Genomic DNA, 57,347 nt, shown 5'->3' with positions numbered 1-57,347 from the left:
AGAATCTGAAATATGGCTCGGCAACGTTCTTAGTAGTGCATCAAAGAATATTACTGTTAACTTAACGCAGTCACTTTACTATCACATATGTAATGTTTGTGAATACAGTGGCTTAATGTCATCACCCTTGGATAAAAGAGCAAGCAACAGTGGGTACGGTAACACTGTAGATTCAGGAACAACCGCTACAACAACTCAAGCAAATGAAGTATGGGTAGGAAGCTTATGCGGTACAAGCGGTTCCGCAGGTTTATCAAATCCAACAAACAACTTTACCATGCTAGACGGAGCCCTCACTTGGAGCATAGAAGCAGCATACTGCGAAAAAATCGTAAGCACCACAGGAACCGCTAACGTTTCTGCAACCACCAGCGGTACACCAGCTTGGGCAGGATGCATTGCAACATTCAAAGAAGAAACTGTTGAGTATGAAGACCTTGAAGTGGGGAATTTGACGGTACATGAGGATGCAACAGTTGCAGAGACGTTAACTGTTAACGGAGACACTACTTGCAATGGACATTTACAATTACCAGCATCAGGGAGTTCAATTACATTCGCTAGTTCAACCGGCGGAATAACAGGCACAAACACGGGCGCAATAGAATTCAAAGACGCATACAACAACAAAAAAATGCGAATACTCGGAAACTACGATACAGACAGCAAATATAAAATAAAAAACGATTACTTCAATGGTTCAAACTGGAACTTGCTATCAGCCTTAACCCAAGATGGACAACTAAAACTTCCAGTTCAGAGCACTGCAGCAGGACTAGTGACTGCCAGCGGTGCAAGCATTGAAACTAATGCGCCCCAAATAATGTTAACTGGTAACAACGCTTTGCAACTCCCAACTCAATGCCTTTTGCCATTTCCCCATGCGTATTCTACTCTTGGAAACGGTAATATCTTTTTCAAGGACACAACGCAACCTGACGGGCAACATCGTTTTCTTGACGGGCAATGCTCAAGTTTCTTTCTGGTAATGGTACAAGACCCCGCAGATCCGTTGGGAACTAATTATTGTCCCATAATTGCGACAGATCATGGTTTGTGGGCTGAAAAAGATATTCAAACCTACGGCGCTCTATTCTGTACAAGCGATCCTTGGAAAAGCTACGGAGGTGGAGCAATCATGTTAGGCCATGGTTTTCAAGGCTCAACCGACCCCCCCACAGATTACCTTAGCTGACTCCGAAACAGTTTATGGGTATCGGACAGGCACTTTTGTCTATCCCCCGGCTATTGGACCAGGTCATTGCGTAAACCGTCCTGACCTTGGAGGATTATATAGATATAATGGAGACTCTCAACAATATGTCCCTGCGGGCGACCTCTGCGCAGGTGCATTCGATACATTGTACATAAAACGAAGCAATGGGGCAACTGGGAATCTAAGCGCTATCATAGTGGATGTAGGTTGTACTGTTGATGCGTCTGGTGTTGAAGCAAATCATTTCTGCAGCATACAAGGCAACAATGTTGTCACCAAATCTACTGGATCAACAAACGTTTATGGTGTGCCTGTTGCAACAGTCACATACGCGTTGCAGAGTAATCAAGGCCAGAAGGTAAAAATCATAAAGTCAGGTCGAGCACAAGTTTACGCAGCAGAAACACTAAATGCAGGCGACAAAGTAACATCAAACAATGTTGGAAAAGCAACAAAGACCAATGGAATATACACAGTAATTCAAGGCGCAGCAGCTAATAACTTAGCAACCATCTGGATAAATTAACAAAGAATGAAAAGGTGACTAGATAATGTCTACACAAACTCAAACAGACCCTATAATGCAACAGGTTGGTATGTTGAACCTGCGAATCAATGACATGATGACCCAACTCAACGCTGTCGTTAAGCTGATGATGGATGAGAATTCCGCTTTAAAGAAAGAGAACGAAGAGCTGAAAACTACACCCACAAAAACTTAAGGCAAATATCTTCGAGGGAGCAGTTAGTGCTGCTCTTTCCCCCTTTTTCTTAGTGATTAAATTCTCATGCTATCAGAAGGAATTTCGTTCAAAAAAGTCCTTGTTTTTCATAAACTTTTTGAGAACCTTGTAAATTGGTCTTGACATCCTGTAGAGTGTTTTTCTGTTTTTTACGAACCGCTTGAAATTTAATCCAACCATAGCTTTCATACTATTGTTTAGAAATGCCAACTCTTCGCCTGAAAACCGCTCGTTTATTTCTTTCTCCAGTTCGCTCTTCATGAACGAGCCTGACGAGAGAATAACTATCCTCCACCAGAAGGGGTCATCATTCGAACGCTTAAATTCTTCAAAGAATGCCTTGAAGCCTTCGTGGTCGTTTATTGAAAGGTAGCGGATTTTAGAGTATAAAATGCGCATTTTATCCGATTCCAAGAAAGGTCTTTCATTTATGACATTGAGGTAGAATTCGGAGGCTTTTTCATGTTGTAAAATTTCATCGTAGTAGAGGGCTGTGTGGAAGTCTGAGGTAAGTTTACCGTACTCTTCTAAGGTTTTAGTGTCATATGGACGGGGGTCTTTTTTCTTTAGGCATACTGCATGCAGCCATTCAAGCTTTCGCCTTTCTGGTAAGGAAAATTTTGGCGGCTGATTCCCCTGTTCTTCTTCGATAGAGCAAATTTCCAGCCATTCCACATCAAAGATGTTCTTGAGGTGATTCTCAACAAAATCCTCATCGATTATTGTAGTTTCGCAACAATCAATAAAATTGGAGTTATAGAAAACTGATAGGAAGAATTTTCCGTTCGGCTTTAAGATTCTGCTTATCTCTAACATTGTTTTTAGTGGATTGTTAAAGTGATCAAGGCTGTTGCGTGAATACACTACATCGGCAAAATTGTCTGCAAAAGGAAGCGTTTCAGTTGTGGAGGCTATATGTTTAATGGCGCCTTTTGTTGCCTGATCCTGAGCCATTTCGGGTGCAAGTTTGATGTATTCATGCGCAAGATGATCAACATTGAACTTAAAATCTGACGCAACATGCGGTAAGTCATCACCGCTACCTCCTCCTAAACTAACTATACGTGTATTTTGATCTACCGTTGTGTGGTCTAGTTTACTTTCGAGCTATTTTGGAGGAACAAAATCAGTTGCAGACTTTCTTGCGGAACTGGTTTTATGGTGTGAATGTTTGGATAGTACTGAATCCATTTCAGCTTTCTGGTGCTCATCAAGAACATTAGGAACAAAACACGGAACACCGTCGATAATTGGGTAAGTCCTTTGACAGCCCTGACACAGCATTGAGACACCAGTAACCTTTAAGTTTCCTTTGCAGGTTGGACAGACTAAATTTTTCTCCCAATGCTGAGCCGCCCACATCTTTAACTGAACACCAGTAGCTTCTTTTGCTCTTTTTCTAACTGGCGGTAATTATTAAACGTTTTATATTAGCATCAAAAGACGAGCACGCCCTATCATTCCTGTGTCTGGGTGTAGGGTGGGGCTTGTTTTAATGCTGTCAGCAGTTCTTGAGTCCAAAGCGCAGGCAGCGGACACGACTTAATGTCTTTGAGGAACGGTATTTTGTCTGGGGCATTTTTTAGTTCGTGCAGGTTTTCCCACTCCACGGTGATGTTTTCTGAAAGCTGGTCTTTCTGGACGCCACTGTAAAGAGCGCCCTCTTCAAAGTTTTCGGATTCGCCAGCCGTAAACGGACCAACCAGCGTTCCAGTCTTGTCATTAAACAAGAAAACAATGTCGTTTCCTTTGATTTTTGAGGTGTCAACTTGCCTGTCCGAGCAAGAAAACCGTTTGCTCTTGGTGCACTCGGTTATGTCGTAGGTGGTGCATAAAAAAATGTATCCAATTTGCATAAATAACAAGAACAAAAACAAACTTAAAACACTATCTACAAAAAGAAAAATTGAAACTGTGTCTAGTCGGTTTCTTGCTCTTCTTGCACCGTTTCATCTGGCTGATTTTCCTGCGCTTCTTCCTCTGGCTGCTCAGCTGGTTCTGCCTCTGCCCCCGCCTGCTTCTCAGCCGACAACAACATGCCAATCAGCGCTTTCTCATCCACTTCCGCTCTGGTGCGCCAATCCAAATAGAGCATGCCTTTGTCGTCCTGCATCAAGTAGCCGTAGCGGATGTAGCGGTCAACGTTTAAGCCAACTTTCCAGCCGGGCATTTTTTCCGCCAAAAGCGTTTCTACGTCTTTTCGTGTGGCTTGCCCCTTCTTGCTGATAATGAACGAGATTGTTATGGCTAAGCCTGCTAAGTCGTCGATACGCCAACCCATCAGCTTGTCCTTGCTCACAGTGCCGCCGCGCAACGTTACAAAGAACCGTGCCCTGTCCATCTCCTCAAGCGTTGGCTTCTCTGGTGTTTTCTCTTCTTCAAATATGGTTTTCACTTGCAAATCAAGCGGCTTCAAATAGTCATCCAGCAAATCGAGCACTTTCAGGTAGTCTGAACCCAACGCCTTGTGCAGTTCCCAGCCTTTCACGCCTGGCTTCTGGTGCCGCTTGTAGAAGAGCATCTGTGTTGCCTTCTTGACTTTGCTGCCGTAAACGCCTTTCTTCTTGCTCAAGGTGTTTCGCCTCTTTTCCATTTTTGCCAATCTTCGCAGGACACGGCAATCGGCACTGACGTTGACTGCACCGTCAAAGCCGCGTTTCGGGGTGTATCGTAAGGTTGGAGGAAGACGGTTTCTTCAAGCCTGTCAACTTCCAAAGTAGCGTAGCCGTAAGTCACAAGGAAACTGGTTATGAAGGCGCGTTGCACGGTTTCCTCGTAAGTGTCTGCGCCGATGAAATCCCAGTAGGCGATTTTGCCGTCAGCGCTCTTCTCGGCGGCTTTGGTTTTGAGTTCGTGCCAGTAGCACTCTAGTTCTTCTGAAAATTCCTTGTCGCTCAAGACGCGCTGTTTGATGAGTTCGTCACGGCTCACCGCGCCCATTGCTGTCTCAGAAACTTCAATGTCTTTCCACCGCTCGCCCATGGGCGGAAGTGCTTCCCAATACAGCAAGCCCTGAGCTAAACCGTGAAGGCTAAGCTGCTCGAACTCGATGATTGGGCTCCAAGCGCCAAGAAAAACTTCTACCATGCCCTGTTTGTCTGTTTGGCGGATTTTTTCTTCCAGCAGGAACGGGTCAGTGTAAAGGGCAGTTGAGCGTTGCTTGACCCATTCGCTCTGCATCTTAATCACCGTTGCCAAGTGATGAAGTGCTTCAGCGTCAAGTTTTAGCTCGTCTGGGTGCTCCCAATGCGGAAAATACTCCTTAACAACCCTGATGATTTCGTCAATTTCCAGCGTGAAGGGATCAACGGTGTGGTTTTCGATGGCGATGCACATTTCAATAATGCGTTCCAGCCGCTCTTTGCCTAGTTGCTTGTGGTCTTTTGTTGTCTGCATTAGGCGGTTACCTCACGCACGACTGATTTGCCTTCAATGTTCTGAACCGTGATGACGTTGGCATCTTGCTGGGCAAAAGTGATTTGGCTGGGCGTAATCACCACGTACTGAGCACTCGCATCCTTAATGATAGAAACCAGAACTTTCGCAATCATCTCGCGGTTTTTCGGGTCCATGTGGATGTCGTACTCGTCTACTGCTCGGAACGACGAACGCACGTGCTGTTGGAGGGCTAAGAGGAAAGCCATAGTAGCTGTTGTTCGTTCTCCTCCGCTTTGCGTGTAAGCGTCCAGTGCCACGGGTTTGCCGCCCTTGAATCCCACATAGATTTCTAAGCCTGCGGTTTCAATGTCTTGAGTGTTTGAGAGCTGCACTTCGCCCGACGCAAGCGTTTGGCTCATGATTTTTTGGTACTCTATGTTGACGCGTTCAAGCAGGCTCTCCATTACGCTGTGCCATGCTTGCATGCGGGTTCTGACTTCCTCGAGCGTTTTCTCTCGGTTCTCTGCTACTAGTGCGGCTTTTTCTTTGAGTTCTAAGTAGAGTTTTGAGTAGGATTCGTATTGGCGTTCGATGTCTTCTGAAACATCAGAGAGCGCCGCTAAGTGCCCCTCAGTTAAGCGGATTTCATCCAAAACATCGTTGGCGCTTTTGAGGACTGCAATGCGTTCGCCCGATTCTTGTGCTTTCTGGATTGCCGTGTTTAGTGCTTCTTGTGCTTCTTTTAGGGATTCTTCAACGCTTTTTAAATCTGCAATTGTGCTGGCTTTTTTGAACTCTAGCAAGGCAAGGCTCACGCGCTTCTCTAAGGCTTGCGCAGTTACTTTGTCAGTGGAATCTTCCAAATTGAGCAGTTTGGTTTGGTTTTCTTTCACTTGCTCGTTTGCCCTTTCGATTTGTTGCTTAGAGTTTTCCAGCATTTCTTTTAGGTTCTCGCTCCGTAGCAGTTTGAGTTGGCTTGGGTTTGAAATTTGATTTTCAATAACTTGGGTTTCACTCAACAGCTGAGTAATCAGCGATAAGACGGATTCGTTTTGTGCTATTTCACGTTCCAAGCTTAAGCGCTCATCAAACAGTGATTTGATTTCTCCTCTGAGGGATTGCTGTTGGGTTTGTTGGGCATCAATTTGGCTGATTGCCGCTTGCCACTCGTCCTCAATCTTGCCCAGTGCTTGCTGAGTCTTGTTAAAGCTTGCCTGCAAACCCTTAACGGTGCTTTCGCGTCTTTCGACTTCTGCCCAAACGAGTTCACGGTCTAAGAATCGCCGTTTGAGTTGCAGTTGCTTTTTTTGTTGGTATTTCTCGTATTGTTCGTGCCAGTAATTGAGGGTTTGTTGGGCTTGTTCGAGGAGTTTGCTGACGGATTCTTCTTGGCTTAGGATGCGCATCAGTTTGGTTTTGGCTTGCACTACGTTTTCTCGGAAAGGTTCTAAGCCGACTGCGGCTTCAACCATGCGCAATTTTTCCGTGTTGCTGAGAACGCTGAATTGTTCCACCATGTTTTGGTGCATTATGATTAGCATGTTGTCGGGGTCAACGCCGAACTTGCCGAGCAAGCGTTCAACGTCTTGTTTGCCAACGGCTCGGTTTTCGAGTTCAAACCAGTACTTGCCGTCTCGGCGTAAAATGCGGGTTAGGAAGAGTTGGTCTTTTTGGTATTTGGCTACGGGGCGTTTGTTGCCCATCTTGCTGTTGTCGAGGATGAGTGTTACTCGGGCTTGGTCTTGTCCCCAGCGTATTAAGTCGCTTAGTTTTCTGGAGCGTTCCGTGTAGGATTGTCCCAAGCCAACGGAGATTGCCAAAAGAAGTGAGGATTTTCCTGCTCCGTTTGGTCCGCCGATTACGTTTACGCCTTGTTTTAGGGGTACTCTGGCGTACTCGTAACTCATGAAGTTTTCAAGGATCAGCTCTTGGATAAGCATTATTGATTACTTTTGCCTTTTGATGTGGAAAATAGTAGTGTGAAGACTCTCTTATTTAACTAATTAGGCATGTTTGCGCTGAAAATCAGGCTTTTATATACATGTTTTTTGGCGTGTGTTAACACTTTAATGCTTAAACGATGACTACAATGAAACTCAGCAATTATCGAGCGCTGATGCTAATGCGCTTAGGCTCTTTATAACTTGGTCGGGGCAGTACTTTTCAGACTTTTTCTGGATGCGGCGTTCAATGTAAATCGCCTTCATGCCAACCGCTTTAGGTCCCTCTATATCCGCGTCAATGGTGTCGCCGACGAAAACCGTTTCATCCACCGAAACGCCAAGCATCTTAAGTGCGGTTTGGAAGATTTCTGGGCTTGGTTTGCGCTTGTTAATTGCCCCCGAAATCACGATTACATCAAAGAAGTGGTCTATGTGGCTGGTTTTGAGCAGTTTGAGAACGCATTCGGGGATGGCAAAGTTAGAAACCAAACCCAGCTTGTATTTTCCATGCAGAATCTTTAGTATTGCCTCAGCATCGCTGTCTATTCGTACGAACTTCATGAATTCTTCACAGAACTCGCTTGTCGCTCCAGTCACAATGGGGTTGGAGACATCGTAGTTGTAGCCTAAACTTTTTAGTGCGTCAGAAATGCGAACGTTAAAGTGTGGTTCTTCCAAGTTTGCGTCTGCTTTAGCATAGAGTTCATCTCGCGCTTTGATGTAGGCTTGATTGAATTCTTCAAAGGGAACATTGATGCCGTGATTGTTTAGGTAACGGTACATTCTCATAAGTGAAGGACTGTAGAACTCATGATTTCTCTCGATAAGCATGAGGGTATCGAACATGTCAAACAGAACAGCTTTAATGGGCATCTGGAAATTCCTAACACTAAGTCTTGATAAAGCTTAAAATTCTTATCGCACCCTAAACATGCATTTTATCGGACGCTAACCTTTTCCGCACGAAATAGTACGCTGTGCCAACCATTAAAAAGATAACTCCAGCCAACCAAGCTTCAACAGACGCAAACAGAATAAATAACAAAAGCATAATGCACGTTGCCAAACCGAGCAAAGGCAGAATCTTCTGCCGACCGTTGTTTTTTAGTTTGAACGCTGAAATGTTAGTTATTGAATAGTTAAAGAGAAGCGCAAAGGTACTAATTGCCACAACCCTAGTTAAATCTACAAACAGCACTAAACCCGCCATTACTAATCCTGTCGCCAAAATCGCGTAGTAAGGCGTGAAAAACCTTCTGTGCAGTCGTGCCAAAGCAGAGGGTAAATCGTTGCGTCTTGCCATAGAAAACGCCATCCGCGAAACACCCAAAATCGCCGTCAACAACACGCTAGCAGTCGCTACTAAACCGCCGATGGCCACAACTTGAACAGCAAGCGGGTTTCCTGTAACGCTAATTGCTTCACTCAAAGGCGAACCAGAACTTGCAAGTGCGCCAGCCCCAACTAAGCCTACAGCAATCAAGCCGACTAAAACATAAATTACCATCGAGATTCCAAGGGACAAAAGCATCGCCAGAGGCACATTACGTTTAGCATCCTTCACTTCCTCGGCAAGAACGGCGATTCTTGCAAATCCTCCGTAAGCAAAGAAAATAAAAAAAGTTCCATACAGAACGCCGCTGGTCAGCGGCTCAAACGGCAAAAAATTGCCTGCAGAAACGTGGAAAACGCCGAAAGCCACAAAAAAAGCTAACACTAAAAGCTTGATTGCGACCAAAACGTTGTTTACGCTTGCCGATTCTTTTGCGCCAACCAAATTCAAACCTGTAAACATTAAGCACAAAACTGCGGCGACCACGTTTGTAGGCAAACTAGGAAACGCTGATGTTAAGTAATATGCAAACCCAAGCGAAACAGCCGCGCCCGTGAACGTGTTTGCGACTATCCACATCCACCCTGCCAAAAACCCAGCATAAGGCGAAACCAACTGCCGCCCATACTCGTACACGCTACCTTCCACGGGCTGCCACGCCGTCAGCCTTGCAAAACTCGTGGCAGTAATGAAGGCTATGATGCCTGCGATTATCATGGATATGACAAGCGCTGAACCAGCGTAACCCGCGACGATGCCTGTGACAACAAAGATTCCGCCGCCTATGATTGCGCCAACGTTTATGGCAACGGCGCTCCACAAGCCAATTGAACGCTTAAGCTTTCGGGATTCTTGCTCTTCCATTGTAGACCACGGCTAAACTGGAAAATCGGCGAAACACCTATTAAAGCTTAAAAAGTAAAAGTAATACTTATTGGTAAGAATGTATAATTAATTGGTGGAACAAAATGCCCACAAAAAATGTTGGACAAAAGGGACAAGTTGTAATCCCTAAACGAATGCGAGAAGCCCTTGGATTAAAGCCCGGCGTTGAAGTAACCCTTGAATTGAGAGATCAAGAAATTGTAATCAAGAAGCCTCAAGTTAAAGGTAGCTATACTGAATACTTCATAAGTACCGCTTCTCCGAAGCTAAAAAAACGAGTGAATATTAAAGAGTTAATCACTTCAGAAGTCGAAGAGCGCCATGGCCTACGTTGATTCTAACGTATTCCTGTATCCAATTTTGTACACTGCTGATGTAGAGCCTAAAGTAAAGAAAGCTAAAGAAATTTTGATAAATATAGAGAGCGGCAAACTGCATGCGTACACATCAACTTTGACTTGGGATGAAGTCGTTTGGGTAGTTCGGAAAACTATGGGGATGAGTGAAGCAATAAGTCAAGGTCAAAAATTGTTAGGGTTCCTCAACCTAGAATTCATCAGCGTGGATGAAAACATTTTGAGCCAAGCTCAATCGCTTATGACTAAATATAACTTGTCTCCTAGGGATTCTATCCATATCGCTTCAGCAGCCGATAGAAAATTAAACAGTATCATAAGCGACGATAAAGATATTGATGTTGTAAAGGAGATAAAACGAATTCAACTCTGACAGAACAGAGCGCTATTTTACTGAAGTTTTTCCCTGACGATTTGTGTCGGTTTTTAGGAACGTTAATATGACGCGGGTTCTTGAAAGGATGATAAAGAGTTGCACCTATAATTACCACAAACTTAAGAAGTTAACAATGGCTCGAGGGGCAAAATGAACCTAAAACTATGCGCCATAAAAAAAGGTAACCAACCATTCGACCGCGTCCAACTAGTCGTAGTAGACCTAGACAAAAGCAAACGCTACCCGTTAAACTTCGTGTGCATCCTGCCACGCTACTTTCGCCTATTGGAAAAACGCTCAAGCAAATTCGCTAAACTCTTTGGAGAAAAAAGCTTCTACGTAGCAAAAAAACTTCTAACCGAAGCCGCCCGCCATGAAGATGACCCTGAAATCAAAGAGGTTATAAACAAACGTTTAAAAGACATCGACTCAAAAGCAGATTGCAAGCTAACTAATTTTTCGCTGAAGAAATGAAAAGAGAAAGTAAAAAGTCATTCTCAATCAAGCCGAAGGCGCCCTTCTTGGCTGATTCCTCATCGAATGCTTTAACGCCGTCAGGCTTCAGGTTGGGCGATGCGATGGCAAAAGGCACAGGGTCACGTGTGTGCGTACCGATTTTTAGAGGCGTAGGGTGGTCTGGCAAAATTGCCACCGCACATGGCTCTCTGATGCCGTCGAGAATTCTGCCGAGTAGCCGTTTGTCTAAGTCCTCGATTGTTTTCACTTTCAGCTTGTAATCCTTAACGTGCCCCGCTTCGTCTGGTGCCTCAACATGCACAAAAACCAAATCATTGTCCTTTAGGGCTTTTAGCGCCGCGTCTGCTTTGCCCTCATAGTTAGTATTGTACAAGCCCGTGGCTCCAGGAACCGTGATAATTTGCATGCCAGCGTAAGTTCCAATGCCCTTCACTAAATCAACCGCAGAGATGACCGCTGACTTTACAAGGTACTTTTCTTTTAGCGTGGGCATGGAGGGTTTTTTGCCGCCGCCCCATGGCCAAATTAGGTTGCCTGGGTTTTTGCCTGCTTTTACTCTTGCAAGGTTCACAGGATGCGACTTTAGAATTCCTCTAGAACAGTTAATCAGGTCTCGGAGCATTTGTGCAGTGCTTTCGGCCTTGGGTGATTTCGCTTTTGGCAGAGCCGCTGAAACCTTTTCTCCGATAGCATCGTGTGGCGGCGTACACTCGATAAGCTCTGGGTTGGGGAAGTTTCGCAGTATCAAAAAGTGTCTGTAATCTAAGCCCACATAGAACTCGATGCCATTTATCTTCGCGAATTCTTTCTTTACTGCTTCTATGAGTTTGGCTGCTTCTGCAGTGGTTATGTGACCTGCCGAATAATCAGCAATTTCACCGTTGTTTTCGGTTATAAGGTTGCACCTGTAAGCCGCATCATTCTCTGCCAACTCTATGCCTCTGGATGGTGCTTCTAGCGCGCCTCTGCCTGTGCAGTAGATTTTTGGGTCATAACCTAGAACTGAACAAATAGCCACATCTGAGCCGGGCGTGCATTCGTCAGGCACGGTTTTGATTAGCCCGTTTCTACCTTTGGCGGCTATGGAGTCCATGTGTGGCTTGCGTGCCACCTGAAGCGGCGTTTTGTTGCCTAGTTCTGGCACTGGGTAATCTGCCATGCCGTCTCCGACAACCAGTAAATATTTCATTTAGCTCTTTGCTCCAAGCGTTTTTCCAAGGGTACCAGCCTGAACCCTGCTTTTTTTATGTTTCATTGAATAGTGTAACCGTGTATTTATCTGCTTAGCGCCAGATTTTAGAAATTTCACGAACGGTGGGGGCTATTCTGCGATAGGTTTCACTAAAAGAACTAAAAGATTCGGTGTCACCGAAGACACCCGCATCTCTAAGCCGAGCGCCGAGTATTTGGCTCCTGCTACTGCTGGAAAAGAACGGGTCTGCTCAACATTTTTGGCTACGTAAAACAAGCCTGATTCATCTGTTGGTGTCATACGATAACTAAAAACAAATGCATCATTGGCATAAGAATACGTAACGGATACACCCGGCACTAAACTCAACGTAGAATACCCGTCCTCAGCGCCCCCTCCAATCACTTCTTCAAAAAAAGAGGTTATTGCAGGAAGCTGCCAAACCAGCAAACCAATCAATAATATTAAAACAGCAATAGTGGCAAACTTGGCAGCGAACCCCTTTCTACCCGAAAAATCGTGTAAAAATTTAAAGTGATTGAATACCATTGTTGTTCATTATTAATAGGACTTGACTGCTTAAAAATCTTCCAAGACGCGACGAAATTATTCACGTAAAAGTTTTGCCTGAAAAAATTGATTTTATGCAGCAATGAAACGTAAGCTGTTTTGTTTACATAGCGAATGATATTGGAACATTAGAGGAAATTACATTCAATTTTCCTCTAGAAGTCCGAGGTATTTCTTCAACGAAATCTATATCAAAAGAAAATTTCGCTTCTCTTAACAGTGGATTTTCTGAGAATTTCTTCAAATTTTCCGTGAGAGTTTCTCGAATTTTCCTCTCGTCTACGTTAGGATTCGTTTTTTGTATGATTATACGCAAGTAATCGATTTTTTCTTGAATAACCTTGTACTGTTCGATTTCCCGCTCAAGTTTGAACGCGCCAAGGACTTCGATAAAATCAATCGGAGAAACAATCTGGTTACCAGGAAACACCAAATACGAGTTCTGCCTTCCCATCATCAACTTCATCAATGGAAGTTTATTTCCGCAACTACATTTTTCATTAATCGAAACCCCGACATCTTCGATGTTATATCTGAGAATGGGAAATGAATAGTTGAAAAGGCTTGTGTAAACGATTTCTCCTTCTTCACCAGCACTAACTTCGTTGCCTTCTTCGTCTACAAACTGCATGATTACTGAATCTACGTCCATATGGTACCCACCTTGCTTGACGCATTGCCAAGCTGCCCTGTCGATTTCTGTGCATCCAAACTGATCCAGATAGGGTGCTTTGAATATTTTTTGAAGAAAAGAAATTTTGTGTTTATCCACTAATTCCCCTGACCCAAATATCAACCGAGGCTCAATCGGTGCGCCGCCTTTCTGTTCGTAGTCTTTAGCCAGAAGAAATAATGCACTTGGGAAACCGTCCAATACATCGGGTTTTTGATTTTGAATAATTTTTAATCTTGTATCTCTATCTAGAGTGATTGGAACAATGTTCCGAATGTAGAAACCAAAGAGTTCTTGGAGCTTGCTTCTTCCACTAGAGTATTGGACATCAATAATAGTAAACCATTTATCCTTCGCTTTTTGTCCGCATGCAATGTTTGCACGTAAATAAATTGCCTTACGCCATGCATCTTCATTGCTGTCTAAGTATATAGAGAAGGGCTTTCCTGTAGATCCGCCTGTTGTAATTTTTTTGAGGCTACTGAGATTTTTCTTAATTGAGATTAAATCTTGAGAGGGTAGCTTTTTTAAATCAGATTTTTTAAAGATGGGGATTTTATGTAGGTCGTTTATTCCCCGAATGTCTGAGGGATGAATGCCTTTTTCTTGGAATATGCGGCGATAAAAAGGCACGTTTTCAAATGCGTTGTAAATTACTCGGCGAACCTGCAGATTTTGGTAATCTTTCAGTTTCTTTTCGTTCCACTTTAGTCTGTTCATAGCATTTAAAAGAAGAATATAAGTCAACCATGGATTTGGCAAAAATATACCATTTTGTAACTACTCATCCTTACTTTTTAACTTTCCCTACTGGTAACCATTACTGCGGTAGCTTTCAAGCATGTTTTAATAGTTGTTTGACTAGCAACTAAAATAGAGTTAAACAGTTTTTTCTGCGTTCCAAGAACCAGGAGAGCCGCAGAGTTGAAATTCTACACTGATTTTAAGTCAGCGTTTGTTTTTGCTAGAAGTGGAAAAACGTTCAAAGATGTAGCAAAAATTTTTGGTATATTTATTCTAAGCTTTTTTAGGAATCGTAGTCCCCTGAGGCTTAGGTCAATATTTGACCTGCCTGTTAGGGGATTGACGTTAGAGACAGATGTTAAATTCCGTATTAGAACAGTCTTTGACTTTTTTGTTTTTTCGAATGTATGGGAGCGGGAACTGGCTGATTTTTTTGAGTGGGAGAAGGGCATGACGTTTCTTGACGTTGGAGCACATATTGGACGTTACACAATCAGAGCTGGTGTGAAAGTTGGCGATAAAGGTAAAGTAGTAGCAATCGAGGCAAACCCTGACAATTACAATTTACTCTTAGAAAACATTAAACTAAACTTAATACAAAATTGCATTCCGCTAAACATTGCTGCTTTTGCTTACGATACTGAGCTTGAGTTGTTTATAGGTGCAGATTCAGCGAAGAACAGCGTTAAAGAGGATTCAGGAAAAGGCTACTGTGTGGTGCAGGCGCGAGCGTTAGATAACGTGTTGGCAGAAGCAGGGATAACACATGTGAACCTGATTAAAATAGATGTGGAAGGCGCAGAATACGCTGTATTACAAGGGTTAGCAAACACACTCAGGGCTGGGTCTCCTAGGGTTATGGTCGAAGTCTTGACCCAAGACGCACACCAAATTATACAGTACATGAATAATTTAAGTTACAGAGAGAAGCTTCTTCACTACAGCTCTGACTACAAAGAAGGAATAGCCTACTACAGCTTTGAAAAAGAAAAGTAGGCGTTTGTTGCATTTCAAATTTCGAAGAGTTTTAGAGACATGCTCTCTGGAGTTTGTTAAAGTTCAAAAAGCATTTAGCGATATGATTTATTAATTATGTGAATAATATGTAGCGTTGCCAGCTTTAAGTAAGATTTGGCAAAGGTTCATTTAGGATGGCTTCAAGTCCCTTAAAGAAAATATAATGTGATGGAGGCAGAGAATGAATAAGAAGATAATAGGCTTGCTCGCTATTGCAGTGGTCATATGTGCTTTAGCTATCGTTGCCGGGGTTTTTCTATTAACTCCTGCAAGTCAAGCGCCTCGGACACCTACTGGGCAACTTGATTTCACGGTTAGCGGAACAAGTGATTGCTTGAGATTCCTCAACAGTTCAGTACCTACCGTTTATGTGCCTTTTACGATAGCTGCAAACGAAAAATGGCAATTAACCATTAACGCCACAAAGATGCCTGGTGGCGCCAACGGTTGGACAGATGTCTATATCTATAAGGGCTACTGGGATAAGGGAACCAACAACATCTGCAAGTCAGGCGACCTATATCCAATTATAAGTGACATACAAAGCGCTGACTTCGAAATACGCGCCAACGCACCATACACACAAACTTTCAGTGACTCAACACAACAGAGCTACACTGTGTTCTTTGTTATCCCACCCGGCGGACCAGCAACATTCCATGTAACATTAAAACCAGTATAGAAAATTTTGCCATCTTTTTTTACTTAAATTTTTTGAGGGGGGTCAGGTGTTATCTTATTTAACGTGATTAGATGGGAAAACGCAAATAAGTTTGTAGGTTTTCTATTGGTTCGGACAATGAGGAAATCGAGGTACGCTGAGGCTGAAGGCGGGGAAATTAAGCTGGAGGCTAGTGAGTGCTTTTTCCGCTACCGAGTCCAAATCACCAATCTTCCTTGGTACGTTGTTCCAGATTTGGAACGAAACGTTCCTACTGTAGAACTAAATAACCGCCAGCTAACTCATGACACGGTGAAAACCGATGGGAAAATGGCTAGAAAGAATTGGCTCCATACGTTTCTGGATTTTAGTGGCAGCAACAATTTACCTTGCATACGGATTATACTTTGCAATTTACGGAATAGGCTTCTTAGTGCACTTAGCAACCAGCCAATACGTTTACAACCTAATCTCGCAGAACCCTTGGTGGTGGGGTGTACTCTACTACGGGAGCGAAGGCGTAGCTGGCGGCATAGCAACTTGGCTTCGCCCAATCGCAGGAGTGCTAGCGGTTTATGCTGCTTACCTGTTTTGGAAGAAAAAAGACACTGCCATGCCGACTATACGCAAAAATGTTAGCCGAGCGCTCCTGATAGAAGCGGCATTCTTCTTAATGCTTATTCCATCAGTAATTGCAGCTTTCGCATACAACCTGCCAACCACTGAATACCTATTCTACTTTGACCACACACCCGAACGCATTCTACTCTACGGTACAGCAATCCCTTGTCTTATAATCGCGCTTGTGGTCCCGCCGTTACTGCTTAAACTTCGAGCATCAATAAAACGTGACGTGTCAAAGGAAGTTATTCTCAAATGGAGCGCCCTAACAGGCTTAGCTTACGTGTTTGTGGTTTTCTGGTTTGACTACTCAATGCTTTGGGCAGCATCCACAGTGCCTTACGAGCGACCAAACCAACTCTTTGGCTGGGACTTCATACTCAACCCAACAAACTTTGTCAGTTTCGCCGTAACCCTCTTTGGCTTACTCGCCATCGCAATAGCGGCGCTGGTAACCCTGCTTCCAGCAATCAAAAAACAACCCTTCAAAGTCAACCTCACATGGCTCGGCGCGGTCATGATAGCGTTTGGAAGCTACTTCATCTTCAACACAATCTTCTACTTCGTCACAGGCGGCTACGAAGCACACCCAAGCGTATGGTACGAAGTTATTGGTCCACTGCACAACCCTAACCTGTGGGCATTCAGCTTTGTCTTCTTAGGCGCAGCACTGATAATCCAAAACAAGCTTCAAAAAAAGAACCTCTAAACCCCATTTTATTTTTTGTTGTAATCGGCATATAAGTATCCTAATTGTCAACCTATGCCCTACACCTATAGGGGGGCTATTGTTTTGCGGGCATATTTGGAGCCTATTAGTGGTTCTATGTTGAAACTAATAGAGGGGTAGGTTGCGCGAACCTATTTGCCGCCTATTAGAAACTCTATGCAGAAACCTATAGGGGGTAGGCTATATTGGCGGCTTTTTCGCTCCAAAGATATGTTGAAAAATCCCTGAAAATTCCGCTCTTTATATAGGGGGATAGGGTCTACTGGCAGAGCAACAGAACTTTAGCGGCGCAGCGTTAAACCGCCCCTAAATAAGGGGGCTATAGAAAAAAATCGCAACCGTTATTGCTCCCCTCTTTCTAATAGAAGCCCTTGTTATAGACCACTAAAAATGCCCTAAACCCCAGAACGGCTAGTTTTTCTCAAAAAACATACAAAAAATCAGTAAAACATTTAATTTTTAGAAATAGAACGTTTTTCGTTGATTTCGCCGTACTTTTAAAGAGAAAAGTTTAAGGGTAAATGTTTGTTTTAGGTTGCGAGTATTCTCACCTTGAGGTTTGTGGTTTGAAAACGAAAGTTCAAACAATCGAAGAACGCAAAGCAGAAGTCCTAATCAAGCTTAGAAAGTACAAGCTAATTGAAAAACAAAAATATGAAGGCGCATACGCCTACATCATCGAAATTCCACAAGACAAAGAAAAAGCACTAGTCTGGTGCATTCTAGGCGAGGCAACAGTCGGTATCGCAGCAATGAATACCCTCTACAAAATAATGAAAGAAAAAGAAATCGACCGAGCCATCGTAGTCACAGAAGGACGCTACACCCACGCAGTCAAACTTGGCGCAAAAAAGAAAAACGTCGAATTGCTACCAAAATCCTTCCCCGTCTTCGACATCTTTGAACATGCACTAGTGCCCTTCCACGAAATCCTAAGCGAAAAAGAGAAAAACCAACTCCTCGCACAATTCAAAGTCAAACCCTACCAAATGCCACAAATAAAATCAGGCGACCCCGCAGTCAAAGTAATAGGCGCAAAACCCGGCGACGTCCTCAAAATCACACGACAAAGCCAAACAGCAGGCGAACACGTAACCTACAGGTACGTAGTAGAATAAGAAACCTACTTCGCAATCATGATTTCGGTTGATTTCACGATTACAGTAACTTCATCGCCTACTTTAATATCTAAATCCTCAACTGCATCTTTAGTTATCACTGATGTTATGGTTACAGGCATTGCGACTTCAACCTTAACTTTCGCCGTTATTTCTTCTTTCTCAACGGCAACAACTTTACCCTTCAAACGATTCCGCGCACTCAACTTCAAACCTTCCAACTCCAAAACACCACTAGCAGACAAAACCTTATCCAAATAATCCTCCACTTGCTTATACTCATCAAGCAAACTTTTGCCCAAAGCAGTCAACCGCGCACCGCCACCGCCAGCTTTTCCACCCTTATAGGTTTCAACAATCTGCTGGCCCATGGCGCTTTGGATTTCTTGTATGTAGTTCCACATGTAACGGTAAGACATACCCAACGTTTCAGCCGCTTTAGAAATCGAATTTTCAGCATCAATTGTTTGCAGAATTTCTGCCCCGCCTTTACCAATTAGGGGTTTACCTTTATATTCAATCCACGCCTTGCATGAAAGTTTATGTTTTTTGTTGGCTAACAATTCAATTTAAGTTATTTGTGGTAAGGTTTATAAGGTTAATGATATGTATGAGCAAACACAACGGTAGCTTAACATGAAAACATGGCAAAAACTACTCGCCGCAGCAGTTCTTGCAACAATCGTTGTTATAGCGGGAACAATAGCATATTTTGAGCTATCGCCCAAAAGGCGTCTAATAATATCCGTCACCACAAGCCTATACGATACAGGGCTCCTCGAATTACTCGAAAAAGACTACGAAACTAAACACACAGACATAGACATAAACATCATAGCCGCAGGAACAGGAATCGCAATACAACACGCCAAAAACGGCGACGCAGACCTCATCCTTGTCCATGCACCCGCCCAAGAACTAACCTTTCTCGAGCAAGGCTGGGGATTAAACCGCAAAATCATCGCCTACAACTACTTCACTATAGTTGGGCCAGAAAACGACCCCGCACGAATAGAGGGCAAAGCCACAAACCAAGCACTCAGAGCCATAGCCAACTACGGAGGAAACCTTACTGACCAGTCAGGACAAACCAAAATCTGGATTTCAAGAGGCGACAACTCAGGCACGCACAGCAAAGAGCAAGCCCTCTGGAAAGCCGCAGGTTACAACTATACCGAAATCTCAACGCAACCATGGTACGCCAACGTTGGTCAAGGTATGGGAGCAACCTTAACTGTGGCTGACCAAAAAAACGCTTACACATTATCAGACATAGGTACATTCCTCAAATTCGAAAAAGACAACTCAATTTCGTTAACTGCCCTATTAACTGAAGAAAAATCTTTACTTAATGTCTACAGCGTCATGGCAGTAAACCAGACGGTGCCAGCAAACCAAACCATTCACGACAAGATAAACTATGTTGATGCAATGGATTTCATAAAGTACCTGGTTTCGTCTGAAACGCAACAGTTCATAGAAAACTACGGCAAAGCAGACTACGGTCAAAGCTTATTCTACGGTGCAGTGCAACCACTAAAAGATAACGCGCCACAACCAATCGTAAGTTGGATACAAAGCGCCGCTTTCTTTAACGGCACCGAATGTCCACAGCAATACAGAAATGGCTACCCAGAACTCTACACTTAGAGGACGACAAATTTGGTCGATGTACTTGGCGGTATAATAGAAGCTGGACGCTTAATCATAACAGGAGACCCAACGCTTTACGGAATAGTCTATCGCTCACTGCTTTTTTCAGGAGTCGCCGTCATCTTGGCTGCGTTATGGGGAACCCCAATCGCTATGCTAATCGGCTTAAGAGACTTCCGCGGCAAGACCATCGTGAAAGGTTTCTTTAACTCATTAATAGCCATACCCACGGTAGTGTTGGGTTTGGTTCTCTTTCTAATATTCTCAAAGAGCGGACCACTAGGCTTTTTGGGTTTGCTCTATACACCAGCCGCCATTATCATCGGCGAAGCCGTTCTTGTAACTCCAATACTGATTAGTATTTTGATAACCGCAATAGAATCAGTTGACCCAGAAATCCTGACTCTTGCAAAAACGCTCGGTGCTTCAGAATCACATGCCTCAATTGTCGTTTTAAAAGAAGCAGTGAACGGAGTGTTACTGTCAAACATTGCTAGCTTTAACCGAGCCATTGCTGAGTTAGGCGTGGCGTTGCTGGTGGGCGGTAACATAGCAGGGTTAACTGATGTCTTGACAACAGCTATTTCTAGATACACGCAAACAAACGATATTGGTTTCGCAATTGCGCTAGGAATACTATTGATGATAATTGTTTTCTTAATTAACATTGTAGTAATTGGTGCTCGCCGAATCAAAATGGCTCTGGTTGTTTGGAGGTCGCCTCAGTAAGGAGAGTGTTCAGATTGAGTGTAATCGCTGAATTAAAAAATGTAACCAAATTATTCGCTGATACTGTGGCGTTGGATAATGTCAACTTGCAGGTTCACCAAGGTGAAATCCTGGCTTTGCTTGGTCCCAACGGTTCAGGAAAATCCACAATACTAAAAATTCTCGCCTTCCTTGAGCACCCGACTGGGGGAGAAGTAACCTTCGAAAACATAAATGTCAACCAGAAAAATGCTGAAGAGTTCCGCCGTCAAAGCACTTTAGTATTCCAAAAGACCGCTCTCTTTGATGCTTCAGTTTACGATAATGTGGCTTACGGGTTAAAAATTAGAAAAATTCCGAAATCACAGTGCGATGAGGCAGTCAAAGAAGCGCTTCAAATTGTGAAGCTGGAGGGTTTTGAGAAGCGCTCGGCGAAAAAGCTTTCAGGCGGAGAACAGCAAAGAGTCGCCATAGCCAGAGCGTTGGTGTTGAAAACTAAACTTTTGCTTTTGGATGAGCCCACAGCAAACTTGGACCCGAAAAACGCTCAGATAATCGAAGAAGCAATAGTAAAAATCAATCAGGAGCTAAAAACAACAATTGTCGTAGCAACCCACAATATGTTTCAAGCCAAGGTTCTGCCCAGTCGCATCGCTTTGATAAATAATGGTAGAATTACCGAGGTGGGTTTGCCAGTGGATATTTTCGGGAAGCTTTCAAGGAACTTGGCAAGTTTTGCCGCTGTCGATAACACTTTCAGGGGAGTCGCTCAGTCATCAGCAGAAGGGACAACGATAGTGGACATCGGTAACGGCGTGCATATTGAGGTTACAACTCAAAGCCACGGCGAAACATCGATTTTTGTCAGCCCGCAAGACATCATCCTCTCAATGAGCCCTATTCAATCAAGCGCCAGAAACGTGTTTAGGGGCAAAATCAGCGAGATAACCGATTCGGGTGCTCTTGTTAAGATTAAAGTGAATGTGGGCAGAGTTTTTGTGGTTCAGATTACTAAGAGGTCGTTTAAAGAGATGGGCCTCAACTTGGCCTCTGAAGTTTATATCGCATTTAAAGCTTCGAGCGTCAGTGTCCTCTAAGCTGAATTTTTCGGTCTGGCTGCAACTCACTCAAAATCACTAATGCTTCGCCAAGCGGCATACCGAGTCTCTGCACAAGTTCATCCGGTGTAACTTCAACATTGGTAGGTAGAATTGAGTCTCGAACGTAGGCTTTGTGGGTTGGGTACATCACTGATGCATGAACGGCTTCGACGAGTAATTGCCAGAGCTTCTCTTTTGTGTACTCATCTAAATTCATTTTGTATCAACGGTGAATACGCTATTTCAGTTATTAGTTTACCGCAAAAACACAAGAGAACTAATAACAAAACCCGTGAAGCTACCTGTAATCCAGCGGAAGCCCCTAAAAGTTGTTATTACAATAACTCCATAAAAACGATGACGAACCACAAAGTATATCTCTGTAAGCGAAGTGTAAACCCGCGAACAACACAAAACGGAGCTAACAAATAGTGCCCATTCAAGCAGTAATATTCGATTTAGATGGAACCCTTGCCCATTTTAACCTAGACTACAAAGCTTTGCGCGCAGAAGTCAGAGACTACTTGATGCGGATAGGCGTTCCCGCTTCGGTTCTAAACGTTAATGAAAGTATTTTTGAAATGCTGAAAAAAGCAGAAATCTTGATGAAAAATAAAGGAAAATCAGCCGAAACATTCGAGCAAATCCGCAATCAAACATTGGCTATTGCAGAGACGTATGAAATTGAATCCGCCTCAACTACAAGTTTGCTGCCAGGAGCAGTTGAAACGTTAAAAGAGTTAAAGCGCATGAATCTCAAAATGGGCTTATGCACTTCCAATAGCGAAAAAGCAGCCAACTACATTCTGCAACGTTTCAAAATTAATGAGTATTTCAGCATTACGGTTCCAAGAGACCGAGTGAAATATGTTAAGCCTAACACTGAACAGTTTGAATTAGCGCTTAAAACTTTAGGTGTGGAACCACAAGCTACTGTGATTGTGGGAGATAGTACCGCAGATATGCAGAGTGCTAAAGACCTCAAAGCCGTCGCTGTCGGTTTTCCGACTGGTTTCTCTACTGTTGAGCAACTAAAAACCAGCGGCGCAAACTATATAATCACAGTAATGACTGATTTGCCGACTTTAATAAAGAAACTAAATGAGGATTAAGCGGCGGTAATTACGCCGTCATCTTTGCAGACGAGTTTTCTTTCCCTAATCAGCCTCTTTAGAACTTCAGAGAACACTTCTTTAGCTTCACTGCCTGAATGGTTGATTCCAAACACTTTGGCTGTTTCATTAATCAATGAATCGTCGCTTATGCCTAAAGCATATTGCGCTATTATCTTCATAGTTGCCTCAATCTCTTCGGGTGGAATGTACTGAGCCTTACGTTTAGACTCTGGAACGCCCTGTATCGGAACACGAATAGGAGTTTCTTTAAGTTGCGGGGGCCAGAGGAACCTGCCTTTAATTACAACTTTTTGCTCCCGAATCAGATTGTTTAATGCCTCTTTGACGGCATGCGCAATTTTCGGAGTAACCTGCTTTATACCCCATGTGGCAGCTAAACGTTCAACAGCATAATCAAAGTGAACTGGTCCCTCGTTTTGTATGAGTTCATATAGAAGTTTGGTTTGGTTTGCACGGTTCTCCGGGAAGTGGAATTGGTTTTTCTGTTTTGAATCGTATGTGGATTTTGCTGTGGTAACCTTGATGTAGGGACTGTAAGTTGCTTTAAGCGGGTGAACTTTGTAGGGCACTCCAATCTTTTCGATTCCTGCAAACTGGATTTTCTGAACATCAACTGAGGGCGCAGAACCTTTGTCAACGATTGGTATTTGAGAGAACTTTTCTATCTGCTGTTTTTGGGCTTGCTCAAGCGCTTCTTTTAATCTTCGGATTTCAGAGTCGCGGCGTGCAACCCAAGCTGGAGACCAAACGCGGTGAATACGCCAGCCCAGTTGCCTCAGTACTTGTTCGCGTAATCTGTCGCGGTCCCGTGCGCTATTGATTGACCTGTATGTTTCACCATCGCATTCTACACCAAGCAGAAAACTGCCCCGATTAACAGGATCAACCACACCTATGTCTATCTTGTATCCACTACAACCTACTTGCGGAACAATATCATAGCCCATCTTTTTAATTTCAGCGGCGATGTCTTCATCTAGCATTGAGTCAAACTCTCCATCTTTGCGTTTGGCTGAATAAGTTTCAGGTCCTTGCTCGGCATAATCAAGGTAGGTGCGTAGTGTTTGAACGCCTAGCGCTTGAGCATCTGGATCAATATCTGAACCTTTAATCGAAGTAATCAACAATACTTTCTCGCGTGCCCGTGTTACTGCAACATTTAACCGTCGTTCTCCACCTGGCTTATTTAGTGGACCAAAGTTCATAGTGATTTTGCCATTTTCATCATAACCATACCCAACACTGAAGAATATGACATCCCTTTCGTCACCTTGCACGTTTTCCAAGTTCTTAACGAAAAAGCCTTCCAAGCGGTCTTCCTTAAAGAACTGCTCAAATTCTGGTTCTTCTTTTAGTCGGCGGTCGATGGCTTCTTCAACTGCGTTCATTTGTGCAATGCTGAATGTTACGACACCTAATGTTTTCTTTGGGTAGTTTTTGAAGTGTTCAAAGACTAAATCAGCTACTTTTTCGGCTTCTCTTGGGTTGTCTCTTTTGCCGCCCCTATCATAGATTCCGTCGGGTACGTAGACAAGTTTTACGCCTAAACTGTCATGTTGCGCTGTTGCCGCTGGGAATGTAATCAGTGTGTCATCGTAGAAACGGTGATTTGAGAACGCGATTAACCCTTCATGTTTACTGCGGTAGTGCCAACGAAGAGTTTTAACTGGCAAGCCGATACCTAAACACTCGTCTAGAATGCTGTCGAAGACTTCTACGTCTTCATCACTTAGCTCATCCCAGTCAACGTCATCAAGCAGGTTCTTTTGGAAGAACGACGTGGGCGGCAACTGCCTATTATCGCCTGCTACAACAACGGCTTTTCCCCGATAGATTGCGCCGATGGCATCTTCTGGAACAAGTTGTGAAGCCTCATCAAAGAGAACCAAATCAAACTTCGCGTCAGGCGGAAGGAACTGGCTGACTGAAATTGGACTCATCAGCAGACATGGCTTGAGCTTAACTAGCAAGTTTGGTATCTTTTGCATGAGCGTGCGGATTGGCATCAATCGCCTCTTCTTGGCTGCCTCTTTTGACAGGATATTTGCTTCTGTGTCAGCGGCTTGGATTAGGATGTCTTGGGGTTTTCTGCTGTTGGCTGCTTCAATAACCATGCTTGAGGTAAGACGGATAAGTTCTTGGTCAAGTTTTCTAAAGTCAGCGATTAGTTGCTCATGGTTCTCTCTGCGGAACCTGCCCAGTTTAGGGTCCTCATTGTAGAGGTTGTTTATCCATTCCTGATAGACACCTCGTCGAAAAACAGGCACCAAATCAGTTGCTGGAATCTTCTGTTCAACTAGACGGTTAAAGAACTGATCTAAACCTCGCAGTGCAAAACGGTTTTTTATGTCTTTAAAGTCAATCCAAACCTGCAAGTCATCCACGCGGTCACGGAAGGCTTGGATTCGTTCACTTATAACTTGGATTTCCAAGTCTTTCAATAACTGGTTTTGATACTTCATTTCACTTTCAAAGCGTTTTCCAAAATCAGCCAAAACAGTTAGTGCTATGTCCCGTTTTTTGGATAACTCCTCATTCGAAGGTGCGGCTGTTGGTCCTTTTGCGGCAATACTTGCGAATGCCTCTGGCACAGGGATATCGCCGAATACTCCCTGAACCTTTCTGCACCATTCAAGCACAGTTAGTATGTCTTGCCAGTTTGTTTCAAGGCTTTGGAAGCGGCTACCGAATTTTTCTTGCAGTTGAGCTTTTTCACCTATGATTTTTGCTTCTTTCTTTTGCATGTCTTCAGCGTTCTTGAGGTCATCTAAAAGTTGCTTGTAGTTTTCGGGTTCTTGTTTGCTTGTCGCTAGCGTTTCTTTAGTTAGAGCGCATAGGTGATTGAGGTGCTTTTCTGTTTCCGTCACCCATTCATCCAGCACTGATATGGGCGTCTGAGTAACAGCGGCATCTGCTTTTGACAGTTTCGCTGGTAAGAGGAATTCTATGTCTTTGATTTGCTGTTCCCACTTCTCAATAGATGCCTGTAGCTCTTGACCTAGATTCTTGATCATCGGTGAAGGATTTGTGGGTGTGGTTAGTATCTTAAGTAAGGTTTCAGGTATCTGCGTTGCCCATGACAGGTTTCTGACTTCTTTTGTTAACTCTATGGCTTTTTCGGCGCCTTTGAAGTCTGTTCGGGTTTTGTGATAATAGTGACCAAGTAACGAGCGGACGGTTTCAGCTGAAGCCTCAATTTTTGCCTGCAGTTTTTTGACTCTTCGTGCATCAATTAAATCGTTCAGTATTGCTTTTGGAACTTTACCGTCATTTGTTATCTTTGCAATTTGTTTTTGGTCTTTACGGTAGGTTGAGTTGAAAATTTTAAGCCCACTCTGGTAGGGTCCACTGTATCGTGTTATGAGTTCGTCGAGGTCTAATTCATAGATGCCGTCGCTGTAAGTTTCTTCTAATCTGCTTTTGAGCAAGTTGTACTCTTGATATTGCAGTTTTGCTTTCTCTACTGTTTCTTGGACTTGTTCTAGATATTTTGCGTCGAACCATTGGGGTTCAGGTTTATCATCAGCAAAACACAATAGTGCGATGCGGGATAACTGTTTTAACTGTGTAACCGTTAAGTCCGTTCCGTCTAATCCAAGCAGTGGCGCGAGAGCTTGCGCTGTTTCATTCCATTTCTTTGCGGCGACTTGTGTGTTTTTTATGAATGCTAAAAAGGTCTCTCGCTTCTTTAAGAATTCGCTCTCTTCAATGTTGACTGCTGGAAGCATCTTGCTTAACGCTGCAAGTGCATGCTTCATTTCCGTTGACCTTGTTAGAGCCAACTCAAAGAGGGTAGGGTGATAGCGTTGCATCAGGTTGGCGCGTGTTTCTTTTATCCAAATGCTCATCTCGTTGTAGGCTTTGGCTTCAGTTATCAGTTTCTCAAGGTCTGGGTTCGTTAGCCAGTAAACTTCTGGTTTGGGGCTCTCATGGAGCAGGTTGCTTGTTTCAATGAGCCACTGTATTCTAGCAAAAGTTTCAGGTGGAAACACGCCCAAAACTGCGGCAAACTCTTCAGTTTCCTGTTCCAGCGCTCTCAATGTTGCGCTAATGTTTTCGAGTGTTGTGAGGAGTTCGGAGCGGATTTCAAGGTTGTATTTGTCAGCGTGGTATCCGAGCCATGGAAAGTCTGGTTCCTCGATTACTTGCCAAACCTTGCTCAGTTGCATGGTTAGTTCTTCGAGTTCGCGCATTTTTTGAGGTGTCAGCGTTCCTATTTCTGTTAAGCCAACTGGAACGAAGGGTACCCGCTCCAAACTGGAAATTATGCTCAAAACCTCATAAGCGCTCCTCTGCAGGTACTGGTGCTTCTCGTGGAGTGCCGTGACATAGCCGTTTAAGGCTTCACGATACTCAATTAACCTGTCAAATTCGTGAGGTGAAGGAAGTTTGCGTGGAACCAAGTTTTCATCTAAGCTACGTTTAAGTTCCGCCACGACCTCTTGCTTGTTAGCCTTGCTACTGTGGAGTTCAAGGCAGAAATGAGCTAATCCCACCTCACTTAAGCGTTTGTATACCACTTCTAGTGCAGCCATTTTGTCGCTTACAAAGAGTACGCTCTTGCCGTTGGCGATGCATTCAGCGATGATGTTGGCGATGGTTTGGCTTTTGCCAGTGCCAGGTGGTCCTTTCATGACGAAGCTTTGTCCTCGCAGGGCGTATTCTATTGAGACTCGTTGGCTGCTGTCGGCGTCGAGGACTTGGTAGGTTTTTGCGGGTAGCTGAATTTTGTCCACATCTTTTTCGTCTGGTAAGTTATCTAAGATTAGTTTCTCGTCTCTAACACCAGCGATTGCTTTGATGATTGGGTGCTGAGTAACCAAGGCAGCGTTAGATTCAAGGTCTTTGTATATGACGAGTTTTTGGAAAGAGAAAAGTCCCAGATCAACAGATGGCTCGACTTTCCAGCCCATTTCAGAAACTGCCTGTTCCACCGAGTTAAAGTAATCATCTAAACTTTGATTTTCCCATTCTTCAGGTAGGGCTGGTAAATCAATTTTGTAATCATTTTTCAATTTTACTTGCAAAGCAGGGTTTAGCACCGCTTCATCTTCTACTGGCGGGACTGCAATGGTGTAGGGTTGGCGGATTGTTTCTCGCGTTAACTCTAACGGCACAAGAATCAGTGGCGATTGGACGTTTTCTTTGGTTTCAAGGTCTACCCAGTTTAAAGTGCCGAATGCCGCATGCAGGATACGGACGCCTCGTTCACGGTAATCAAGGAGTGAGCGTCGCTGGAGACTTTTGAGGGTGTTTTCAAGGTCGCTACAGGGTATTTTGCCGCAGACGAGTTGGTTTGCTGTGGGGCGTTTGGGTTCTTGTGTGATGGCTGAGGTGACTTGAGGTTTTGCTGTTTTGGGTTTAGTTTTTGTTTTGTTCTTGTTTTTGCCGTTTTCTTTTTCGTTTGTCTTTTCAGATTTGGGTTCTTGGAGTGGAATAAAAAATTCTAGGCGGTTCTTTCTTACCACAAGGGCTGTGAAGATTTTTTGTTGGTCTGGTTGTGTGATTGGGAGGTTGCCGCGTTTTGTTTTGCGGAAGTAGAGGAGGTTGTTTCGTTTTGATAGGTCGATTAGTCGGGATTTCCAATCTTCGACACGTTTCATAGCTGAGGAAGCAAGAGTTTCGGTCATTAGAGGGCACATCCGCGCGAGAGTTATTTTAGCATTATTGTTGTATGATACTTTAATATTTACGCTTGTTCCCAGAATGGTTAAACAATCAATTAGTCAACTTTGAATTGGCAAAAGAGTCAGTTGATTCTGGATGTGCACTCGGTTGAATAAACAACTTGTTGCGGGTGCTTCTTAAAGGCTTAAATTAACCTGTTGAGTACTTGCTTGTTTGGTGAGCAACCTACAGGCTGAGTATTTTCCCCTCTCTTCCTGAATTGGGGTCTTTTTCAGTTGTGTAGGGGCTCACCGTTTATGTGCCAGTGGATTAATGTCTTGTTGGGGTTTTGTTTTTTCTTAGTTGTTGTTGAAAGTCCGTGCCTTAGAACCACATCAACCTTACAGGTTGCTTAAGACGTTGCTTTTTAGTGTTTTGTTTGTGTTTTGAGTCCCTGTTGGTTGTGCAGTTGCCACAAGCAGTTGGGATAGAAAATTCTTTGATTTTCTGTTAAATTATAAAAAGGTTGTTTATGGGATGGTGGACTGGCCGGGATTTGAACCCGGGGCCTCCACGATGCCAACGTGGCGATCATACCAGGCTGATCTACCAGCCCTCAGCCACACTAAGCATAAACAGAAAACATTTAAGGATTATGCATCTGAAAACAAAAGAAAACCCAGTAGTTAAGCCCTGCTCTGTTTATTGCTGAGAATCTGTAGCTGTGATGTGGCTTACTTGATGTTAAGCAAAGTTCTTGTTTGGTCCATAGTAACTGGGGTTTTCGATTAGGTTTGCCATTGCGTATCTTTCCGCCAAGTGCTCGTCAACAAAGGGGCTGTATTTTCCCATGCGCTCAAGCTCCATGTTGATTCCCCGCTTTAGCTGTGCTGGAGAAACTTTTTTTTCTGGGCATGGAAAGCCTAATGCTTGCATTTTTAGGGGGTCAAGGTGTGTTCGTATGGCTAGGTTTTTGCGCCATTGTTCTGCTGGGGTCTTCGGTTTTGCGTTTGCCCAAGCGATTCGCTCATGCTCTATTAACTCTTCAAAATTAGGAAAGTCAGGCAAGTTTTCGTCAAGGATGTGGCCAAGTTCATGTCTTATAGTTAGTTTAGTTGCTTCTGTAAGTTTGCCGATGTCCATGTCTCTTTTAGCCGCTATTTTGATGATGTTGCCTGTGACTTCTGAGAGACTGGTGTCGTAAGCGTAAATTGCCTTTATAGTGTACTCTACAAGTTTTTTTACAGCTCCCCCGCCATACTCTGTTTTCAAGAAGTGTTCTGCATATTCTATTATTTGGCGTTCAATCTGTTCCACTGATACTTGCAAGTAGCCTTCTCCTTTCTCAAGGCATCATACACGGCTGCTTGTTATAAACGATATTACGAATTTGGTAATATCCACAAAAATGACCGCATAAGGATGCAGTTAAACATTATAAGCGGTTATTTAGTCTGTTTGGATGTTTGCAGTTTTGTTTTCAGGCAACCAGTTTCTTGATTTAACTATGGTTTTGTTTGCAAACGTCATTTTGAGGGTATCGTCGTAAGGGCAAATTTCGACGCATCGAGCGCACAGGATACATCTTGATTCTGTAACGTCACCGCCTTTCTTTTCGTACACGTCCGTCGCTTGGGTTGGGCAAACACGCTTGCAGATACCGCATTTTGTGCATTTTTCTTCATTTTTCTGTAGTTTGGTAAGGGCGATTTGTTTGAATGGAGGAAAAGTACTAAACAGCGCTGTTAGTGCTCCTAAAGGGCAGATTCTGCACCAAACCCTTCGGTATGCTAACGCTAAAATTGTGATTATGATAAGGATGGTGATGTTTATCGATGAGACGTAACCGCCTGCTATCCAGAACGGTCCATACGTTATTTGTGAAACGTAATCATAATTCATCGCGCCGACACCGCATTGTGCCAATACACATAGCGGTCTCATGGGGCAAACTAGACAGAACGGCTCGTTAATCCACCCAACAATGCCTGCTTCTGTTCCTTCTGGTCCGCCTGGTTTTGTACCAGGAATAAGTTCGGTGCCGAAGATGGAGTAAGAACCGAAAATGACGCTTAGAATTAGAAAAACGGCGATTATGATGTACCGTGACTGCCCCAGCTTGACGTTTGTTTTTTCAGAAAAGTTCAGATGCCGCTTTCTAGCTGCTTTGCGTATTCTTGTCAAGACGTCTTGATAGAGCCCAAAAGGGCATAGCCAACCGCAGAACGCTCTGCCTAAAATTATCGCAGCAACGATTGTTAAGCCTATAACTATGGCTATTTTTTCTAAGCCTGTTGTGGTGTAGAAGACCTCATAGCCTCTTGGGTAGTTCCAGAATGGGAAGATGTAGGCTTGCAGTTGCCAGAGCGTGCAGGTGACGGTTCGTCCGTTAGGGTAGTAGCATGCTAAAATTGGCAAAGGGATTCCGTCAGGCAGTTGCGTACCTAAAAGGTCAGCGCCGATTAAGCGCTCTCTGGGCGTAATGCCTAAAGGTTGCCACAGAGGCAAGTTGAAGGGCCCAAGTATAAGTCCCATAAATATTGCAACAACAGCGACTGCTTGGATAAAGAGCCTAAGTGAGCTAAACCGTTTCGTCTTATCTTTTGTTAGTTTAAGTATAATAACGATGCCGACTACCACTATTATTGCATAAATCGGTAACACTAAAGCGGGAGAGTTTTCCCAAGACATTAATCTAATCCTCTCCCTTTAACTTTAATGAGTACCGCAAGAGCAATCGTGGCTGCAACTACAAGTGCAGTAACTATAGCTATGGAATGTCTTTGATAGAAGGGAAGGTGCTCGTCGGATGGATAATCAAACACATAATGTACGATGGATACCCTGCTTTCCACGCAATGAATAACCACTGTATTGTCAGGCAAAAGATTCCAACCGTCTCCTTCCGCGAGGAAAATGCTGTCTGGTATAACTACGCTCCACTCATCGGGTCGTGTTTTTTGAGATTCATTAAACCCAAAATTTATGGTTTGTTTTCCATGCCCTTCAACCGAGTATCTTATTGCCACTGCCCGCAAAGTGGCATTGTAAGCTCTGTAAAACAATATTGTAACGTTGGAGTCCTGTGTTGAAATTTTAAGATTTCCAAGTGGTTGGGAATTGTTGAGTGCCAAATCCTTAAAGTGCCAAGTGTTGTTTTCCAGTGTTGCTTCTGAGCAGGTACCGTTCACTGAAAAACTGATGGAGCCATTCAGTGCTGGAATACTGAATTTATCAGCAGGTGTGAAGGTTACACTATTTTCAGCCTTGGCACTAGAGTTGATTGGGGAAAACAAGCCTAATACAATAAATAGTATTATTCCTGCCCAGATTAGTTTACGATGAATCGCCAACGTCTCACAGCAATGATGATTCATGTATTTTGATTGGCTATAAGCCTTTTCAAAGTCACAACTAATTTATCAACTAAGGTAAAGAAAGAAAAAAATCGTCCTTATTCTGTACTAGGCGGCGTCACTGGGTTGGAAGCTGCGGGAGCAGTGACCTGCTTTAGCTTTCGTCGCATCATCAACACGACTATTAGCAATGCAACAATTACGACAGCAGCTATAACAGCAACAATTAATAACAAGTCTGAAGAACTGCCTGTACCGCCTCCGCCGTTGCCACTTGGGCTTGATTTTGGAGTAGCTGTAGGTGTGCTAGAAGGAACGACTTCCATGGTAAATTCATCTGAGTCCCAACCGAAACTAGTGAGGTCTGTTCCTTCTTTTCCGTCAATGGCAACATAATAAGTGTGGGAGCCAGTGGTTGCGTACGGTGGAATTTGAATAGTTACAGAACTAAAAACATAGCTACCTCGGGCTGGAACAGTTACAGGATTAGCGCTTAAATCGTAAGTGTAAAATTGATTATTCTCCATCCAATCAAAGTGCAAGCCTAACTTTTCTATTACAATTTGGTTGTCGCTGTTGCTACCGAAATTTATTCTAAGCGTTACTGTTTCTCCTCGCTGAACTGACTGATCCATCCAAACCACAGATACTGATACATCATCAGGTAGTAATGCAGAAACTAAACCGCTACAAAGAGCAATAATCATAATAGATGTTAGTACAAGTGTAATTTTTCTAGTTCCCAACATTTTTATCACCCATTAATTCTCAGTAATCTTTCCAATACTATATATGTTTTTTACCAAATTGCTTCCATACAACTATCAAAGGAAAGACAGCAGCTTTAACCCAAACAAATACTATTACTTTTTAGGTGTTAAATAGAGTAAAGAGAATGTTGTTACGTTTTTAGTTTATGTACCGCTTGTCTTGGGTCTTGGGGCTGCGGTAACCTTAAGTTTTGGCGTAGTGTGTTTGGCTTAGGTAAGGGGTAAACTTTGGATACTCTAGCGCTTGCAAACCTGATTTTAGATGTAGCCAGCATCATAAACTTCGTCGCCCTTCTATGGTTGCTGAGGGCAGTTATAAAAAACAGAAATGTCCTCCGCGGCTTCAGCATCGTCGGCTCTTTTCTGACTTTTCTCTCCATCCTCGGCTTCGAGTTTGCCTATCACCTTTTAGGGAACATAATTGGCTTTGCTTTGGGTTGGGTAACAGTCGTATTCTGGTTTTTAGTTTTCGTTTATAGTCTTAGGCAAAAATTAAAAATCAAAAAAGAAATGCCTGATTCTTAGCTGGCTGTAAATCGAATTGTAAATTTTGTGCCCTTGCCTTTTTTACTTTCGAAGCTGATGGCTCCACCGTGCGCTTCAATTACACGTTTGCAAACGGCTAAGCCGAAACCCTGCCCGCGAGGTTTAGTTGTAAATAAGGGTGTGAATATTTGTGGTTTAATTTCTTCTGGAATTCCTATGCCAGTGTCTTGTACACTAATGAATACGTGTCCTTCACTGTCGACCTTTGAGGTCAGGGCCAGTTTTCCGCCTTCAGGCATTGCTTGCACTGCATTAGTTACTAGGTTAATAAGAACTCTTTTTAGAAGTTGGAAGTCAGCTTTTATTTGAGGAAAATCTTTTGGAATCTGAATTTTTACCGTTATATTGGCTGGTATTGCGATTGATTCAATTACGGCGCTGGCTAGCTCTTTTAGGCTGAAGGGTGTTTTATCTATTTTGATAGGTTGCACAAATGCTTGTAGGTCAGAAACAATCTTATCCATGTAGGTTGCTTGCTCTTCTATTACACGAAGGCTCTCCTGCAGGTTCATCTTAGTCGTGCCAGCCTCAAGTGAGTCAACTTCAGATTTTGCTAAATATAATTCGCCAGTGATTGTTTGTAATGGATTGCGGAGGTCATGCCCAACCATCCCTGCCGTTTGGCCAATAGCGGCTAACCGTTCAGAATTCTTAAGCTGTTTTGTTCTCTCTTCAATAATTTTTTGAAGCATGTCGGTGTTTTTTTCAAGATTTTTTTGCCGTTCTTTTTGTTCAGTAATATCCCTAACGATAGACCATGTCCCGATTACCTTGCCCTTTCCATCGGTTAATCGCCAAGACCTAACTGATGCGGGAAAAATTGAGCCGTCCTTACGACGATATTCTCTTTCAAAAACAATAGAACGCCCAGTTTGCAGTATTTTATTAACTATTTTTTCGCGTTGCTCATGCCATTTTTCAGGCAAAAGCCCCTGAACAGAAAGATTTTTGAGCTCTTTTTTGCTGTACCCCAGCATTCTTGCGTACGCTTTGTTGCAGTCAATCATTTTTCCCTCTACATCTCGAGCCATGATGCCGTCTTGGGTTGTCTCGTAGAGCCTTCGATACTTCTTTTCTGCTGATAATAATTCTTCTTCAGTTTTCTTTCTTGCTGTAATGTCGTGTGCAATAACTAACGCGCTGTCGATTTTGCCGTTTTTATAATTCAACTTGATATTCATGATGCCCCAGATTCCGCGTCCATCCTTAGTTTTGGCGTAGTACTCAATTGGCTTGTCAACCTTTTTCCCATTTAAGAGGCTGTTTATCCGTTCTTGAAAGCGTTTTTTGCTTCCATCATAAAGGAGGTCAAAGGGGTTCATTGCCAAAAGTTCCTGTTCGGAGTAACCAAGCATTTTGCATATCGCATTATTTACGCTCTTAAATTTTGGACCGTTATAATCGATTTCAAAAATGCCCATGGGCGCATGTTTGGAGAGATACTCATATTTTTTTGCGTTCTCCACAAGCTGTTGTTCAGCTTTCGCTAGTTCTGCCAATTCTTGTTGGCTCTTTTTCCGCTGGGCAGTTACGTCTAAAAACACTGAAACAAAATAATCTTTCTTCATGCTGTAAACGTAAACCTGATAATAGTTACCTTTTGTTTCGGAATAGGCTTCAAAAAGTTTTGGTTTACCAGTTGACGCAACCTTGCCGTAGATTTCTAACCAGCTTGCAGGACCTAAAATGGTGAGCGGGTAAGATTTCGCCATGTTCTTAAAAACCACATCAGCTTTTTTTACGCCTAACATCCGCTTATAAGCCTTGTTTCCTTCAAGAGTAACAAAATCAACTGGTGTACCCTTTTCGTCGTAGAGTATTTTATGTAATGCTAAACCATGAGGCATATTGTTGAATAGCATTCTGAATTGTTTTTTGGTTATGCCTAAACTTCCAAAAAAAACTCTATTATCTGGTTTTTTGGAAGAAGTGGTCAATGAAGCAGTCTCAATTTCAGTTTTTAGCGGGGTAACATCAGATTTCACTATCTGACCCCCCGAAGATAATGGGTTCAAATGGCATAAATAACTTTCCAATATCTTATATACAGTACGTACGCATGCTTGCCGCAAGCAGGATAGAGCCTATAGCAACCAGAGCAACCAGAGAAGCTATTGTGATTTTGTCTATAGCCCCCCTTATTTATAGGCGGTTTAACGCTGCGCCGCTAAAGTTCTGTTGCTCTGCCAGTAGACCCTATCCCCCTATATAAAGGCGGGAAACTGGTTTGTTTACTACGTACATGGGGTTGGTGCGCCGTTACTACGTACAACCAAACCCTAGATGTACGTGGTAAAGAGAGAACCCTAAATGTACGTAGTAAACCACGACTTGCTGCTCTGCCGTAACCCCCTCCCCTTATAAAAGTAGGTGAGCTACGTTTCTTTGTTTATGTGAATTCTCCAGAGAACATTTTTCGAGGTTAAACGGTTGCCATGGAGTTTATTAATTAAGCAACAAAATACTTACTACAAGAGGCGTCGCTGTCATGGTTGTGTTGATTGCTGCCTTCGGAGTGAGCGGTTCAGGCAAGACCACTACTCTTGAATATTTGATTTCAAAGCTCACAGCTGAAGGGTTCAAAGTCGGAGCCATAAAGCACATTCACCGAGAAAACTTCACCATAGACAAAGAAGGCACTAACACGTGGCGGTTCAGCAAGGCTGGGTCAAAAGTTACAGTTGCTGTCTCGGCTGAGGAAATTGCGGTAATCGAAAAGACGAAGGTTGCCTTAAGTGATTTGGATAGAATAATTAGCGAGTTGGAACACAAGCAGCTCGATATCGTCTTTATCGAGGGATTTCACAGTTTCATTTCAAAAAGACCAGATATCCTCAAGATAGTAACCGCAAAAACAGCCGAGGACTTAAACAAGACGCTAAGCGAGTCTGTTCCTCCCGTGCTGGCGGTTACGGGTCTAATAGCTAAAACCAAGTTGCCCCCAAGCGAAGTACCTTACCTTAATCTGCCCGATGAAGGACCAAAACTCCTTGAACTTGTCAAAGAATACTTAGCATCGGTTAAAAAATAGTAATCGGCAAGAAAATTAGATAAACAGCTTGCGTTTTTTATTGTTGCGAGAATACTTGTGATGACAAAGCGAGCGGCGATAATCCTTGCTGGCGGAAGAGGGCAGAGGTTTCAGACCGCAGAGGGGAAATGGCAGGACAAGGCTCTTGCAATGCTTGATGGTAAACCCTTGATAGTTCATGCTATCGAGAACGTTCAAAGCGTTGTGGATGAAGTTATTGTTGTGGTCAATGATAATGAGGGGCGTAAGTCAGTTTATAATGATGCCATGCAAAGGTACGGGATTAATGATGCAAGAATAGTTACTGACCTAAAAATTAACCGTCTTAGTGGGCCACTGATTGCGATTTTAACAGGGCTAAAATCAGCCAATGCAGATTACTGTCTGACGGTTCCTTGTGATGTGCCTTTGCTCAGCGAAAAAGTGGCAGATTACATGTTTAATGAAATTGACGGCTCCTATGTTGCTGTTCCAGTGTGGCCCAACGGCAGGCTTGAAACATTACTCATGGTTCTTGACCGCGTCAAAGCCTTGGAAGTTACCGACGTGCTCGCTCAGCTTGGGCGTTCGCACCCTGACGACATAATAAGAGGCTTGCTACATGCCCTTTTTGTTTCACCCCTTGGGCAGATTAAAGTTTTAGACCCAGAGCTAAAGAGCTTTGTAAACATCAACTCACAAGAAGACTTAGCACGATTGCAGCCTCGTCAAGCTCAAGGACCAGTTGTGGAAAACATTAGGTTGAATCTTGGCACTCTGCCGAGTGGCGCGTTAACGCTTCTAGTAGAGGTATCTGAGAGATACAACAGTACCGATTATTTAAAAGCATCAGAAGTATTTGCCCAATGTGCCTCCACTTTTGAGAGGGAACACTTGTTTTTTTGGGCAGCTCTGAGCCGAGAGCATCAAGCCAAAACCCTCCTAAACATGACAATACCGCAGTTAACCAGACAAATAAAAGACGCTTTCCAAAAAGCCGCCCAAAACTACTCTGCCGAAGCCGCCCAGTATATGGAAAACGGCTGCTACCTGCTGGCAAAAAGGGCAACCGCCGACAAGGCATGGTGCCTATCGCAAATAAAGCAATGAATTTGTTTTCAACATGGTATTGCTTGGTAAAGTTATTTTTTCTAGTTTAAGAAGAAGAGAACTGCGCCCTTATTCATCATCTTCCATTCGTCAATGCAGGCGACTTTTTTTGCTTCTGCGTCTGGTTCGGGTTGCAGGCAGGTTGAGGCTGAACCCTCAAGTTGAAAATCAAAAACAGGAAATGATAAAATGTTAAAGAAATTTTTCAACATGCTAATTAAGCTGAAAACAGCCAATATCGACCTACCTCTCTTAAGGTTTCTGCAATGAGTTTCTAATATACCCCAATAGGTTGGCTCAGATTGCCCCTCTGCAATTATGTTGATACTTAGCTTCTATTGATTATCCTTTGCTTAGTCTTTTCTTGAGCCATAAACTCTATCTTGCCGCATTTAGGGCAGATAAATAATGTAACGGGGAGTAATTCTTCCCCTAACTCCCCTAAGCTACCAAACGGGACAAGTTTCAGAAGACCTGTCCAACCCCCAATTCTTAAATTAGCGTCACTATGGAGCATTTTAGATTCACATAAAGGGCATCTTAATATTCGAATTTTATATTCATTGGAACTCTCAACAAACTTTTGCTTTTTGATTTTTCCCTTATTTTCCCCTAAAAAATTACAGCTAATTTCGCATCCATGATAGTAGGAACAAAGATAACAGCAAGCTTGCTCGTTATCATTGCTACAATTTAATGACCTCGCTTCCTTAGCTTCAGCGTTTTCGAGGATTGAAAAACAATTCCCATTTTCAAAATATTCACATTTAACTTTAGCTGTCATGTTAACTCCCATTCAGCATAAGAAATTTTTAAGCTTTTGCATAGCTTGCCTAAATGCTGAACAGTTAAATTAGATAAATTGGATTAGCCAAACCTGACAAGAAAAAACATTAAATGATAATTCTTTCGGGTACTGTGTAGATGTTTAATCGTTTGCCCCTTACGAATCCTGCTATGGTTACATTTGATTCTTTGGCTGTGGTGATGCCTGAGGAGAGGGCTGCTGAGAGAGATGCCACAATTGGCAAGCCGACTTTTGCCGCCTTGAACGCAACATCACCCGATATGCGCCCGCTTAAAGCCAGAAAGCACTCTGCAAAATCAATCTTGCCTAAAGCCGCCATCCCGATAACCTTGTCAACTGCGTTGTGCCTGCCGACATCTTCAGCCATTGCAATCAGTGAACCGTCGCCTTTGTAGATTGCCGCAGCGTGCACACCGCCTGTTTGCCGAAACACCTGCGCCTTAAAGTTAAGTTGGTTGACACTCTCAAAAACAATCTTGGCGGCTACTGTCAAGTTTGAGGTAACTATTGGGATTTTGCCTTTGTACTGGTAGGGTGAGCCGCTTCCACAGGCGGAAGGAATCACACGGGCGTGGAGCCGTGAAATGCTAATGCGGTCTTCAACGTTAACGTTTGGTTTTAGCTTAACCGTGCAAGCATTTTCTTTTTCGGTGACTTCGACTATTTCCTCAATTGACTTAATGATGCCTTCGGATAGGAGGTGACCTACTGCGAGTTCTTTTATGTTGGTGGGTGTGCACAGTATGGTTGCCCAAAAAGTGCTGTTTACAAACAGTTGCAAGGGGCTCTCTTCGGCAACGTAATCGGTAATTTTTTCGACGCTTTTAGCTGAGAGATTGATTTTTGTTATGTCAACTTGGCGTACCATCAGTAGTCACCTATCTGCATCTTGATTAGTTGTGATAAGAATATAGAGTTTAGCAACCCAAAAAGGGTTGGCTTAGGGTTTAGAGGTATTTTTCGTAGGTTTTCAGGTGCGGATTGTTTGCTTTTGAAACGAAGATTTTTCCTGTACCGTTTTCTGCAAGGTCGCCTAAGAACACGTAGAATGGACCTGTTGCTGATTCGGTATCGTCAACTTTGACTTTGACTTTTACGCTGTCGATGGTGAAGGAGGGCATCATTTCCTCTATTTTGCCTGATACTATGATTTTTCCGCCTGTCATGTTTGTGCCCACTCTTGTGCTAGCGTCCTTTTCAACATGGATTGTTCCGTCGCTCATGTGGAAGCCCAAGAATTGCCCTGTATTGCTGCCTTTTATTTTGATTAATCCGCCGCGTAAATAGCATCCTGAATCACTTCCAACGTTGCCGTCAACGACTATTTTTCCACCCTTCATTCCTTCAGTGCTTCCTCGATATGGAGATGCTAAGTAGTCACTTGCGTCTCCGTGGATTTCAATCAAGCCGTTCTTCATTGAACTGCCTGTCCATTGACCTGCGTTGCCATTAACAGTGATTTTGCCGCCTGCCATTTTCTCGCCCAGATGCATGCCTGCGTTGCCGTTGATGATTATTTCTCCGTTTTTCATGCCCATGCCTATTCTGCGGACTTCGCTAACATCACCGTTAATAGTTATGTTTGGTGATTCAGCACTGACTTCTTCGATTTTGAAGAGGTCGCCAAGTTTCTTTTGTCTGTTGCCTTCAAAGACTGTCAAGTTTGCTATTGCGGAAGTGTTTTTGCCTTGGAATACGTCGGGGTTTATGCATTCAGCTGTTACTGGGAAAGTGAATTTTTTTAGTGGAGTTAAAATTATCATATTAAACGCTCGCCTTCACAGTTATTGGGTCTTTAACTTTTATGTAATGATCATATACTGGATAATTCTCGTAGTCAACCGTCCAGTAGTCTCTAAATCGTTTCTTCATCTCCTCGTCAATCACGCATGGTTCTTCTGTTTGCACGTCAAGCCACATGGTTCTGCCGTCAGCATGCTGGACTACTTCGCCGTCCTTAACAACTATTTGCCCATCCTTGATTGTGTAGGATGCATTACCAAAGGCTTTACGCGCTGCCTTGTACTTCTTGGCTATATCAGTTGTTTCAGGGTTAATGTTGTAAATGGCTATGTCAGCATCTGCGCCCACGCCTAAGTGACCTTTATTCTTTAATCCTAACGCTTTAGCTTGCCCAGCGCGAGTAACGATAGCTAGTTCATAGAGGCTTAACTCACGCTTTATCGAAGGCAACAAACTCTTCTTTTGCGCCTTCTTGTGGCACTTCTTTAGCGTTGCCATGCGTGCCTTTTTGCTCATCAACCACGCTAAAATCTTTGGATAAGCAAAGAATGGCCCACCGTTGGGGTGGTCAGTTGTCATGAACATCTTCCACGGGTCTTCAACAAGCAACGCAAGTTCTAAAGCTATTGACCATTGAGTAGCGTTTACAGCATTGTTTTTCTTGTAGTGGAACGGAATGATTCCGCCGCTGGTCTCGGTTTCCACATCGCTGTTTACCCATTTGTGTCCGCTTAACTGGTAGAGCGTGTATTCGAATGGTCCATCAGCAGTCATAGTCGTAGTATCAGTGAAAATTACCTGCCCCATATCAAAGGTCATGTGATTGTGATTGTTGATGTATTTGGCAATTGGCTCTGCAGCTGAACACATGTTGCCCCAGCCGTCGCCTCCGAAACTGCTGAATTGCAAGTGAGTGATGTGACCCACAGGTCTGCCTTCATAAGGTATGCTTTCTAATGCTTTCATTGTCTCAAGCGTTGTAGTGTAATTGCCTGGTAAGCCAAGGTTGTTGGTGTGCAGGTGAATTGAATGCGGCAGATTAAGCAGTTTGTTTACTTTTGCTAGACCACACATAATGTCTCTTGGTGTAATGCAAAAGTTCGGAACTTCATCATCAATGCTGTGAACGTTTCTGCCGAAACCCCAAGATTCCAATCCGCCAGGATTCACAATTTTTATGGCGTAACCTTTTGTGGTGGAAAGCATCCAAGCAACGTGCCTTGCGCATCCTTCTATGTCGCCTTTCCGCAGGTATTCAAGAACAAACCACCAGTCGCCGATTAAGGGGTAAGTTGCCTTGTCAAGAAGCGGTATGTCGTTTAATTCTTCATGAGTGTGCTTGGCTTCCAGAGGCGCCATTGACGGGTTCATGACGGTTGTGTAACCCATTTGTGAATAGCGGTAGCCAGTAACGAAAGTCGATGGAATCGAATAACCTGTGCCTGACCTTGTTATAGCTGTCTTGCGGACAGCATCTTTAACGTGGTCCTCGGGGCGAACCATTCTGCCAGTGTTAACTTCTCCGCCTGCAATATGAGTGTGAATGTCCACACCACCCGGCATAATGATCAAGCCAGAAGCGTCTATCACCTTAGCCTTATGCTCATTCACCTTCGCAACAATCTTGCCGTTCTTAACGGCTATATCCATTTTCTCGCCGTTAATCCCGTTTAAGGGGTCAAAGACGAAGCCGTTTTTTATCAACAACTCAGTCATTTATTGAGCCTCCGCTTTTTTGGTTGCTTTCTTTTTCTTGATAACTCGAACTTCCTCAAGGATTCTTCGAAGTATTTCCTCGTCAGGAAGAACCCCTTTTGGCGGTTCAACAACTTTCTTTAGCGGCAAAGGCACATGATCCATACGGTAGGCTGTGCCTTCAACCTCTATGCCCACAAACGCCGCTGGAAACACAATGTCACCCAACATGGCGGTAGCATTCATGTGCGGGTCAATCACAATCAAAGGATGTTTAACCATGTTTTTAACGGCTTGCTTGGGGAAATTTGCGCCAGGGTCAGCAGCGATTACCAGTGAAGCATCATGTTCATCCCGCAAGAGCACGTCCATACAGGTAGTTTCTCCTGGATTGTAGCGTGGGTAGCCAAGCGAGAAGTCTACGCCGTAGGGATAGCCGCTTTGCCACGCGGAAACTACGTTGGCTCCTGTGACGTTGAAGTGTCCTCTCATGGGCATGATTAGGAACTTTGTGCGCATGTTCAAATCGCGGACAAGCGATATTGCGACTTCGATGTTTCGGAATTTGCCAGCAGTTTGAGTTAAACCCATGCCGAAGAAGATGACGCCGAACTCGCAGTTTACTAAGGCGTCGGCAACTTGCTTTAAGTATTCTACTGGAACGCCTGCAACCTTGTCAACGTCAAGTTCGCCATCCTTAATTAGCACTCGCAATGCCTGCATCAACTCGTAGTCTTTGTTTGGTTCCACTTGAATAAAGAAGTCAGCCATCTCCGCAGACATGCTTTTCCTAACATCGATTACAATTAGTTTTCGTCCGCGCTTGGATATGGAAGCTGGAACACCTGGTAAACTGCACGATTGCGGTCGGGGCGTTCGGGCTTTTACAAAACCGCTTCTGGCGAGGCTTTGGATTTTCTTTTGTCCAGCCTGAGCTTTTAGCTTTTGCATGTAATCTTTCCATGCGCTTTTCTCAAATCTGCCTTCTGCAAAACTGGTGTATCTTTCAAGGTGCCTTGGGTGTGCACTCCAAGGGTCACAGCCCCAATATATGATTAAGTCTGCGCGGTGCCGAATTTGTCCCAGCGTGCATGTTGGGATGCCGACTTCTTGAACCCCGAGAATTGAGGGACCATGGCATACAACAGCCGTGTTATCCATAATGCCGCCGACTTCTTCCGTTAGCTCCACTCCTACACGTTGAGCTTCAGAACTGGTAGAACTCCAACCGTAAAGAATCGGGTAGTTCGAGTTTGCTAAAACTTCAGCAGCAGCATGGACTGCTTCGTCCATTGTTACTGGAACAAGTTTACCGTTTTTCCTCATTAACGGCGTTTTGATTCTGTGTTCTCCACGGTAGCCAAGGAATTTTGATTCGCAGATTGCACAGCCGTTTTTCACTTTGACGACTTCGTTGTTTTCAATCGTGAGTTCGATGTCGTCGCATAAGCAACCGCAAATTGGACATGTTACAGAGGTTACTATTGACATTGTATTTTTACCTCCCAAATTCACTCATCAATAACTCTTCCATGCTCAGAACCTTTTTGTCAGGGGCTGGTTCTACTTCGGCGGGAGTTCCCTTAAATGAGGGCATGCCGATGCTGGTGGTTTTGTCGCTGCATACAGCATTTGCCCATGGTCCGTAGGGAATGTAAATCAAGCCAGGTGTTGCGGCGCGAGGATATTTAACTGCTTTGAGTACAACTGAGCCGTTAGCAGTGGTTACCAAAACGTTAGTGTTATTTTTTACTCCAAGCTTCCGCATATCCTCTGCATCCATATAACACATTGAACATGCATCAAAGTATTCTTTGGAGCTTTTTCCTTTCTCTTTGCCGACACCCTGCTCTATCGTGCGACCTGTAAGCAAAGTTACCTTTAACTTTTGCTCTTCCATGATTCCCGACCTTACAATTGTAGTTTATGTAGTTATATTTAAGAGTAAGTTCAAGAAAACTGTAAAATTCAAGGTTAAAGAGAGAGGAATTTAGAAGAAAGTTTTTTGATAGTTAAATATTGTCAAGTGGACTTTGCTCAAACCAAACGAGCTATGTATCAGTGAAAGTGGATTTATTATTTCAGTTTGGCGTGTTTTGCTTGGAAAGCAGTGTTGTAAGTTCTCTTGTTGCGCCTATCTATAGAGTAGCTGACGTCAGAGGGAAAAGTCACTCCTGACAGCCGTCTAAATCCCGCATAAAAGTCCTCTACGGAATCGTCAAACCAGCATACAACATACTTGCTGTCTGATTTAACAGCATCAACGTCGCCCATTAAACAGAAAAAGTCACTTATGGCACCACTAAACCCTTCGCTTTCCGATTTGGAAACGGTTAGTTTTTGAGCTTTTATGACCGCGAAAGCTTCTGTTTCGGGCTGTTCATCGTTTTCTCTATACAGAGACAATACAGGCTTTTTCCAAACAATTTGTTCAGACAAAACATTTTCCTCAATTAAGCTAGTTTAAGAGAATTATTTAACGGTATTGCACTTGAATCATGTCGGGTTTTTGTTATGTAGTTAGCCGTTTTCAGTTTCTTTTTCTGGGCACTTATTTTCTTTTTCCCTGACAAGGTTGCATACGTAGCTTGCGCAATCGGCAAAGATCACACAATGGAACGCTGTGTATGAGATGCCTGTTTTAAGCCAGAAGATGACCACTCCTCCAAGCAAACCAACTGACGCTGCTACGGCTGGAAGAATCCCTAAAGCTGTGTAGAGTGCTGTAGTGACTATTTGGGCGTATCCTGCGAAGGCGTATCCTTGGGCTTCAATGTTGCCTGCGATGGAACGCACAATTATCACTTTATCTGCTGGAACAAAGAACCCCAGTGATACAAAGACAAGGTAGAGCGTTAAGATTTCAAACGCCCAAGCAAAAAAAGACAGCGCCATCGGCTTCACAAGCATCCGTGGGTTTTCAATTAGGATTTTCATGCCATCATGATAATCATCCAAAAGCTTGTTGGCTGCGCTCTCAAATTTTAATAGGTTCACTCTGTTTCGAGTTAAGCGTGCAGTGCCGCGTATGAATAGATTAACTATCCGCTTTGCGCCATCGGGTCTAAAGCTAACAATCATCAAGATAATCAATGGCAGTGTAAGAAGAAGCATGATTCCGCCTATGCCGATAAAAATAGCACCTTCCAACGTGTAGTTTAGCAAAAGCAGAACTAAACCCAAAACCATGTTTCCTAAATTGAAAATCGCTTCATACATATTTTTTGCAACAACTGAAGCAACTGCTCTGCCACTGTCAATGTCTGGTTCTCTGCCCAAAAGATACGCTTTGAACAAGTCGCCAGACCACCCTCCAGGAATGAGGTTGTCTACAAAAATACCCAGCCAATACAATATGTAGGTTCGACGAAAACTCAGTTTAATGTTAACGAAATTTAAGAGCTGAAACCAAACGAGAGTATGAAGGGTAATGGAGATTATTACTGCCGCAATTGCGAAGAGGTACACGGCCAAGTTTACCTTTAGTAGGGCTTCCGCTATATCCCAGATACCTACGAAGTAGAGTAGGTAAATGATAAGTGCCGCGTAGCCTATAGCAGCTGAGATTAGAATCCATTTTTTGACAGAAAGGGGAACGGGTGTTTGAGCCATAGACATGCGGTTGTTTTCCGATTAGAATAATGTGTGATACTATTTCAGCTTTCGCTCTGATTAATAAGAAGTGATTTGTGTGGGTAGCTAGAGCTGGATTGTTCCAGCAACTCGGAGTTTAGCGCCCTCAAGATACATAAGCACTGCTTTATCGTTTGGACGATAAACTAGTGGTTTATCCAATGCTAAGGTTAGGGTGGGTTTTCTCCAGTCGCCTGAATCCTCGATAGCTTCCACTTTTGCAGTTATGAATTGTGCCCAGTGACCAAGATGCACGACCATGCCCTGCTTTATCGGCGTCTGCCAATACTTAACCAGCGAAGCCGCAACTTTCAGAACCGTCTCAGCCTTAACTGAAGAATCGTTTGTCAAAACAGCTCCACGGTCTAAATCTTCAACAGAAACGTTTTTGAGTGCCAGTCCAACGCGGGCGCCTTCGCTTGCAAAGTCAAATTCATCGTCGTGCTTTTGGATGGAGCGAACCTGCGCTGTTTTTGCCGCGGGAAAAACGGTGAGGGCAGCGTGTTTTTGGATGACGCCGTTTACGACTATGCCAAGTATTACGGTGCCGACCCCTTTTACGTTGAAAGCATGGTCTACTGGAACTGTGCCAATTGCTTGTTGCTCAGCCTGTGGTTCGGTTGGTTTTTGCTGTGCGACTTCCTGTAAGAGTTGCTCTCTTAGGAAGTTGGGGTCATCATTTATGATTTCGAATTTTTCTAAGCTTGTTCCCTGTATGAGAGGTTGGATTTTTTCTTTGGGAATGTAGTTTCTCAAGACAAAGTAGCCGCTTTGAATCCCTGAGCACTGAAGCATGACGAGGATTTCGCCTAAGATTGCGTTTAGCTCATCTACGATGATTATTGCTTTTTTTGATAATGAAACAGCATAGAACAATGGAGCTAACCGTTCAGGGTACCGTGAAGGCTCGAGAAAAGTTACCGTGTCTTCGCCCCTCTTTAAGTTGTAGAATGTTATGTCTGTGGCTGTTCCTTTTTTACCGAGATTGGTGCCGTAGTCAAGAGCGCCCAAGATGGCTACTGTGATATTTCCCATGTTATCATGCCTTAGTTTTCCGCAGTGAAAGGCGGGCTTGAAGATAAGTTTTGCTAAGGCGATTGGGTGTTTTTAAGATAGAAACCGTGAAAGTGGGCGGATATATCAATACTAATCAATAAGCATCGATAATGTTAAATACTTAACAATATTATATCAACAATAGGCGATACCCTTGAAGGTCACTCTAACCGTAAAGGCAGACGAACTCAAACTTGCACAGTTACTCTCAAAGTTCGCCGAGAAATACCGCATGACTTACAAGCTAAACAGAAAACCCAACGGCTACCAGCTCGAAGTGGAACTAAACAGTGAAGACTTTGGAGAATTCATAAGACGATTAAACCACCTAAAAGACACAACCTACAACATTGAAGAAATGCGAGGCGGCGGCTTGCTTGACCGCTTCAACGTAAGCCTGCTAAGAACAAACGTGGATGCCTTAGTTGGCAAGGAGGCAACAGCAAAAACAGATGTGGACGTAATCGATGGCGGCATAGTCAAGATAGGTGGAGAGCTTTGGATGGCTAAACCTGATGATTGCAAAGTTATTAAAGAAGGGTCTAAGGTAAGGGTGATTCGGGTAGAAGGGGTTAGCCTTATAGTGGAAGGAGAAACTGAGAAAGAATGTACGAGTTAGAAATAACAATAATTGGCGTAACCATAACAGCAGTAGTACTGCTCTTATTATCAATGTCCGTAAAAAAAGTCAATCAATACGAAAAGGGCTTAGTGGAAAGATTCAACGCTTACGAAAAAACCGTTGAGCCTGGACTACGCTTGATAACACCATTCATTGAAAGAATTCTCCGTGTGAACATGCGAGAGCAAGTCATAGATGTGCCGCCTCAAGAGATTATCACCGAAGACAACGTCGTCGTAACAATTGACGCTGTAATCTACTATCAAGTGGTTGATGCAAGACGAGCTATCTATGAAGTAGAAGACTTCGAGCTAGCCATAGTAAAACTAGCGCAAACAACACTCAGAAACATAGTCGGCGAAATGAGCCTTGACGTATGTTTAACATCCAGAGAAAAAATTAACGTTGAACTCAGAAGCGTCCTTGATCAAGCTACAGATAAATGGGGCACAAAAGTAAACCGCATCGAACTACAAAGAATCGACCCCCCACACGATATACAAACAGCCATGCACAAGCAAAAAACAGCTGAACAGGAAAGACGCCAACTACGCTTACTAGCCACAGGAAGAAAAGAAGCAGCCGAACAAGAAAAACAAGCAGCCATACTCAAAGCACAAGGTGAAAAGCAAGCCGCAATCCTCAGCGCTGAAGGCGAAGCAAAAGCTGTTGAACTAGTTGCAGAGGCACAAGCAAAAGCAGTTAAAGTTGTGTCAGAAGCAGCAAACGCCTACTTTAAAGAGAACGCGCAACTAAACAAAAAACTCGACGTTGTCCGCGATACATTCTCGCAACAAACTAAGCTTATCGTTCCAGCGACATCAGACATCTTAAACGTAATCGGGCTTGAAGGCGCCACAGTGCTACCAGTAAAAACGGAGCAAAAACAAGGCCAATCAGCGACAAGTAGGTAAAAAGCGGGTGATAGCTTGGCTTCAGTCACAGTCTTCCCCGCAATTACCATCGTCTTATTTGGCATAGTAGCCTTGATTGCAGTTGCGATAATATTAAGCAATGAAAGAAGAAAACTCGGTCTAAGACCAAGGTATACAAGCGTTATCGGCAACGTCAGGTACAGGTCAGGTGAATTCAGCAAGCAAATGGAACTTGACATGAGACTGCCGTATCGGCGTTTCAAGCAACTCTATCCTTACAGCACTTGGAGCTATGAAGAATACAAGAAAATGCAAAAGCAAACAGCGTTCAGACGCTCAACTAGTTCACAGGACAACAAGAGAATGGTGCGATAAATAGGACGGCAAACAACCTCTTTTCTTCTAATTTAAGAAAACAAACAGGCATTAAAACAGTAATTTGGAATTTTACATGCAATCATTATTTGACGAAAGGTTCTTAGGTGCAAGGGAAAATCCCAAGAAACGGGAATTGAAAGTAGGCATTTTGTTTTGTAATCTTTTTGTTGGATATGTTGCGTACATTTGCTGCTGTGGTGGCATTTACCACTGCATTTTTTCGTTTTTACAGTTTGCCCTGTCATGGTTGTTTGTTGGTTGTTTAGAATAAGAGCGTTATGTAGCTTTTTGTTATAGAATATAATTCTATTTAAAAATAGCTTACTACCCACCGCCGATCTCTTACACGAAAAAAGTTCAAAAGCCAAGAAAGATTTCACCTGAAATTCTTTGACATTCACAAGAACCCAAAATTACGTAAGAGATATAGAAATACCCTAAAGTAAGCCCTATTTTTAAAATGCGTGCATATTGCGGTATCTTAGCGTGTTTTACGATAAGTGTCTTTAGCTGAAAATATTAAACATCTGAAAAAAGTGAAACCATTTATTGATAAATATGTTCAAAAATTAAAAAGAAGAGTTGAATCTTATGTATTTTGATATGCTGATTGCATATCGGGCGTGTAACCGCCTAGCCCTAAGTGAAGGGCCAAAAGAGGACAGAAAAAAGGTAAAGCAAAACCAATTTAGAGGAAGAAAAATGATGAAACAATCGATAGCCAGCCTTCTTATTGCTATAATGGTAACGGTTATCTTAACGATGCCAAACCTACAAACGGTACTTGCACAACAACATCATATTGATGGAGAAGATCTTGGATATAATGAATCGATAAGCCTAGGCTATAATCCCTGGTACTGCGAATGCAACCATCTTATTTGGGAAGCTGATCCAGAAGACAGCGAGGCAGGACTTGGCGTAGACGCAAGATACTGTCTTGTTGGATATCCACAAAATCCCATGTTTGACTGGGCACGATGGTGTTTCGAAGGTGAATGCGGTATAGAGCTCGATATGTACAATGTCTTGATCATTGACCCCTGCGTTAATGGCAACGACCACCATTATTACTATTACTACTGTGCGCAAGATTGGGGTCCACCACCATGGAACCCACCACCACCTTATTCCTGTTATTATCATTACTATGAAGTAGCAGCCTCTATGGATCCCTGCTATTCTGTTGAAGGACTCACAGCACAATGTTTCTATGCCAATGACAACCCGTGGGAGAATTGGTATGTACAAGCATTTACTCAGAATCCGCCATATGATCCTTACGGTTATGGTTGGGGCTACTTAAGTGCACACTGGTAACAGGGAGATGTGAAAGTTTGACAGAGCATAGAATAGAAAATAAAAAAAGCCTATGCGATACTTTGTGCTACAGTTATTACAATCTTGTTTATACCGATGCTTTCCATGTTATCTGCTTCTACCCAGCTTCCAGACACAAATAGCACTTCTCAATCAGGACTACCAATAGCCACTGTGGTTACATCCGTCGCCAAAAAGTCAGCTGGACCGGAATCTCAGTTCCAGGTTGGTATAGCATATGCTTATGTCGGTCCGCCACCATCCGATAAAATCTCTTATTATGATCCTAAACACAATGTCACAATGATTCACGCCAGTAAATACCCATCGGCAGTTTACTTGAACTTCACACGTGCTCCCTCTATCCAAATTAAGTCTTGCGACGCCGTTATTGAGGTGTACGGTATACAAGTTGCCACTGACACAGGAATAACTGAGTATCATGCATGGAGTGCTGGAATCAATTATACTTCATTTACCTTAGATCAACAAATGACTTTGGTTCAATATTCAAACGAAATAATAGATAAGAATCGCTATCGAAGCAGTGGTGGTACCTTCAGCTATAATTGGACAGACAATGATTGCCGCTTAAGCAAAAAAATAGGTTCTGTGGGTATTTACACAGGGTATCGCCCTAACAAATATATTGATACCAGCTTATTGAGCGCAGGTGCACCAAACTCAATCTCAGTTACTATCTATAGGCTTGGATACTTAACGATGTCAAATGGCTCGATCACAGTATACAAAGAATCAATAACAGACAAACCATTAGCTGAGGCTCAACTGAATAAGTATGAAGACGGCTTTATATACAATAAAATACTTCCAGCGGAACAGTTAGCGGAAGTTGATCTATTTCATCCCATACGATAAAGCATTCGAAGAAACAATCCCCCTTTTTTATTTCGAGAAATAAACTAAAGAAAGCACTAATTGCAAAAAGCTTATCTCATCAAATAAATTAATATTTAATACATGAGTCCTTTAGGCAAAGGATTAACATTAGTGCTTATAGTCATCCTATTAACCATGACACAGCATTTACCAATAACTAATGCACAGATTACAAGTTCTTTTGGCCGAGGATATTATGGAGCAAATTCTCCTGTTAACTACTGTTCCTTCAATCTAACAATGAATAGCCCAAACAATCAAACGGTCTACAGCAAAATAATGCCTCTTAATTTCAGCATAAAATGGATGCAATACCCAAAGTTTCTTTTGCCGATTCCTTTAAACGGATATTATGCTTATAGTATAGATAACGGTCCTTTTGTTAGACTTCTACCTACGCCATCTGCAAGCGACTCCATTGTGGGTTCAAAAGACAATTTCTTAATCAATCCGTCTTTTGCATATACAGTGGATATTTCTCACCTGAAGCCTGGATACCATGATATTGTAATAAATGCAAGCCTTTACCATCATAATAACTTTCCTCCTGAACACTTTTATTTCAATATTACAACCTATCCCTATGTATTTTCAGTCGAAGAACAAACTATCCCATTGACATCCTCACCCACACCCTTTTCTCCGATGGACCCAATTCCAGTAGGGGTTATCATAATAGCAGTTACTTTCATAGTTTTTACTATTATAACTATAGCTTTGTTCTTGCGAAGACAACAACAAAAATTAGTGCGCAAGAGTCCGACGTGCGGTTTAACAAATTAAGCCTCGAATTATTCATTTTCTATAGCTTTACATGAATCTCAAATTGGCCTTAGAAGACATCCAACCGATAACTCATCATCCAAGTGAACGTATTCGTTATAATCCTCTACTCCGTTCAGCCCAAAACAATCTATGCTAGCTAAGTACCGTTTACCTGTTTAAAGTAAATGTGTTAAAATTCAATTAAACGTTTTCTTATGGTTAGATTACTGTCTTTTGCTTCCCAGATATATTTGAATGCTAACGGCTCGTCATCAGGAACAACAGCCAAAAATGGTTCGGGTGCCATCTCCATAGTAGCATAAACAGCTAGTGTAGTAGCCCAGAACACATCATCATGATACCCTGCAGATGACAAAAGGCATATCTCTTGCACGTTGAATCACTAAAAGGGCTTTGGTTTGTGCAGTCTTATCGCTGGTTGTCTTATGCACTCAGTAACTTCAGTGCTCGGTTGAAAATAGCCGTGCTCTGTCAGATAGAAAATGACAATTGAGTAATCACCAGCCAAAGAACAATCAATTTCCTTTTTTCCCATTTCAAGAAAAGCATAAAATCTGCGATGACCATCCAGTACAGCATACAAATCTTTTCTTGGATGCTTAACCACTATAAGGGGTTTAATTTTTTCATCGTTGACGATTTTTGCTTGTAGAGCTCGACTCCTCGCCTCGAAACCTTTTTGTCAGCAACAATCTTCCGCGTTAATTTTGCTCTCTCCATTGATTAGCTTAGTTACTTCATCCTTGACCGCAGAAAAGCCCATAAAAAACCTCTATAGTAGCATTAAGAAGTCTTGTGGAAAAATAATTAAGGCTTAGCTTCCCCGTTTAACTACCACTCTACTATGGTTCTCTTTTTTGAAGTTTAGAGTATTTGCAGATTTAAAATAGAGGAATAGCCATTGTACATCCTGCCCATTTTTAGTCATTTGGTTTAAAGTTTTTTTATGTATTGGTCTGAATAGACTTGTGTGAAATCGGTGAGGTTAGAGTTTGTGTACAGTCTATAGATCATTGTTTGTTTCCCTAAGTCTGTATATGCTGGATTTGAGAATTTATCATCACCAGCATACCAAAAATCTGATGCATGGTCAGTCGAATTTAATCCTGCGAAGTGGAATATCCGATGACTTTTACTACTCACATCCTCAAACGTAACAATTAGGTAATCAGCGGAATACTTTTGCATGATGCTCTTTGTTGTGCTTTCATCCGTTGTCGTTAGAGTGGTTGCTACATCAGCAATTCTTTCATGTGGATCAACTTCCAAGTTTGGAGAACCAACTACGCTAAAAAGAGCTTGCTCCGATGGATTCTTGCTCATTGACTCTCTTTCTCCAACAGCTACTATCAAATGACCATAATCCCACCAATTCAAAAAAACAGCATTTTCAGGCGTGTTACTTTTAATCCAAGCCATTGAATTCTTTAAGTAAGTGCTATAATATCCAAGATGCTCAACGCCGTCTGTTGTGTAAATGAGATCGCCAGCTTCAAAACCACTTGGTGCAAGGGAAAATCCCAAGAAACGGGAATTGAAAGTGTACGATAAGACCAGAACCCGTGACGAAAGGTTCTTAAGTAATTGGGTATTCATCTAAACGGCAATAACGGCGAAAAATCGCCAATTCAGGTAACGACCAGCTTTTAACAGAAAGGCGGTCTGACGAACTGAAAAAGGTTAAAATAGTCGGATGAAGAGGTGAAAAGGTATGGAAAACATTTACGCAGCAATGCTCCTTCACAAGGCAGGAAAAGAAATTAACGAAGATTCCGTAACAAACGTTCTCAAAGCAGCAGGAATCAATGTTGACGCAGTTCAAGTTAAAGCACTCGTAGCTTCACTTAGCGAAGTAAACATTGATGAGGCAATCAAAGCCGCGCCAACCATGATGGCAGCCGCTCCAGTAGCAGCAGCACCAGCAGCAGGTGCAGAAGCAAAGCCAGCAGCACCAGCAGAAGACAAGAAGAAGAAAGCTGAAGATGAAAAAGCCAAAGAAGAAGCAGCGCTAGAAGGATTAGGCGCCCTATTCGGGTAAAATAAGCCTCTCTCTATTTTTAACCATTTTTCCCAAAAAATCTTTTAACTTATTCAATCAAGGCTGAATTATCAGGTTGTATTGTCATTTGCTCACTGAGTCGCGGAATCTGTCTTCTGTTCGTTAGCAAGTAATATGCCGCGACGGGCAACCAACCACTGATTATGCACACGGTTGCTGGGAACCCGCCAATCTTGAAGAACGCTGTTATCTCAGGCAGGTACGCTTCCCAAATTCCAAAAGCAACAGTCATCGCCACAGCGGAGATGATACCTGCTTTTTTGCCGAACTTTTTGTATGTTTGAACAGCCAGTATTCCTGCAAAGAAGAAGTCGCCAAGCCCAAGCCCTCTGAAAGCGATAGCGCCTGTTTGCGTTAAAAGAATAGGGATGTTTGGCAAGTAAATCAGAACTGGCAAACCAAGCCCTGTGAAAGTTTGGGCTGCCGCAACCATTGGCCCAGTGAAAACCAGTATAATATCAAGCATTGTTAAGAGCACAGCAAAAATGCCGACTGTTTTCCAATTAAACATTGATGAAAGATACATGATAATTAGGATTGCGAATGTGAACCCAAAGATGCCCATCAAAACAGGGAACCAAACAGAGGCAGTTCCACCGTAGACAACGTTAAAGAATACGAATAGGAGCACGAACAATGCAGGCGGTTGGGCAGCAATGTACCATCGCTCTTTAAAAACGGCTTTTTTCTGCTCAAAAACAACAACAGCAAAACAGCCTACTGCTAGAACAAAGAACGCGCCTGCCCTAATGATAGTGTATGCGTCAGTGAATGAACCAATGAGGCTTACTGACCCAGCAATTAAGCTTGCTATACCGAAGCCGACCGACAGCAACTGTGCACGTCGCTTTCGCAGGTTTGAGAACACGAATGAAAAAGTGAATAGGAGCGTGGCGTATGAGGAGAGGAAAATCACCATAAGCACGTTGGAGAAGACTTCTCCGGGGCTGATTATTGTAGTGTAAGCTATGACTGAAATTACAATGGCGATAAATACTATAAGGAGCACTACGTCTCGTGTTTTGAACTCTTTCTGCTCAACCGTCGCCATCAGTTTGCCTTCCGCTCGCTTGTTTAAGAACATGGCAACTAGTACCACAAACAGCAACGCAGCTGGCATAGCGAGATCAAGAGTCGGCATGTCCAGCACAATACCCAAATGAAACATTTATTTCTTTACCAAAAACTCCCTGAAAACAAGCAGAAAAGCTCATGAAAAGCTTACGTTAAAAACCGCCAAAGTTGCCAAAAGCGCTTCTTCTGTTCGAACTGTAGCAGTTCCCTGATCAGGTATGGTATTGACTACGAAATCAAAAATGGTGACCAGTTCTTCGCCGTCAGCCCCCACAATTTCATGCAAACCACAAGAGGGAGCGCCAAACGCCACTAAAACACTCTGACTGCCAAGCCATTTCTCTCTAATTTTGTCAGCCACATCAGGGAAGTTATCGCCGACTCTGGCGGTGGCAATTTTCAAATCGAAGCTGTCGTCTTTGACGATTTGCCCAATCGGTCTCCTCTCAATTTTAACCCTGTAGCCCCAGTAGACGGGGACTTCTTCACGATTCACCACCTGAACCTCCACTTTCTCGCCGATGTTGATCACCTGTAAAGTTAAGCGTTCGCCAATGCCAAACTGTTTCTGCCTTAAAAGTGCAGGTTGCTGTACGCCAATCTCTACAAGCAAACCCTCTTTAGTTTCCGACAAGACTATGCCTTCACGGTACTCACCAACTTTGAGATGTTTAGTTTTACCGCTCAAGGGATGATGGGGCGTGCGTAACGGCGGCAGGATTCCAGCGTACTGTAGGTCTGGCTCAATTTTAAAGAGGTTCTTGCGAAGGTACTGAGGCGTCTCAAGATAATTCAGTAGCAATGCGATAAAGCTCATGTCTTTGCGCTGGTCAGCTTTAGGGTTGTCGGGGTAAATTATGATTTCACCAACTCTGAAAATCGCCGCTGAGCGACCAATTAACCCGATTTTGGATGTTTTTTCCCGCAAGTGGGGCGTATCAGATATCACAGATGCAGGGATGGCAATTGAAAGCTTCTTTTTATTCATGACGCTTGCCTCTTAACGTTACCTTGTCTGCGTTGAACTTAAAAGTGGGGGATGAGATATAAAACTGCGGGTTATCGGAGGAACTAAAAAGTGGCAACAGCCATTTTAAACAACATCGAAAAGATTAGAGCGGTTGACAAGAGTGGAATGATAAATTTCTGCGTTAATTCTGCCAAGCACTACCGCGAAGCCGCCGAAATAGCCAAAAAAATCACCGTTAACTATCCTAAGCCTGACAACACCATCATCACTGGGATGGGAGGTTCAGGCATCAGTGGAGACCTCCTAAAAGACTGGGCAAGAAACAAAACAGATGTCCCAATTGAGGTTAACCGCGGATATGAACTGCCCAACTATGCAGGCAAAAACACCCTCGTAGTAATCATGAGCTACTCAGGAGACACTGAAGAATCGCTTAGCGCTTTTCTTGATGCTTTACGGCGCAAGTGCATGGTTTTTTGTATAAGCAGTGGCGGTATACTCCTAAAGTATGCTGAAAAACTTCATGTTCCCTTTGTCCGTGTTGTGGGTGGCATGCCTCCGCGTGCAGCGTTGCCGTATTTGTTTGTTCCTTTGCTGTTTTTTATGGAAAAGGCTGGTTTGGTTTCAGGCGTTTCTGAAGAACTCAACGAAGCGTTGGTGCTTTTAGAAAAAATTAGCAGGGAAAACTCTCCTGAAGTTAAGGATAACTTTGCCAAAACGCTAGCCGTAAACATTGGTAAGACTGCTCCTGTGACTTACGGGTTTGGGTTTTACCGTGGCGTTGCCAAGCGATTTAAGCAACAGTTTAACGAGAACAGTAAATTGCCTGCAAAGGCGGAGGTTTTCTCCGAACTAAACCACAATGAGATTGTCGGTTGGGAGGGCATCGGTGAATTGGGCAAGTGCTTCTCAGTTATCTTTATCCGCGACCAAGATGAGCCTGTGGAAATCAAAAGTCGAATCGAAACAACCAAACAAATCCTAAAGCAAGAAGGCTTGAGGATGTTGGAGATTCAAGCGCAAGGCAAGAGCGCGTTGGCAAGGATGCTCTCGACCATACTCATAGGCGATTTTACAAGCGTGTACTCGGCAGTGCTGCATGGCGTTGACCCTACGCCTGTTAAAACCATCAACCACTTAAAGGACACACTGAATCTCAGCGGGATAAAAGAGAAGATTGGAAGCGAGTTGGAAAAGCTTTAGCTGCGAGCCCATTGAATGGTCAGTTGGCTACCATTTTTCTTTGTGGATTATATCTGAGAGGGGTTTTCGCTTGTCAGTTCCAGCCAGCTTTTTTATTAATTTGCTCTTCAAGCCTGCGTTAGCTGGGTAACCTATAGGAGTCAAAGCGACAACTCGCACGTTTTCAGGAATCCCCAGGGCTTTCCTTACTTTTCCCTCGTCAAATCCACCAATCCAACAGGTTCCTAATCCTAAATCCGTTGCAGCCAAAATCAACTGCTGCATCGAAATGCCCACATCCACAAGGTAGTAGTCCATGCCGTTTCTTGAACCAGAATCTTTAGGGTCAGCACAGGCGACAACAAGGACTGGCGCCTGTTTGAGCCAACCGATAAAGCCGCCTGCTACCTCTTGGATTTTAGCTTTATCCTTAACAACGATGTATCGGCAGCATTGCTTGTTAGCCCATGAAGGCGCAAGCCTTGCAGCCTCCAGTAACTGGGTTAATTTTTCTTCCTCAACTGGTTTATCTGTGTAGTCTCTTACGCTTTTCCTTGCCGTCACAACATCCATAAATTCCATTACTTCACCAACAATTCAGGCATAATAACTTCCTAATAGAAGTATTCTAAATAGAAAAGGTTTCTGAAGAAACAGAAAGAAGAAACTGTTTAAGCAGTGAACTTGGCGAATTCCGCTTCTGCAGCCTCAAGCGAAACCAGCTTGGGTGGATGCTTAAACGCGTAAGCACAAATCGGCTCTATCGCGCCACTCTGCTTTCTGGTTAAAGCCAATTTGGCGGCTCGCACCACATCAAAGAGCACGCTGCCTGCGTTTGGTGCGTCAACGGTTTGAAATTTAAGGTCAATCTTCATGGGTGTGTTGCAGAAGTAGACGCCGCTTATCCAGAAGTAGCTGTCACGCTTGTTCTCTAAGAAGTCAACGTAGTCTGTTGAGCCAGCCACAACTTCAGTTTTATACGGCAATGAGGAAGCTACTGATTCGGTTTTGATTGCCCGTTTAGTATCCCGCGTGCGGTCAAGGGTGTCAATAGATTCAGTTCCGCCGCCAACGTCAAGCTGGTAGGTTTCGTCTATTTTCACGCCGTTGTCTGAGAGCAGTTTGAGCAGTGTCTTGTGCAGCGCGGTTGAGCCTACTTGGTCAACAAGGTCATCGCCGACGAGTGGCAGGTCTGCCGCTTCGAAGCGTTTTGCCCA

The 57,347-nt window shown here is 43.3% G+C and carries 58 protein-coding genes, 1 tRNA gene and 2 pseudogenes (2 of these 61 running past the window's edge); 26 read left to right on the top strand and 35 right to left on the bottom strand.

Annotated elements, in window-relative coordinates; all coding sequences use genetic code 11:
* The 3 genes in view from NWE95_08685 to NWE95_08675 are tightly spaced (at most 25 nt apart) and all read left to right on the top strand, a layout consistent with a single transcriptional unit that may run on beyond the window.
* On the top strand, positions 1-1,195 hold the 3' portion of the coding sequence (locus NWE95_08685) for a hypothetical protein (protein ID MCW4003969.1). Its footprint begins 212 nt before the window's first position; 1,195 of the gene's 1,407 nt are visible here — the last part of the coding sequence; its start codon lies off the left edge, out of view; its stop codon occupies positions 1,193-1,195.
* Positions 1,149-1,742 (top strand): hypothetical protein, encoded by a 594-nt coding sequence (locus tag NWE95_08680; protein MCW4003968.1) that lies wholly within the window; start codon positions 1,149-1,151, stop codon positions 1,740-1,742. Before NWE95_08685 ends, NWE95_08680 begins: the two co-directional genes overlap by 47 nt.
* Positions 1,743-1,767: 25 nt before the next feature.
* A complete protein-coding gene (locus tag NWE95_08675; GenBank protein MCW4003967.1) occupies positions 1,768-1,938 on the top strand; it encodes a hypothetical protein in 171 nt (56 codons plus the stop codon).
* 72 nt (positions 1,939-2,010) lie between these two features.
* On the opposite strand, the pseudogene NWE95_08670 reads toward NWE95_08675, so the two are convergent.
* The 7 genes and pseudogenes from NWE95_08670 to NWE95_08640 form a co-directional block, all read right to left on the bottom strand.
* A pseudogene (locus tag NWE95_08670) lies at positions 2,011-3,027 on the bottom strand (class I SAM-dependent methyltransferase).
* Between the two features lie 389 nt (positions 3,028-3,416).
* Positions 3,417-3,815: a hypothetical protein gene (locus NWE95_08665; GenBank protein MCW4003966.1), complete on the bottom strand. Its 399-nt coding sequence runs from the start codon at positions 3,813-3,815 to the stop codon at positions 3,417-3,419.
* A gap of 62 nt (positions 3,816-3,877) precedes the next feature.
* On the bottom strand, positions 3,878-4,531 hold the full coding sequence (locus NWE95_08660; GenBank protein ID MCW4003965.1) for a hypothetical protein: 654 nt from the start codon (positions 4,529-4,531) through the stop codon (positions 3,878-3,880).
* Positions 4,528-5,355: a hypothetical protein gene (locus NWE95_08655; protein ID MCW4003964.1), complete on the bottom strand. Its 828-nt coding sequence runs from the start codon at positions 5,353-5,355 to the stop codon at positions 4,528-4,530. The genes NWE95_08660 and NWE95_08655 overlap by 4 nt, the downstream gene beginning before the upstream one ends.
* Entirely contained in the window at positions 5,355-7,277 is a 1,923-nt protein-coding gene (locus tag NWE95_08650) for a hypothetical protein (protein MCW4003963.1), read from the bottom strand. The genes NWE95_08655 and NWE95_08650 overlap by 1 nt, the downstream gene beginning before the upstream one ends.
* 156 nt (positions 7,278-7,433) lie before the next feature.
* Positions 7,434-8,153: an HAD family hydrolase gene (locus NWE95_08645; protein ID MCW4003962.1), complete on the bottom strand. Its 720-nt coding sequence runs from the start codon at positions 8,151-8,153 to the stop codon at positions 7,434-7,436.
* A 52-nt stretch (positions 8,154-8,205) separates the two neighbouring features.
* A complete protein-coding gene (locus NWE95_08640) occupies positions 8,206-9,477 on the bottom strand; it encodes an amino acid permease (GenBank protein MCW4003961.1) in 1,272 nt (423 codons plus the stop codon).
* A 104-nt stretch (positions 9,478-9,581) separates the two neighbouring features.
* Between NWE95_08640 and NWE95_08635 the strand changes: the two genes are divergently transcribed.
* The 3 genes from NWE95_08635 to NWE95_08625 all read left to right on the top strand — a co-directional run bounded on the left by NWE95_08635 (position 9,582) and on the right by NWE95_08625 (position 10,704).
* Complete coding sequence (locus tag NWE95_08635; GenBank protein ID MCW4003960.1) at positions 9,582-9,833, top strand: AbrB/MazE/SpoVT family DNA-binding domain-containing protein; 252 nt, start codon at positions 9,582-9,584, stop codon at positions 9,831-9,833.
* Entirely contained in the window at positions 9,820-10,227 is a 408-nt protein-coding gene (locus tag NWE95_08630) for a type II toxin-antitoxin system VapC family toxin (GenBank protein MCW4003959.1), read from the top strand. Before NWE95_08635 ends, NWE95_08630 begins: the two co-directional genes overlap by 14 nt.
* A 153-nt stretch (positions 10,228-10,380) precedes the next feature.
* The gene (locus NWE95_08625) at positions 10,381-10,704 is read left to right on the top strand and encodes a hypothetical protein (GenBank protein MCW4003958.1); all 324 of its coding nucleotides are present in this window, start codon (positions 10,381-10,383) and stop codon (positions 10,702-10,704) included.
* On the opposite strand, the gene NWE95_08620 is transcribed toward NWE95_08625, so the two are convergent.
* The 3 genes from NWE95_08620 to NWE95_08610 all read right to left on the bottom strand — a co-directional run bounded on the left by NWE95_08620 (position 10,682) and on the right by NWE95_08610 (position 13,862).
* A complete protein-coding gene (locus NWE95_08620) occupies positions 10,682-11,896 on the bottom strand; it encodes a cofactor-independent phosphoglycerate mutase (protein ID MCW4003957.1) in 1,215 nt (404 codons plus the stop codon). The genes NWE95_08625 and NWE95_08620 overlap by 23 nt on opposite strands.
* Before the next feature lie 132 nt (positions 11,897-12,028).
* Positions 12,029-12,448, bottom strand: a complete 420-nt coding sequence (locus NWE95_08615; protein ID MCW4003956.1) for a hypothetical protein — start codon at positions 12,446-12,448, stop codon at positions 12,029-12,031.
* A 124-nt stretch (positions 12,449-12,572) separates the two neighbouring features.
* A complete protein-coding gene (locus NWE95_08610; protein ID MCW4003955.1) occupies positions 12,573-13,862 on the bottom strand; it encodes a hypothetical protein in 1,290 nt (429 codons plus the stop codon).
* Between the two features lie 204 nt (positions 13,863-14,066).
* Between NWE95_08610 and NWE95_08605 the strand changes: the two genes are divergently transcribed.
* From NWE95_08605 to NWE95_08585, 5 genes and pseudogenes are all read left to right on the top strand, one after another.
* A complete protein-coding gene (locus NWE95_08605) occupies positions 14,067-14,882 on the top strand; it encodes an FkbM family methyltransferase (protein ID MCW4003954.1) in 816 nt (271 codons plus the stop codon).
* Between the two features lie 202 nt (positions 14,883-15,084).
* Entirely contained in the window at positions 15,085-15,585 is a 501-nt protein-coding gene (locus NWE95_08600) for a hypothetical protein (GenBank protein ID MCW4003953.1), read from the top strand.
* 301 nt (positions 15,586-15,886) lie between these two features.
* Positions 15,887-16,894, top strand: a complete 1,008-nt coding sequence (locus NWE95_08595; GenBank protein ID MCW4003952.1) for a hypothetical protein — start codon at positions 15,887-15,889, stop codon at positions 16,892-16,894.
* Positions 16,895-17,436: 542 nt separating this feature from the next.
* Positions 17,437-17,775, top strand: a pseudogene (locus tag NWE95_08590) (hypothetical protein).
* Positions 17,776-17,781: 6 nt separating this feature from the next.
* The gene (locus NWE95_08585; GenBank protein ID MCW4003951.1) at positions 17,782-18,033 is read left to right on the top strand and encodes a DNA-directed RNA polymerase subunit H; all 252 of its coding nucleotides are present in this window, start codon (positions 17,782-17,784) and stop codon (positions 18,031-18,033) included.
* A gap of 5 nt (positions 18,034-18,038) precedes the next feature.
* On the opposite strand, the gene NWE95_08580 is transcribed toward NWE95_08585, so the two are convergent.
* The gene (locus NWE95_08580) at positions 18,039-18,596 is read right to left on the bottom strand and encodes a TOBE domain-containing protein (GenBank protein ID MCW4003950.1); all 558 of its coding nucleotides are present in this window, start codon (positions 18,594-18,596) and stop codon (positions 18,039-18,041) included.
* A gap of 73 nt (positions 18,597-18,669) precedes the next feature.
* On the opposite strand from NWE95_08580, the gene NWE95_08575 reads away from it, so the two are divergent.
* The 3 genes from NWE95_08575 to NWE95_08565 are packed head-to-tail and all read left to right on the top strand — an operon-like array spanning position 18,670 to position 21,491.
* Positions 18,670-19,683 (top strand): substrate-binding domain-containing protein, encoded by a 1,014-nt coding sequence (locus NWE95_08575; GenBank protein ID MCW4003949.1) that lies wholly within the window; start codon positions 18,670-18,672, stop codon positions 19,681-19,683.
* Positions 19,684-19,695: 12 nt separating this feature from the next.
* The gene (locus NWE95_08570; GenBank protein ID MCW4003948.1) at positions 19,696-20,415 is read left to right on the top strand and encodes an ABC transporter permease; all 720 of its coding nucleotides are present in this window, start codon (positions 19,696-19,698) and stop codon (positions 20,413-20,415) included.
* A 14-nt stretch (positions 20,416-20,429) separates the two neighbouring features.
* Positions 20,430-21,491, top strand: a complete 1,062-nt coding sequence (locus NWE95_08565) for an ABC transporter ATP-binding protein (protein ID MCW4003947.1) — start codon at positions 20,430-20,432, stop codon at positions 21,489-21,491.
* On the opposite strand, the gene NWE95_08560 is transcribed toward NWE95_08565, so the two are convergent.
* Positions 21,478-21,711, bottom strand: a complete 234-nt coding sequence (locus tag NWE95_08560) for a hypothetical protein (protein ID MCW4003946.1) — start codon at positions 21,709-21,711, stop codon at positions 21,478-21,480. The two genes, NWE95_08565 and NWE95_08560, sit on opposite strands and share 14 nt — an antisense overlap.
* Before the next feature lie 214 nt (positions 21,712-21,925).
* Here NWE95_08560 and NWE95_08555 point away from each other — a divergent pair, with 214 nt between their 5' ends.
* The gene (locus tag NWE95_08555; protein ID MCW4003945.1) at positions 21,926-22,606 is read left to right on the top strand and encodes an HAD family hydrolase; all 681 of its coding nucleotides are present in this window, start codon (positions 21,926-21,928) and stop codon (positions 22,604-22,606) included.
* Here the strand turns inward: NWE95_08555 and NWE95_08550 are convergent.
* The 6 genes from NWE95_08550 to NWE95_08525 form a co-directional block, all read right to left on the bottom strand.
* Positions 22,603-28,260, bottom strand: a complete 5,658-nt coding sequence (locus NWE95_08550; protein ID MCW4003944.1) for a DUF3320 domain-containing protein — start codon at positions 28,258-28,260, stop codon at positions 22,603-22,605. The two genes, NWE95_08555 and NWE95_08550, sit on opposite strands and share 4 nt — an antisense overlap.
* Positions 28,261-28,775: 515 nt before the next feature.
* Positions 28,776-28,853, bottom strand: a tRNA-Ala gene (locus NWE95_08545).
* A 128-nt stretch (positions 28,854-28,981) separates the two neighbouring features.
* Positions 28,982-29,566, bottom strand: coding sequence for a hypothetical protein (locus tag NWE95_08540; GenBank protein MCW4003943.1), 585 nt, complete (start codon positions 29,564-29,566; stop codon positions 28,982-28,984).
* Positions 29,567-29,686: 120 nt separating this feature from the next.
* A complete protein-coding gene (locus NWE95_08535; GenBank protein ID MCW4003942.1) occupies positions 29,687-30,928 on the bottom strand; it encodes a 4Fe-4S binding protein in 1,242 nt (413 codons plus the stop codon).
* Positions 30,928-31,590 carry a hypothetical protein gene (locus NWE95_08530; protein MCW4003941.1) on the bottom strand — a complete coding sequence of 221 codons (663 nt, stop codon included), beginning with the start codon at positions 31,588-31,590 and terminating at the stop codon, positions 30,928-30,930. Before NWE95_08530 ends, NWE95_08535 begins: the two co-directional genes overlap by 1 nt.
* Before the next feature lie 101 nt (positions 31,591-31,691).
* Entirely contained in the window at positions 31,692-32,342 is a 651-nt protein-coding gene (locus tag NWE95_08525) for a hypothetical protein (protein MCW4003940.1), read from the bottom strand.
* A gap of 249 nt (positions 32,343-32,591) precedes the next feature.
* Between NWE95_08525 and NWE95_08520 the strand changes: the two genes are divergently transcribed.
* Positions 32,592-32,888 (top strand): hypothetical protein, encoded by a 297-nt coding sequence (locus NWE95_08520; protein MCW4003939.1) that lies wholly within the window; start codon positions 32,592-32,594, stop codon positions 32,886-32,888.
* On the opposite strand, the gene NWE95_08515 is transcribed toward NWE95_08520, so the two are convergent.
* Positions 32,885-34,894, bottom strand: coding sequence for a PAS domain S-box protein (locus NWE95_08515; protein MCW4003938.1), 2,010 nt, complete (start codon positions 34,892-34,894; stop codon positions 32,885-32,887). The two genes, NWE95_08520 and NWE95_08515, sit on opposite strands and share 4 nt — an antisense overlap.
* 503 nt (positions 34,895-35,397) lie before the next feature.
* Between NWE95_08515 and mobB the strand changes: the two genes are divergently transcribed.
* On the top strand, positions 35,398-35,940 hold the full coding sequence (gene mobB, locus NWE95_08510) for a molybdopterin-guanine dinucleotide biosynthesis protein B (GenBank protein MCW4003937.1): 543 nt from the start codon (positions 35,398-35,400) through the stop codon (positions 35,938-35,940).
* A gap of 60 nt (positions 35,941-36,000) precedes the next feature.
* Positions 36,001-37,029: a molybdenum cofactor guanylyltransferase gene (locus NWE95_08505; protein MCW4003936.1), complete on the top strand. Its 1,029-nt coding sequence runs from the start codon at positions 36,001-36,003 to the stop codon at positions 37,027-37,029.
* A 41-nt stretch (positions 37,030-37,070) separates the two neighbouring features.
* On the opposite strand, the gene NWE95_08500 is transcribed toward NWE95_08505, so the two are convergent.
* From NWE95_08500 to NWE95_08455, 10 genes are all read right to left on the bottom strand, one after another.
* Positions 37,071-37,265, bottom strand: a complete 195-nt coding sequence (locus NWE95_08500) for a hypothetical protein (protein ID MCW4003935.1) — start codon at positions 37,263-37,265, stop codon at positions 37,071-37,073.
* Between the two features lie 92 nt (positions 37,266-37,357).
* Positions 37,358-37,813, bottom strand: a complete 456-nt coding sequence (locus tag NWE95_08495; GenBank protein ID MCW4003934.1) for a hypothetical protein — start codon at positions 37,811-37,813, stop codon at positions 37,358-37,360.
* Positions 37,814-37,922: 109 nt separating this feature from the next.
* Complete coding sequence (gene fdhD, locus NWE95_08490) at positions 37,923-38,705, bottom strand: formate dehydrogenase accessory sulfurtransferase FdhD (GenBank protein MCW4003933.1); 783 nt, start codon at positions 38,703-38,705, stop codon at positions 37,923-37,925.
* 79 nt (positions 38,706-38,784) lie between these two features.
* Positions 38,785-39,600, bottom strand: a complete 816-nt coding sequence (locus NWE95_08485; GenBank protein ID MCW4003932.1) for a formylmethanofuran dehydrogenase subunit C — start codon at positions 39,598-39,600, stop codon at positions 38,785-38,787.
* A 1-nt stretch (position 39,601) separates the two neighbouring features.
* Positions 39,602-41,296 (bottom strand): formylmethanofuran dehydrogenase subunit A, encoded by a 1,695-nt coding sequence (locus tag NWE95_08480; protein ID MCW4003931.1) that lies wholly within the window; start codon positions 41,294-41,296, stop codon positions 39,602-39,604.
* On the bottom strand, positions 41,297-42,766 hold the full coding sequence (locus NWE95_08475; GenBank protein ID MCW4003930.1) for a formylmethanofuran dehydrogenase subunit B: 1,470 nt from the start codon (positions 42,764-42,766) through the stop codon (positions 41,297-41,299).
* 7 nt (positions 42,767-42,773) lie between these two features.
* Positions 42,774-43,175, bottom strand: coding sequence for a molybdopterin dinucleotide-binding protein (locus tag NWE95_08470; GenBank protein ID MCW4003929.1), 402 nt, complete (start codon positions 43,173-43,175; stop codon positions 42,774-42,776).
* Between the two features lie 176 nt (positions 43,176-43,351).
* Positions 43,352-43,714 carry a hypothetical protein gene (locus NWE95_08465; GenBank protein MCW4003928.1) on the bottom strand — a complete coding sequence of 121 codons (363 nt, stop codon included), beginning with the start codon at positions 43,712-43,714 and terminating at the stop codon, positions 43,352-43,354.
* 81 nt (positions 43,715-43,795) lie between these two features.
* Complete coding sequence (locus tag NWE95_08460) at positions 43,796-44,887, bottom strand: flippase-like domain-containing protein (GenBank protein ID MCW4003927.1); 1,092 nt, start codon at positions 44,885-44,887, stop codon at positions 43,796-43,798.
* A gap of 87 nt (positions 44,888-44,974) precedes the next feature.
* Positions 44,975-45,943, bottom strand: coding sequence for an EF-Tu/IF-2/RF-3 family GTPase (locus tag NWE95_08455; GenBank protein ID MCW4003926.1), 969 nt, complete (start codon positions 45,941-45,943; stop codon positions 44,975-44,977).
* Between the two features lie 175 nt (positions 45,944-46,118).
* Between NWE95_08455 and NWE95_08450 the strand changes: the two genes are divergently transcribed.
* The 6 genes from NWE95_08450 to NWE95_08425 all read left to right on the top strand — a co-directional run bounded on the left by NWE95_08450 (position 46,119) and on the right by NWE95_08425 (position 50,842).
* Positions 46,119-46,583, top strand: coding sequence for an NfeD family protein (locus NWE95_08450; protein MCW4003925.1), 465 nt, complete (start codon positions 46,119-46,121; stop codon positions 46,581-46,583).
* Complete coding sequence (locus NWE95_08445; protein ID MCW4003924.1) at positions 46,571-47,500, top strand: paraslipin; 930 nt, start codon at positions 46,571-46,573, stop codon at positions 47,498-47,500. The genes NWE95_08450 and NWE95_08445 overlap by 13 nt, the downstream gene beginning before the upstream one ends.
* A 15-nt stretch (positions 47,501-47,515) precedes the next feature.
* Entirely contained in the window at positions 47,516-47,836 is a 321-nt protein-coding gene (locus NWE95_08440) for a hypothetical protein (GenBank protein MCW4003923.1), read from the top strand.
* Between the two features lie 705 nt (positions 47,837-48,541).
* Positions 48,542-49,159 (top strand): hypothetical protein, encoded by a 618-nt coding sequence (locus tag NWE95_08435; GenBank protein MCW4003922.1) that lies wholly within the window; start codon positions 48,542-48,544, stop codon positions 49,157-49,159.
* Between the two features lie 84 nt (positions 49,160-49,243).
* Positions 49,244-50,038: a hypothetical protein gene (locus NWE95_08430; protein MCW4003921.1), complete on the top strand. Its 795-nt coding sequence runs from the start codon at positions 49,244-49,246 to the stop codon at positions 50,036-50,038.
* A gap of 132 nt (positions 50,039-50,170) precedes the next feature.
* Positions 50,171-50,842, top strand: a complete 672-nt coding sequence (locus NWE95_08425; protein MCW4003920.1) for a hypothetical protein — start codon at positions 50,171-50,173, stop codon at positions 50,840-50,842.
* Positions 50,843-51,014: 172 nt separating this feature from the next.
* Here NWE95_08425 and NWE95_08420 read toward each other — a convergent pair whose 3' ends face one another.
* Both NWE95_08420 and NWE95_08415 read right to left on the bottom strand, forming a co-directional pair.
* Entirely contained in the window at positions 51,015-51,218 is a 204-nt protein-coding gene (locus tag NWE95_08420) for a hypothetical protein (protein MCW4003919.1), read from the bottom strand.
* Between the two features lie 560 nt (positions 51,219-51,778).
* Positions 51,779-52,441, bottom strand: coding sequence for a hypothetical protein (locus tag NWE95_08415; GenBank protein ID MCW4003918.1), 663 nt, complete (start codon positions 52,439-52,441; stop codon positions 51,779-51,781).
* 115 nt (positions 52,442-52,556) lie between these two features.
* Here NWE95_08415 and rpl12p point away from each other — a divergent pair, with 115 nt between their 5' ends.
* The gene (rpl12p, locus tag NWE95_08410; GenBank protein ID MCW4003917.1) at positions 52,557-52,883 is read left to right on the top strand and encodes a 50S ribosomal protein P1; all 327 of its coding nucleotides are present in this window, start codon (positions 52,557-52,559) and stop codon (positions 52,881-52,883) included.
* A 49-nt stretch (positions 52,884-52,932) separates the two neighbouring features.
* On the opposite strand, the gene NWE95_08405 is transcribed toward rpl12p, so the two are convergent.
* Positions 52,933-54,045 (bottom strand): hypothetical protein, encoded by a 1,113-nt coding sequence (locus tag NWE95_08405; protein MCW4003916.1) that lies wholly within the window; start codon positions 54,043-54,045, stop codon positions 52,933-52,935.
* A 69-nt stretch (positions 54,046-54,114) separates the two neighbouring features.
* Entirely contained in the window at positions 54,115-54,966 is an 852-nt protein-coding gene (locus NWE95_08400; GenBank protein MCW4003915.1) for an RNA methyltransferase, read from the bottom strand.
* A 90-nt stretch (positions 54,967-55,056) separates the two neighbouring features.
* Here NWE95_08400 and NWE95_08395 point away from each other — a divergent pair, with 90 nt between their 5' ends.
* On the top strand, positions 55,057-56,151 hold the full coding sequence (locus NWE95_08395; GenBank protein MCW4003914.1) for a bifunctional phosphoglucose/phosphomannose isomerase: 1,095 nt from the start codon (positions 55,057-55,059) through the stop codon (positions 56,149-56,151).
* Positions 56,152-56,178: 27 nt separating this feature from the next.
* Here the strand turns inward: NWE95_08395 and NWE95_08390 are convergent, their stop codons facing one another.
* Both NWE95_08390 and NWE95_08385 read right to left on the bottom strand, forming a co-directional pair.
* Positions 56,179-56,712 (bottom strand): nitroreductase family protein, encoded by a 534-nt coding sequence (locus NWE95_08390; GenBank protein ID MCW4003913.1) that lies wholly within the window; start codon positions 56,710-56,712, stop codon positions 56,179-56,181.
* 89 nt (positions 56,713-56,801) lie between these two features.
* Positions 56,802-57,347: the 3' portion of an inositol-3-phosphate synthase gene (locus NWE95_08385; GenBank protein ID MCW4003912.1), read on the bottom strand. It continues 498 nt past the right edge of the window; the window shows 546 of its 1,044 coding nt (coding positions 499-1,044); its start codon lies beyond the right edge, outside the window — the gene reads right to left on this strand; its stop codon occupies positions 56,802-56,804.

This window comes from Candidatus Bathyarchaeota archaeon (assembly GCA_026014725.1).
GTDB lineage: Archaea > Thermoproteota > Bathyarchaeia > Bathyarchaeales > Bathycorpusculaceae > Bathycorpusculum.
This window is presented reverse-complemented; position numbering and strand designations above follow the sequence as displayed.

Bases quoted from the DNA above. Each gene is read 5' to 3' on its own strand.
- NWE95_08470 (MCW4003929.1), bottom strand. From the start codon at position 43,175: ATGGAAGAGCAAAAGTTAAAGGTAACTTTGCTTACAGGTCGCACGATA.
- fdhD (MCW4003933.1), bottom strand. From the start codon at position 38,705: ATGGTACGCCAAGTTGACATAACAAAAATCAATCTCTCAGCTAAAAGC.
- NWE95_08460 (MCW4003927.1), bottom strand. From the start codon at position 44,887: ATGGCTCAAACACCCGTTCCCCTTTCTGTCAAAAAATGGATTCTAATC.
- NWE95_08405 (MCW4003916.1), bottom strand. From the start codon at position 54,045: ATGCCGACTCTTGATCTCGCTATGCCAGCTGCGTTGCTGTTTGTGGTA.
- NWE95_08505 (MCW4003936.1), top strand. From the start codon at position 36,001: ATGACAAAGCGAGCGGCGATAATCCTTGCTGGCGGAAGAGGGCAGAGG.
- NWE95_08435 (MCW4003922.1), top strand. From the start codon at position 48,542: ATGATGAAACAATCGATAGCCAGCCTTCTTATTGCTATAATGGTAACG.
- NWE95_08560 (MCW4003946.1), bottom strand. From the start codon at position 21,711: ATGAATTTAGATGAGTACACAAAAGAGAAGCTCTGGCAATTACTCGTC.
- NWE95_08630 (MCW4003959.1), top strand. From the start codon at position 9,820: ATGGCCTACGTTGATTCTAACGTATTCCTGTATCCAATTTTGTACACT.
- NWE95_08445 (MCW4003924.1), top strand. From the start codon at position 46,571: ATGTACGAGTTAGAAATAACAATAATTGGCGTAACCATAACAGCAGTA.
- NWE95_08475 (MCW4003930.1), bottom strand. From the start codon at position 42,766: ATGTCAATAGTAACCTCTGTAACATGTCCAATTTGCGGTTGCTTATGC.
- NWE95_08550 (MCW4003944.1), bottom strand. From the start codon at position 28,260: ATGACCGAAACTCTTGCTTCCTCAGCTATGAAACGTGTCGAAGATTGG.
- rpl12p (MCW4003917.1), top strand. From the start codon at position 52,557: ATGGAAAACATTTACGCAGCAATGCTCCTTCACAAGGCAGGAAAAGAA.
- NWE95_08415 (MCW4003918.1), bottom strand. From the start codon at position 52,441: ATGAATACCCAATTACTTAAGAACCTTTCGTCACGGGTTCTGGTCTTA.
- NWE95_08655 (MCW4003964.1), bottom strand. From the start codon at position 5,355: ATGCAGACAACAAAAGACCACAAGCAACTAGGCAAAGAGCGGCTGGAA.
- NWE95_08645 (MCW4003962.1), bottom strand. From the start codon at position 8,153: ATGCCCATTAAAGCTGTTCTGTTTGACATGTTCGATACCCTCATGCTT.
- NWE95_08400 (MCW4003915.1), bottom strand. From the start codon at position 54,966: ATGAATAAAAAGAAGCTTTCAATTGCCATCCCTGCATCTGTGATATCT.
- NWE95_08620 (MCW4003957.1), bottom strand. From the start codon at position 11,896: ATGAAATATTTACTGGTTGTCGGAGACGGCATGGCAGATTACCCAGTG.
- NWE95_08390 (MCW4003913.1), bottom strand. From the start codon at position 56,712: ATGGAATTTATGGATGTTGTGACGGCAAGGAAAAGCGTAAGAGACTAC.
- NWE95_08640 (MCW4003961.1), bottom strand. From the start codon at position 9,477: ATGGAAGAGCAAGAATCCCGAAAGCTTAAGCGTTCAATTGGCTTGTGG.
- NWE95_08610 (MCW4003955.1), bottom strand. From the start codon at position 13,862: ATGAACAGACTAAAGTGGAACGAAAAGAAACTGAAAGATTACCAAAAT.
- NWE95_08595 (MCW4003952.1), top strand. From the start codon at position 15,887: ATGGGAAAATGGCTAGAAAGAATTGGCTCCATACGTTTCTGGATTTTA.
- NWE95_08650 (MCW4003963.1), bottom strand. From the start codon at position 7,277: ATGCTTATCCAAGAGCTGATCCTTGAAAACTTCATGAGTTACGAGTAC.
- NWE95_08485 (MCW4003932.1), bottom strand. From the start codon at position 39,600: ATGATAATTTTAACTCCACTAAAAAAATTCACTTTCCCAGTAACAGCT.
- mobB (MCW4003937.1), top strand. From the start codon at position 35,398: ATGGTTGTGTTGATTGCTGCCTTCGGAGTGAGCGGTTCAGGCAAGACC.
- NWE95_08495 (MCW4003934.1), bottom strand. From the start codon at position 37,813: ATGACAGCTAAAGTTAAATGTGAATATTTTGAAAATGGGAATTGTTTT.
- NWE95_08665 (MCW4003966.1), bottom strand. From the start codon at position 3,815: ATGCAAATTGGATACATTTTTTTATGCACCACCTACGACATAACCGAG.
- NWE95_08525 (MCW4003940.1), bottom strand. From the start codon at position 32,342: ATGTTGGGAACTAGAAAAATTACACTTGTACTAACATCTATTATGATT.
- NWE95_08575 (MCW4003949.1), top strand. From the start codon at position 18,670: ATGAAAACATGGCAAAAACTACTCGCCGCAGCAGTTCTTGCAACAATC.
- NWE95_08625 (MCW4003958.1), top strand. From the start codon at position 10,381: ATGAACCTAAAACTATGCGCCATAAAAAAAGGTAACCAACCATTCGAC.
- NWE95_08600 (MCW4003953.1), top strand. From the start codon at position 15,085: ATGAATAAGAAGATAATAGGCTTGCTCGCTATTGCAGTGGTCATATGT.
- NWE95_08480 (MCW4003931.1), bottom strand. From the start codon at position 41,296: ATGACTGAGTTGTTGATAAAAAACGGCTTCGTCTTTGACCCCTTAAAC.
- NWE95_08680 (MCW4003968.1), top strand. From the start codon at position 1,149: ATGGTTTTCAAGGCTCAACCGACCCCCCCACAGATTACCTTAGCTGAC.
- NWE95_08675 (MCW4003967.1), top strand. From the start codon at position 1,768: ATGTCTACACAAACTCAAACAGACCCTATAATGCAACAGGTTGGTATG.
- NWE95_08535 (MCW4003942.1), bottom strand. From the start codon at position 30,928: ATGTCTTGGGAAAACTCTCCCGCTTTAGTGTTACCGATTTATGCAATA.
- NWE95_08455 (MCW4003926.1), bottom strand. From the start codon at position 45,943: ATGGGAAATATCACAGTAGCCATCTTGGGCGCTCTTGACTACGGCACC.
- NWE95_08635 (MCW4003960.1), top strand. From the start codon at position 9,582: ATGCCCACAAAAAATGTTGGACAAAAGGGACAAGTTGTAATCCCTAAA.
- NWE95_08615 (MCW4003956.1), bottom strand. From the start codon at position 12,448: ATGGTATTCAATCACTTTAAATTTTTACACGATTTTTCGGGTAGAAAG.